Below are 57671 nucleotides of genomic sequence, written 5' to 3'. Positions count from 1 at the left end.
CTCGCGCCTCCTGGATGATGCCTATTTTCGGCGCCCGCCGCCCAAGAGCACCGGGCGCGAGCATTTTCATCTCGACTGGTTAGCGACGCATCTCACGGGTGACGAAGCGCCCCAAGACGTTCAAGCGACGCTCGCCGAACTGACCGCCGCCAGCATCGCCATGGGCGTCGCCCAAAGCAGCGAACACTCGGACGCGTATTGCGACGCGCTCATCCCCTGCGGAGGCGGCGCCCACAATGCAGACCTCCTGACACGCATTCAGCGCTACCTGCCCGAGATCCCGCTGACGCCTTGCGAGCATTTCGGCTGGTCAGCGGACTGGCTGGAAGCCGGTGCTTTCGCCTGGCTTGCCCATCAGCGCCTCGTTCAGCGCCCCGGCAACCTGCCCGAGGTCACGGGCGCACGCGGTTACCGCGTGCTGGGCGGTCTCTATGCACCGTGAAGGTTCATTCATCGTCGCCTTTAAGGGTAAAACGCTCGGCGGCATCGCTGGCGCGTGCCAATTGCGGGCTATCGGCATCGCCATAATCGATGCGCAACCGCAGATCATTAGCTGAGTCGGCATGCACCAATGCCATCTTTTCGCTGATGCACCCTTGCCGATAGAGTGCATATAGCGCCTGATCGAAGGTCTGCATTCCCTGGTCGTGGGAGCGCTGCATGACCTCCTTGAGGTCGTGAATCGCCCCCTTGCGGATAAGATCACTGACCAGCGGCGAACGCAGCATCACTTCGACCGCCGCACATCGCCCCTCGCCATCCTCACGGGGCAACAACCGCTGGGCAACGATGGCCTGCAAATTGAGCGATAGGTCCATCCACACCTGTTCGTGGCGCTCGCTGGGGAAGAAATGCTGAATCCGCTCCAGCGCCTGATTGGCGTTGTTGGCATGCAGCGTCGCCAGACACAGATGACCGGTCTCGGCAAACGTCAACGCATGCTCCATGATCTCGCGCGAGCGGACCTCACCGATCATGATCACATCGGGCGCCTGACGCAGCGCATTCTTGAGCGCCACCTCGAAGGATTCGGTATCGATGCCCACCTCACGCTGATTGATAATCGCGCGGCCATGCGGGTGAATGTATTCGATGGGATCCTCGATACTGATGACATGCCCGCCGGTCGTCTGATTGCGATGCTGAATCATCGACGCCAGCGTGGTCGACTTGCCACTGCCTGTGCCACCGACGATGAACACCAGGCCACGCTTGCGATTGACCAGCTCACTCAAGGCATCCGGCAACGCCAGGCTCGCCAAGTCAGGAATATCGAAGGCAATGCGGCGCACGACCATCGCCATCTGGCTGCGCTGATAGAAGGCACTCACGCGAAAGCGCCCCTTGCCCTGCAGGCTGAGCGCGAAGTTGGCCTCACGTTCGGCCTCGAAACGCTCACCCACGCCCTGAGGCAGCGCCGCCGAGACCAACTCGTGCACCTGCGCCACCGACATCGCCTGCTCGCCCAGCGTGACCAGCTCGCCATTGATCTTGAGACTCGGCGGCGCCCCGGTCGAAATCAGCAGGTCGGAGGCCTGCTTGTCGAGCATGATATCCAGCAGTTGCGTCAGCCACTCGTATGGCGTCATTCGCGTTCTCCTTCGCGACTGTCGATTGGTGCCAGGCTTACATGCCCAGCACGCGCCCATCCTTCGCCTTGGCCTGCGCCTCGGCGCGCGAGACGACATCCTGCGCCACCAAGCGCGAAAGAGCCGCATCCAGTGTCTGCATGCCTAGGCTGCCGCCGGTCTGGATCGAGGAATACATCTGCGCCAGCTTGTTCTCGCGTATCAAGTTACGCACCGCCGCGCTGGCCACCAGGATCTCGTGGGCCGCCACGCGCCCGCCACCCTCACGCTTGAGCAGGACCTGCGAGATCACCCCTTGCAACGACTCGGACAACATCGAACGCACCATGCTTTTCTCGTCGCCCGGGAACACATCGATGATGCGATCCACAGTCTTGGCCGCCGAGGTGGTATGCAAGGTACCGAACACCAGGTGCCCGGTTTCGGCGGCGGTCAGCGCCAGACGGATGGTCTCCAGGTCGCGCAACTCGCCGACCAGAATCACGTCGGGGTCCTCGCGCAGCGCCGAACGCAACGCCGTGGCGAAGCTGCGCGTATCGCGATGCAATTCGCGCTGATTGACGAGACTGCGTTTGCTGCGATGCACGAACTCTACTGGATCCTCGATGGTCAGCACATGTTGATAGTAGTTTTCGTTGACGTAGTCGATCATCGCCGCCAAGGTCGTACTCTTGCCCGACCCGGTAGGCCCCGTCACCAGCACCAACCCGCGCGGCAGCGAGGCCAGGCGTCGAAACACATCGCCCAGGTCCAGGTCATCCAGGGTGAGAACTTCGCTGGGAATGGTACGGAAGACAGCGCCCGCGCCGCGCCCCTGGTGGAAGACGTTGACACGGAAACGCGCCACCCCCGGCACCTCGAACGAGAAATCATGCTCGAGCGCCTCTTCATAGTCGCGGCGCTGTTGATCGTTCATGATCGCGTAGATCAACTTGCGAACGTCACGATCCTCGATCGGCGGCACGTTGAGCCGGCGAATATCGCCGTCGACGCGAATCATTGGCGGCAAACCGGCGGACAGATGCAGATCAGACGCCTTCTGTTTTGCCGAGAACGCCAGCAATTCGATAATATCCATGCATTTCTCTCGCTCGCGGACAGGGTTTCCCAGTATGCCAGATGTCACCATCGCCGAATCCCTCGAACGCGCTCGCCAGCGTTTGACCCACGCCCTGGCGAGCGCGGGGCGTGACGGCGAGGACGCCTGCCTGTTGGCCGTGAGCAAGACACAACCTGCAGCCAGCGTGCGCCAGGCCTTCGCTGCGGGGCAGCGCGCATTCGGCGAGAACTATCTTCAGGAAGCGCTCGACAAACAGGCCTCGCTGGACGATCTCGAGGGTATCGTCTGGCATTTCATCGGCCCTTTGCAATCCAACAAGACCCGCGCGGTGGCCGAACACTTCCAGTGGGTACATACCATCGACCGCGCACGCATCGCCACACGCCTCGACGCGCAGCGCCCAGCAGCGCTGGAGCCGCTGAATGTTTGCCTGCAAGTCAACGTCAGCGGCGAAGCCAGCAAGTCAGGTGTGACGCCCGAGGCCTTGCCGGCACTGGCCGACGCCGTGGTGGCGCTGCCACGCCTGCGGCTGCGCGGCTTGATGACACTGCCCGCACCGAGCGACGACCCGGCGGCCCAACGGCGACCCTTCGCCGAGTTGCGCTCCTTGCTCGAAATGCTCCGCCAGCGACACCCCCAGGCGCCCCTGGATACCTTATCGATGGGCATGAGCGGCGATCTCGAGGCCGCCGTTCTCGAAGGTGCCACCCTGGTCCGTCTGGGCACGGCCATTTTCGGGAACCGCGCGCCGCGCCCCTGATCGCCTTGCCCTTAACCCATTGTTTCGCCGCGACACTTCAGGAGACCTCATGACAAGCCAAGTCACATTCATAGGCGCCGGGAACATGGCCAGCGCCATTTTTGGCGGCATGATCGAAGGCGGCTATCCCGCCGAGGCCATCACCGCCACCGCACGCGGCGCCCAGACACTCGACGCGCTCGCATCGCGCTATGGCGTCCACACCACCTCCGACAACAACGCGGCCGTCGAAAACGCGGATGTCGTGGTTCTGGCTGTCAAACCGCAGGCCATGCGCGAGGTATGTCACGAATTGCGCGATAGCGTACAGCGTCAACGCCCACTGATCGTCTCCGTGGCCGCCGGCTTGAGTGCCGAGACGCTAGATACCTGGCTGGGCGGTAACATGGCCGTGATCCGCTGCATGCCCAACACCCCCAGCCTGGTCGGTCAGGGCGCCTCGGGGCTTTACGCCAACGCCCGCGTCAGCGAGGAGCACAAGCAGTTAGCCACCTCGCTGCTGGAAACCGTAGGGCTCGTGGAATGGGTCGCCGACGAGACGTTGCTCGAGGCGGTCACTGCCGTGTCAGGTAGCGGACCCGCGTATTTCTTTTTGATCATGGAAGCGCTCGAGGACGCCGGCAAGAAGCTCGGCTTGCCCGCCGACAGCGCCCGCCGCCTGGCCCTGCAGACCGCCTACGGCGCGGCCAGCATGGCCCGCGAAAGTGAATTCGAGCCAGCTGAATTGCGCCGCCGCGTGACCTCGCCCAACGGCACCACCGAACGCGCCATCAATAGCTTCGAGGATGACGGCCTGCGTCAGCTATTCGAAAATGCGACGCAAGCCTGCGCGACACGCGCCCGTGAACTGGCCGACGAACTGAGCCGCGACTGACACCCCCCTTTCACCCATTCGACACGGAGGAGCCCCATGGGCAGCCAAATGGGAAGCGCCGGCTTGATGCTGGTCAACACACTAATCAATGTGTATCTGTTCGTCTTGATGCTGCGCTTTCTGCTGCAGTTTTCGCGCGCCGATTATTACAACCCTGTCAGTCAGGCAGTGATCAGGGCCACGCGTCCGGTGGTTGCGCCGTTGCAGCGCATCTTCCGCCCGCGTGGACGTTTCGATCCCGCCTCGCTGGTCGCGGGTTTGTTGATCAAGGGCATCACCATCTTCGTGCTGCTCAAGCTCGCCGGCATCGGCATGCCGCCGATTCAGGGCGTGTTGGTGGCGGCTCTGGCCGGGGTGTTGAGCGCCATCCTCGACATCTATTTCTTTGCCCTGATCATCATGATCATTCTCAGTTGGGTCGCGCCGCAGGCCAGCCATCCCGGCGCCATTCTCGTCCACCAATTGGTCGAACCGATCATGGCCCCGGTACGCAAGGTCATCCCCCCGCTGGGCATGATCGACTTGTCGCCGATCGTGGTGTTCATCGCCATCAGCCTGTTCGATAGTCTTATCGTCGGCGCCTTGGCCCGTGCAGCGGGTTTGCCCGGCATACTGGTAGGATTCTGAACATTCACGACCCTGGCGCCGTTGCGCGCCCCACGCTGGACACGGAAACCGACACACACGATGCCCGATACGCTACCTCCCGACTCGGTCGGTCTGGTCACGCCGCAAACGGCGCACTTCGATACCCCGCTGGCTCTGGCCGGCGGCAAGACACTGTCCGACTACACGCTGGTCTACGAAACGTATGGCACGCTCAACGCCGAACGCAATAACGCGGTGCTGATCTGCCATGCGCTTTCCGGCCATCATCACGCGGCAGGCTTCCACAGCATGGAAGACCGCAAGCCCGGCTGGTGGGACGCCTATATCGGCCCCGGCAAGGCGATCGACACCGATCGCTTCTTCGTCGTTTCGCTCAACAACCTCGGCGGCTGCCACGGCAGTACCGGCCCCGCCTCGACCAACCCCGAGACACAGCGCGCCTGGGGGCCGGCATTCCCGGTCTTGACGGTGGCCGACTGGGTGCACAGCCAGGCCCGCCTGGCCGATCGGCTGGGCATCGAACGCTTTGCCGCCGTGGTCGGCGGCAGCCTTGGCGGCATGCAGGTGCTGCAATGGACGATGGCGTATCCTGAGCGCATCGCCAATGCCGTGGTCATCGCTGCCACGCCGCGTCTCTCGGCGCAGAACATCGCCTTCAACGAGGTCGCCCGCCAGGCGATTCGCTCGGACCCCGACTTTCATGACGGCTGGTATGAGGAGCACGGAACGGTGCCCAAGCGTGGCCTCAAGCTGGCCCGCATGATCGGCCATATCACCTATCTGTCCGAGCATTCGATGGGGGCCAAGTTCGGCCGTGACCTGCGCACCGATCAGCTCAACTTCGGCTATGACGTGGAGTTCCAGGTCGAATCGTATCTGCGTCACCAGGGCGATACGTTTTCCACCAGCTTCGATGCCAATACGTATTTGCTGATGACCAAGGCACTGGATTACTTCGACCCGGCCGCCCTGCACGGCGGCGATCTGGCCACGGCGCTGGCGCCAGCACAATGCCCGTTCCTGGTGGTCAGCTTCACCACCGACTGGCGCTTCGCACCGCCGCGTTCGAGAGAACTGGTCGACGCCCTGATGCGCGCCGACAAGACCGTCAGCTACGCCAGTATCGACTCGCCCCATGGCCACGATGCATTCCTGCTACCGCATCCGCGTTACGAAGCGGTATTCGGCGGCTTCATGCGTCGCGCCGCCCGCGACCTGCAGCTCGAGGAGACGACCTGATGCGCGCCGATCTCAAACTGATCCATGATTGGGTCCCGCAGGGTGCGCGTGTGCTCGACCTGGGTTGCGGCGACGGCAAACTGCTTGCCGCCCTGGCGCGTGACAAGCAGGTCGTCGGCTATGGCCTGGAGATCGACCCCGACGGCATCACCGCTTGCATAGAGCGCGGAGTGAGCGTCATCGAACAGGACATCGACGACGGCCTGAGCAACGTCGAGGATGACGCCTATGACCTGGTCATCATGACCCAGGCGCTTCAGGCCCTGCAGCGCCCGGACCGCACCCTCGATGAAATGCTGCGCGTGGGCCGGGAATGCATCATCGCCTTCCCCAACTTCGCCTACTGGCGCCACCGTCTCTATCTTGGCATTCAGGGCCGCATGCCAGTGTCCAAGTCGCTGCCACATGCCTGGTACGACACGCCCAACATCCACCTATCGACGTTTCGCGACTTCGGTCAGCTGTGCCGCGACAAGGGCCTGACCATCGTCGATCAACGCGTCGGCAACGGCGATCACGAACCACACTGGAGCTCGCGGCTGTGGCCTAACCTGTGCGGTGAAACAGCGATTTTCCGTATAACCCGTGCCTCACGCTGACTCAGGCACTCGGCGGCAGCCGCTCGAGACCCACCGGTAGCCGTCGGGTCAACATCGCCTGACAGGGAACACCGGCAGTGTCCCGGGTGACACTGACACCATACGCCAGCACCTCCACGCCCTGAGCGGCGACGCGACGTAGCGTTTCGGCATAGGCCGGATCGAGGTGCGCAGCAGGTGCGACGGTGTCGATCCCGGTGTGTGCCACGCAAAACAGGAGAACCGCGCGCTCACCCAGCGCGACCCGCGCCGCCAGGCTCTCCAGATGCCGCCGACCACGCTCGCTGACCGAGTCGGGAAAATAGCCATGGCCGTCGTCTTCACGCAGCGTCACCTGCTTGACTTCGAGATGGGTCGTTTGCCGCGCATCGGTAAGGCGAAAATCGAGCCGTGCGCCTTCGACCTTCGCCTCCCGCTTAAGCGCCGTATACCCCGCCAGCTCGGCGATACGCCCAGTGCACAGGGCTTCCTCGACCCACGCATTGGCACGCCCGGTGTGTACCGACGCCAGGGCTGGCGCCGCGCCGGGCATGGGTAGCTCGATCCATTCCCAGGTCCAGGCCAGTTTGCGTGCGGGATTACGACTCGGCGAGAGCCAGACACGACACCCCGGGACGTTGACCGCTCGCATGGAACCGGTATTGGGGCAGTGCGCGACCACCTCCTCGCCCGACGCCAAGCGCACATCGGCCAGAAAGCGCTTGTAACGACGCATCAGAATACCGGACGTCAGTTGCGTGTATTCCATCTTCCCTCTTGGACTGCTAACGCGTCTCACCGTGGGACAAAAAATCACATTCTCGCGCTAGCGGCCGCATGGCCGCGTAATGCGCGTGCTCCAGCGCCTTGATCAAGGTCAGAACATGTCATTTTATCGCCGAGAATGGTTGCAAAGCCTGCACTTTTCCGCTAAATAAGCAAGGCTTCGGGCGGGCGCCCAAGCCCTACCCTGGCCAGGCATCGGCCCAAGTCACTTGCGTAATGAGGCAGTCCCATGCCAGTAGCGGAAATCAAATCGGAAGCGCCGAAAAAATTCACCCCGTACGAACCGGCGCCGGGTGAAGAATACATGAACGAGCAGCAGCTCGCGCACTTCCGCCAAATCCTGCTCATCTGGAAACAGGAGCTCATGGAAGAGGTGGATCGCACGGTGCGCCACCTGCAGGAAGAAGCCAACAACTTCGCCGACCCGGCCGACCGTGCCACCCAGGAAGAAGGCTTCAACCTGGAGTTGCGTACCCGTGACCGCGAGCGCAAGCTCCTCAAAAAGATCAACGAGACCATCGAAAATATCGATGAGGACGACTACGGCTTCTGTGAAGCCTGCGGCGTCGAGATCGGCATCCGCCGCCTCGAGGCTCGCCCCACCGCCACACTCTGCGTCGACTGCAAGACGCTGGCGGAGCTCAAGGAAAAGCAACTCGGCGGCTGAGGCCGTTTCTGAATCTCCTCTCGACGGGCACCTTCGGGTGCCCGTTTGTCATTGCGCGGGTCACGTCACTCATGTCGTATATCGGTCGCTTCGCACCGACACCCTCAGGACCTCTGCATCTGGGATCGCTGCTGGCAGCCTTGGCGAGTTTTCTCGACGCACGCCACGCCAAAGGGCGCTGGCTCGTGCGTATCGAGGATATCGACCCGCCACGCTGCCCCACAGGCACCACCGAGACCATCCTCCGCCAATTGGATGCCTTCGGCCTGACATGGGATGGCCCCGTACGCCATCAGAGCGAGCGTCACGCCGCTTACCAGGCAGCGCTCGAACGCCTTGCTGCGCTAGGGCTTGCCTATCCATGCAGCTGTTCGCGTAAGGAATGGCGCGAATATGCCATCTATCCCGGTTGGTGTCGGCATGGGCCGCTGCATCCCGAGCGCTCCCTGGCCTGGCGGCTGCGCAGCGATCTTGGCCGGCGTCCCGTCGAATGGGAGGACCGACGCCTGGGTCATCAACGCTTCGACCCCGCCGAGCTGGGCGACGTGGTCCTCAAGCGCAAGGACGACCTCTGGGCCTATCAGCTCGCGGTGGTCGTCGATGACGCCGACCAAGGCGTGTCCGATGTGGTGCGCGGCGCCGACCTGCTCGACAACACCCCCTGGCAGCGTCAATTGCAGGACGCGCTGGGGTTCCCGGTGCCGCGCTATTTACACCTTCCCTTGGTACTCGGCGACAACGGCCAGAAGCTCTCCAAGCAGAACCTGGCCCCGGCGCTGCCGACCGATGAAGCCGGCATCCGCCACACGCTGCACCACGCCTTGCAACGACTCGGTCAGCAACCGCCACGCGAAATGGCACACGCCTGCGTCGCCGACCAGCTCGACGCAGCCATCAACGCCTGGCGCCCCGAGCGCCTGCGTGACATGGCAACGAACGAGCACTGAAAGTCCACACCCGCACGTGCACCCGATGCCGTGGCAGCACGCTTGTCATGCCATGGTCGCACGCCCCTTGGCTTGATTCGCCCAGCCGGCAGGCGTCAGGATACAAGCCAACCGAGCGCCGCATGAGCCAACGTTCGGCCACTCCCCATGCATTTACGCGACCATGAGGCCCATGAGCCGAATCCTGATCGTCGAAAACGAAGACACGCCGCGTCAGGCCCTGAAGGACCTGCTCGAACGCCAGGCGTACCGCGTCGCGACCGCCGCATCCCTCGATGCCGCCCAGGCGCTGGCGCCGCAGACCTTCGATCTGGTGGTCTGCGATCTGCGCCTGGTGGGAGAAGACGGCACGCAGATGCTCGCGCTAAGCGCCCCGACGCCGGTATTGGTCATGACCGACCACGCCAGCCTGCGCAAGGCTGTGGTCGCGCTCAAGGAAGGCGCCGTCGACTGTATCGCCAAGCCCGTCGATGACGATGACGTCCTGGCGACCGTGTCACGCGTGCTGTCACGCCCAACGCCCAAGGAAAGCGACACCCCTAGCGGTGTTCCTCGAGGCATGATCGGCGAGTGTGTCGCCATGCAGCGCGTCTACGAGCGCATCCGCAAGACGGCGCCCGCCGACGTCACCGTGCTCGTGCAGGGCGAATCGGGCACCGGCAAGGAGCTGGTCGCGCGCGCCCTGCATCGCCAGAGTCGCCGCACCAAAGCACCACTGATCTGCGTCAACTGTGCCGCGATTCCCGAGACCCTGATCGAATCCGAGCTCTTCGGCCACGAGAAGGGCGCTTTCACAGGCGCCAACAGCGCACGCACCGGCCTGGTCGAAGCCGCCGATGGCGGCACGCTCTTCCTCGACGAGATCGGCGAGCTACCTCTGGACGCTCAAGCTCGCCTGCTGCGAGTGCTTCAGGAAGGCGAGATCCGGCGTATTGGCTCGGTGGAAACGCGCTACGTCGATGTGCGCCTGATCGCGGCAACGCATCGTGACCTGCACTCTCTGTCACGCAGCGGCGGATTCAGGCTCGACCTCTACTATCGCCTCAATGTCATGCAGATCGATCTGCCACCGCTTCGCGACCGTGACGACGATATCCTCTCCATTGCCCAGGTTCTGCTCGAGCGCGCTTGCACCCGCCATGCACGACCGGGATTGCGCTTATCGCGTGCCGCACGCCGCGACATCCTCGGTTACGCCTGGCCAGGCAATGTGCGCGAGCTGGAAAACGCCTTGGAACGCGGCGTCATTCTCGCCGAGGGCCACCTGATCCACCCCGATGACCTCGGCCTGCCGCTGGAACGCCGGCAGGAGCCGCTCCCTGCATCTCCCGAGCCTTCCGAGGCCACCGAGGAAAACGATGCGCTCGACGACGACCTTTCTCTGGAAGACTACTTCCAGCATTTCGTCCTCGAACACCAGGCACAGATGAGCGAGACCGAACTGGCCCAGAAGCTGGGCATCAGTCGCAAATGCCTCTGGGAGCGCCGCCAGCGCCTGGGCATCCCGCGCAAGAAAAATGCCCGCCGCCTGGATTGATGCCGCGATCACGCGTCTTTTTGTTCCCTATCGCGACTATGGTCTAAGCGCATCTCCCGGCCTTTTTAGAGACCCTATACGCGCTCGACACGCGGCCGATGCACCAGTTGTTACCATCCCACACAAGAGATGCCCCGTTATGCGGCAATTTAGGTAACACCACCCTCTTTCGAAACGCCGGGAACTTTCATAAAAAACCACAAAACACTGATTTAAAAGAAAAAAACAAATGGTGGCACGGCCGCTGCAACATATAGATCAAGAAAAACAACAGCCGGACGCCCGTGGCGCACGAACAATGACAATAACGTACGCCCCAGGTGCTCAGCCCGATGTCGGCAACAACAAATACAACAACGTCGGGCTGGAACATCGCAAGCGAATCGCCAACAACAACAAACGAGACGCAATGCGAGTCGACCGCCAACAACAATAAAATGGTCGAGATCCGGACCCGAACCAGGACGCGACGCTTCATGCGAGACCCAACAAGAACAATGCTCTCGCTCGAAGCATCCCGACAACAACAACAAAACGTCGGGAGAAATGATGTCGTCGTGGTTGGATTATTGTTTTGAATACGAGGTGGTCACCACGCGGGAAGAGTCACAACAACAAGAATACTGCTTACCTGCCGAATCTCATTGGTGACTGTGGTGCGTATTCAAGGCGATGCGCCATCACGAAGAAGAAATAGCAGCAAGGACGTTGCACAGCATACTTAGGGGAGGCCCACCGGGTCTCCCCTTTCTAATGTCATGCATTCCCACCTACTTCCTACGGCATCCTGTTCTCGCTTCCCATCACGCCACATCCTTTGCAAGCCAAGGAGTGTCGGCTTACACTAGCCACTTCGCTCTCCGCAAGTCGTTAACGACGCATGTTCAAAGGATTTACCCGCTTTCTCCAACGCCCCGGTGAACGTTTGAAGACCCTGTTTGGCGCCCAACAGCCTTCCGGCCATTCCACGCCCACATTGCGCGTCATCCCGCGTGATCAGCACGACGTATCGCGGCGTCTCTTCAGCGAGAACGCCCTCAAGGTATTGTATCGTCTGCACAATGCTGGGCATGAAGCCTACCTGGTGGGTGGCTGTGTACGTGACTCACTGCTCGGCAAGGTCCCCAAAGACTTCGACATCGCCACCGATGCCACACCGGAAGAAATACGCACGCTATTTCGCAATTCACGCATCATCGGGCGCCGTTTCCGTATCGTCCATGTACGCTTCGGCCGCGAGGTCATTGAAGTCACAACCTTCCGTGGGCGGCCCGGCGACGATCAAGACACCACGCACTCTCAACAATCCGACGACGGCTTGCTGCTGCGTGACAACGTCTGGGGCACCATCGAGGAAGACGCGTTACGTCGCGACTTCACGGTCAATGCGCTGTACTACAACATCGCCGACTTCTCGATTCACGATTGGGCCGACGGCGTAAACGACCTCGAAGAGCGCACCCTGCGTTTGATCGGCGACCCCGAGGTGCGTTATCGCGAGGACCCGGTGCGCATGCTGCGTGCCGTGCGCTTCGCCGCCAAGCTGGACTTCGATATCGAGCCGCGCACCGAGACGCCGATTCTCGAATTGGCGCCTTTGCTGTTGCAGATTCCCCCGGCACGCTTGTTCGAAGAAGTCCTCAAGCTCTTCCTTTCGGGACAAGCACTACGCACCTTCGAGCTACTCCGCGAGTATGGCCTATTCGCCATGCTGTTCCCGGAGGCCGAAGAGGCTATCGCGGAACGCGAGTGGGCAAGGCCTCTGATCGAGCAGGCCTTGATCAATACCGATCGGCGCATCCGGGAAGAACGTCCTGTCACTCCGGCGTTTCTGTACGGTGCCATACTGTGGCCCGGCATGCGTCTACGCGCCGAGCGCCTCGAGAGCGACGGCATGCCGCCGATCCCCGCGCAGCAAACCGCTTCGCAGCAAAGCATCTCGCGGCAACTGCAGCACACCTCGATTCCCAAGCGCTTCAGCATGCCGATGCGGGAAATCTGGGACCTTCAGCAACGCTTGCCCAAGCGTCGCGGCAAACGTGCCTTCCAAACCCTGGAGCATACGCGCTTCCGCGCCGCTTATGACTTCCTCTTGCTGCGGGAAAGTGCCGGTGAAATCGACCCCGGGCTCGGTGCTTGGTGGACGGCCTTCCAGGAAGGCGACGACCACGAGCAGGCACGCCTGATCGCCAAGACCAGTGGCTCCCCGGCTGGCACGTCCGACCGCCCCAAGCGTCGTCGCCGACGGCGGCGCAACCCGTCCTCCGAGCATGGCAATGACGGACGCCAGGAGTGATCTCGTCGCGGCCTATGTTGGTCTGGGCAGCAACCTGGACAGGCCGCGTGAGCATGTATCGCGCGCTCTGAATGAGCTCGATGCCCTGCCGCTGACCCACTTGGCAGGGCATTCCTCGCTGTATGCCTCCGCGCCGGTGGGCCCCCAGGATCAACCCGACTTCATCAATGCCGTTGCCCGCGTATTCACGCGACTCTCACCGCTGGCCTTGCTCGATCAACTGCAGGCACTAGAGCAGCGCCATCGCCGGATACGCCAACGCCATTGGGGGCCGCGCACGCTGGATCTCGATCTCTTGCTCTACGCGAATCTCGAATGGCACACACCGCGCCTGACGCTTCCCCATCCAGCTATGTGCGAGCGGGGCTTCGTACTCGTCCCCCTGGCGGAGCTCGCCCCCGATGTAGCGCTTGCAGGACAGACCAGCGCCACCCTGGCGAAGCACCACGATGGTGCGGACTTGCACCGTCTTCTTCCCTAAAAGTCGAGTTGCACCCAATGTGTTACCGATCCACACTCTCGGCACTCTGAGGTAACACTTGAAGTAACACTTTCCCCAGCCCGTGCGGGCCGCCACAGCATGGAATGTTTCATGAAAACCGTCACCTTGAGCCACCTCAATGCATTCAAGCGTGCCAGCGAACCGTTCAGCTGCCTGACAGCCTACGATGCCTCGTTCGCGCAACATGCAGGCGACGCCGGTATCGATGTGCTGCTGGTGGGCGATTCGCTAGGCATGGTGCTGCAGGGTCATGCCAGCACGCTTCCCGTGACGCTCGACGATATCCTTTATCACACGCGTTGCGTGGCGCGCGGCAAGCAGCGCAGCCTGCTGATGGTCGACCTGCCCTTCATGAGCAACGCCGATACGAGCCGGCTACTACACGACGCCGGCGCCCTGATGCGAGCCGGCGCCGAGCTCGTCAAGATCGAAGGTGCGGGCTGGATGCATGACGATGTGCGCGCCCTCACGCGGCGGGGCGTTCCGGTATGCGCACATCTAGGCCTGACGCCCCAGAGCGTGCATCAGTTCGGCGGCTACAAGGTACAAGGCCGCGAACAGGATGATGCCCAGCGCATCGTCGACGATGCCCGCTTGCTGGTCGATGCCGGTGCCTCGGTGATCCTCCTCGAGTGCGTGCCTGCCGCGCTAGGTCGCGCCGTGCGCGATGCAGTGGATGTCCCGGTGATCGGAATCGGTGCAGGCCCCGACGTGGATGGCCAGATATTGGTGATGCATGACATCCTCGGCGTGACGCATGGGCGGCCGCCACGTTTCGCCAAGAACTTCCTGGCCGGCCATGACAGCATTCAAGCGGCGTTCGCGGCCTACCACGACGCCGTCAAGACACGCCAGTTTCCCGCCGAGGAGCATTGCTTTTGATGTTGACGCTGCACGACATCACCGAATTGCGTGCCCACCTGGACCCCCAACGCCGCGACGGCCAGCGCATTGCCCTGGTGCCGACCATGGGCAATCTGCACGCCGGGCATTTGGCCCTGGTCGACGCCGCGCGCCGTGACGCCGATGTGGTGGTCGCCACCATCTTCGTCAATCCCCTGCAATTCGGGGCCGGCGAGGACTTCGAGCGCTATCCACGAACGCTCGAGGCCGACACCCAAGCACTGGCGAGCCACGGTTGCGATATCGTCTTCGCCCCCAGTGCCGAGGCGCTCTACCCGCACGGCCTCGAGGCGCATACGCACGTCAGCGTGCCCGACGTCTCGGAAGGGCTGTGCGGTGCCAATCGCCCGGGGCACTTCAATGGCGTAGCCACCGTTGTCAGCTTGCTCTTCAACCTGGTGCAGCCGGACGCGGCCTTTTTCGGCCGCAAGGATTACCAGCAATTGACGGTGATCCGTAAATTGGTGGAGGACCTGCATTTCCCGATCGACATCGTCGGCGTACCCACCCAGCGCGCCGAGGACGGCCTGGCGCTCTCCTCTCGCAACGCGTATCTGAGCACCGCGGAGCGCCAGCGTGCCCCCGCGCTGTATCGCACCCTGTGCCAGGTGCGTGACGCACTGCAAGGCGGCGAGCTCCCGGCGCCAGCACTGCGCGAGGGGCTCGCGAGCCTCACTGCAGATGGTTTCAAACCCGATTACCTGGAACTGCGTCGCGCCTGGGACCTGGGCCCCGTCGCGCTGGATACCCGCGAGACGATACTGCTCGTCGCCGCGCACCTGGGTACCACGCGTTTGATCGACAATCTCCCGGTCAGCTTGCCGCGCTGAGTACCGGCACGAGACCACGACGAGGTTCATACGATGCACACCACCTCGGGCCAGTAGCCCTCTCATACCGACGGTCTACACCTATTACCCGATTGTCGCCCGACACGGGACTCGCCTATCCTGAGGATATCGCCCCTCTAGGCTGACAGGAGACTCTCATGGAAGATGTGGTGATCGTAGCGGCGCGGCGCACCGCCATCGGCAGTTTCGGCGGCGCGCTCGCCAGCCTCCCCGCGACCCAGCTCGGCGCCACGGTCATCGCGGACTTGCTCACGCATACCGGAGTGGCGCCCGAACAGGTCGATGAGGTGCTTCTGGGCCAGGTGCTGGCCGCCGGATGCGGCCAGAACCCCGCTCGCCAGGCGGCAATAAACGCCGGGCTGCCCTCCGCCGTACCGGCTATGACCATCAATAAGGTCTGTGGTTCAGGCCTCAAGGCACTGCATCTGGCCACGCAGGCCATCCGCTGTGGCGACGCCGAGCTCATCATTGCCGGTGGCCAGGAGAACATGTCGCTGTCCCCGCACGTGCTGCCGAATTCTCGTACCGGCCAACGCATGGGCGACTGGACGGCGGTGGACACGATGATCCGTGACGGCTTGTGGGACGCCTTCAACGATATTCACATGGGGATTACCGCCGAGAATCTTGCCACCCAATACGCCATCACCCGCGAGGACATGGACGCCTTCGCCGCCGCGTCCCAGCAAAAGGCGGCCGCGGCCATCGAAGAAGGCCGTTTCGCCGGACAAATCGTGCCGGTCGAGGTCCCCCAGCGTAAAGGCGACTCACTCCACGTCACGACCGACGAAGGACCTCGCGCAGGTGTGACCGCCGAACAGCTCGCCGGCATGCGCCCAGCCTTCAAGCGCGATGGCACCGTCACCGCCGGCAATGCCTCCTCACTCAATGATGGCGCCGCCGTGACCATGCTCTGCTCGGCCAAGAAAGCGAAAGCCCTTGGCCTCGAACCCCTCGCGGTGATCAAGGCCTACGCCAACGCCGGGGTCGACCCCGCAATCATGGGCATCGGTCCCGCCCCCGCCACGCGGCGCTGCCTGGAACGCGCAGGCTGGTCACTCGATGAACTGGACTTGATCGAAGCCAACGAGGCTTTCGCCGCCCAGGCACTCGCCGTCAATAAGGAACTCGGATGGGACCCGGCCAAGATCAATGTCAATGGCGGCGCCATCGCGCTGGGGCACCCTATCGGCGCCTCCGGTTGCCGCATCCTGGTGACGCTGCTGCATGAGATGATCGCCCGCGATGCCAAAAAGGGCCTGGCGACCCTTTGCATCGGCGGCGGACAAGGCGTGGCGCTGGCCATCGAACGCCCGTGAGATGCTGACTAAAACACTGTTTTGTAACCCTACGTCAAACCGTTGAACTTTTCGATTATCCTGCCTGCCCAACCGTTTACGACGCCCAAGCGGCGTCGTATTCGTCTTGGTTTCAACAGGAAATGTCATCGGTATGTTGATCTCGGTGCAGGCATTACGTGCGTTTGCGGCATGGGTGGTCGTCTTCCACCACTTCGTGCAGGTCTTTTTCGATTTCGATACTAACAATACCTTCGAGCACCTCCTCGCCACCCGAGGCCAAATGGGTGTGGATATCTTTTTCATCATCAGTGGCTTCGTCATCTATGCCGCCACCGCGCGCCGCGCACCTTCCAGCGGGGAGTTTCTCCTGCAGCGGGCAGCACGCATCGTGCCTGCCTACTGGCTGTATACCGCCATCACGGCAGGCATCATCTATCTCTCGCAGGATGTCATGCCAGACTACGAGCTGGACCTCAAAAGCCTGGTAATGTCGCTTTTCTTTCTGCCCACCGAGAATCCCGCCGGTTATGGATACTATCCAACATTACCCGTGGGATGGACGCTTAACTTCGAAATGCTGTTCTATCTGGTGTTTGCAGGCTCCTTACTGGTCAACCGGCATTTACGCCTGTGGCTACTTGCCTTGGTGCTGATCGCGCTCAGCGCTTGGCTCGCGGAGCGCCCACTCTTGAGCGACTTCTACCATGACCCGATCATCTACAACTTCTTGCTCGGGCTGGGGGTCGGCATCCTGTATCGTCACAACTGGCTGCCCCAGGCACGCTGGCTCCCGGCCAGTATCGCCGTGGGGGCATTCACACTGCTCATGCAGTTCGATGACCCCCAGGGCATGACGCGCTTCCTCGCCTGGGGCTTGCCGAGTGCGGTGTTGCTAAGCGCATTCATCTCCATGGAGCCATTATTCGCCGGAAATCGGGTAATCAAGGCACTGGGGGACTGGTCCTATTCGACTTACCTGCTTCATGTGATCGTGCTGTGGACGGCGCAATACACCTTACGCGAACACGTCGGTCTTCCTCCCTACGCGACGCTGGCCATCTGCTTGCCGCTCATCGCCGTGTTGTCTTGGGCCAGTTTCGAGTTCATCGAAAAACGACTTTCACGCCGCTTGCGCCAGTGGGTGCTCCAGCGCCGTTCGTCTCCTGCCGCAAGCATCTACTCAGTTTGACGCGTCGCTAACGTAAAAAGCCCCGTACACCAAGGTGTACGGGGCTTCATTATCCACTCGATGCGGCGCGTTTACTCAGCCGGCGCTGCCTCGAAAGCCGCTTTTTCTTCCGCGGTGATTTCCTTGATGGAAAGCTTCACGCGGTTGCGGTTATCGATGTCGAGCACCTTGACGATGACTTCCTGATCCTCGCTGAGATAGTCACGCACATCGTTGACGCGCTCGGGGACGATCTGCGAGATATGCACCAGGCCGTCGGTACCCGGCATGAAGGTAACGAAAGCACCGAAGTCGGTGATACGCGCGACCTTACCCTGATAGAGCTTGCCGATCTCAGGCTCGGCGGTAATCGCCAAGACAGTATCGATCGCCGCCTTGGCGGCCGTCTTGTCCTCAGCGTAAATCCGCACGGTACCGTCGTCGTCGAGATCGATCGACGCACCGGTATCGTCGCAGATCTTGCGAATGGTCGCGCCACCCTTGCCGATGACGTCACGAATCTTGTCCGGGGCGATCTGGATGGTGGCCATCGACGGTGCGTTGTCGGACACTTCGTTACGGCTCTGAGCGATGACGGTACTCATCTGCTCGAGAATATGCAGGCGCGCCTCGTGCGCTTGCTGCAGCGCGGTCTCCATGATCTCTTCGTTGATGCCCTCGATCTTGATGTCCATCTGCAGGGCCGTCACACCGGCGGTCGAACCCGCCACCTTGAAGTCCATATCGCCAAGGTGGTCCTCGTCACCGAGGATATCGGTCAACACCGCGTAGCCATCATCATCCTTGACCAAGCCCATGGCGATACCCGCCACCGGGGCCTTGAGCGGGACGCCGGCATCCATTAGCGCCAAGGAGGAACCACATACCGAGGCCATGGAGCTGGAGCCATTTGATTCGGTGATTTCCGACACCACGCGAATGGTGTAGGGGAAATCTTCCTCGCTGGGCAGCATGGCCTGCACACCGCGACGCGCCAGTCGCCCGTGGCCGATCTCACGGCGCTTGGGCCCACCCATGAAGCCGGCTTCCCCCACGCTATAAGGAGGGAAGTTGTAGTGCAGCAGGAAACGGTCCTTGCGCTCGCCTTCCAGCGATTCAATCAACTGAGCGTCCCGCAGCGTTCCCAAGGTCGCGACCACAATCGCCTGGGTCTCGCCTCGCGTGAATACCGCCGAGCCATGCGTCTTGGGCAGATTGCCGACCTCGATCGCCAACGGACGCACGGTCTTGTGATCGCGGCCATCGATGCGCGGCTCGCCCTTGATCACCCGTGAACGCACCACCCGCTTCTCAAGGCTGGCAAAGCCACCTTGAACTTCGTCAGCATCGAACTGGCCTTGCTCTTCACCGGCCAATGCTGCGATCGCCTCATCCTTCAAGGCAGACAACGCATCCTGACGTTCCATCTTGTCGGTAATGCGATAGGCCTCGCCGATCTTGGTCTCGAAGCTGGACGCCAAGGCCTCCTTGAGGGCCATGTTCTCGGCGGCGGGTTGCCACTCCCAGCGCGGCTTGCCGGCTTCAGCGGTCAGTTCATCGATAGCAGAGATCGCAACCTGCATTTCCTGATGGCCGAAGAGCACTGCGCCGAGCATTTCATCCTCGAGCAATTCGTTTGCCTCGGACTCGACCATCAGCACGGCCTTCTCGGTGCCGGCCACGACCATGTTCAACTCGGAGCCGCCAAGCTCCTCCACCGTCGGGTTGAGGAAATAGCCCTTGTCTTCGGTGAAGCCAACACGCGCGGCAGCAATCGGACCATTGAAGGGAACCCCGGAGATGGCCAACGCTGCGGACGTGCCTAGCATCGCCGCAATGTCCGGATCGTGATTACGGTCGGTGGAGAGAACCGTGCATACGACCTGCACCTCGTTCATGAACCCTTTGGGGAACAGCGGGCGGATCGGCCGATCGATCAAACGCGAGGTGAGGGTTTCCTTCTCGGTAGGGCGACCTTCACGCTTGAAGAAGCCACCGGGAATCTTGCCTACGGCGTAGGTCTTTTCCTGATAGTGGACAGAAAGCGGGAAAAAAGGTTGAGCGGGGTTGGCATCTTTCTTGGCCACCACGGTACACAGCACCACGGTGTCGTCCATGGTCACCATCACGGCACCGGTAGCCTGGCGGGCAATGCGGCCCGTTTCCAGGGTCACGGTACTGCGACCGTATTGAAACGTTTTCTTGACCGGGTTCACGGCAATGTCCTTAACTTTTCATCTCATGTATGGGTCGTCTCGACTCGGCGACCATTTTAGGAGCTCACGCGCCACGGGGCCACTCATTACGACACGCGGGGCCGACGTAACAAAAAACGGGCAGCCCCGGAGGACTGCCCGCTTCAAACAACCATGCGTCGGCGCTAGCGTGAAAGACCTTCGCGACCCCAGGTATGCAAGTGAAATACCTCCATGGCATCCACACCTGCTCTGTCGCGAACGAGACTTTCCTTAGCGGCGCAGGCCGAGGCGCTGGATCAACGACTGATAACGTCCAAGATCCTTACGCTTCAGGTAATCCAGCAGCTTGCGACGCTGGTTAACCATGCGAATCAGACCACGACGAGAGTGGTGATCCTGCTTGTTGCTCTTGAAGTGATCCTGCAAGCCATCGATGTTGGCGGATAGCAGGGCCACCTGTACTTCAGGAGAACCGGTATCGCTTTCGCCACGACCGTATTCGTCCACGATGGCGGCTTTCTGTTCAGCGGTCAGTGCCATTTCTATCTCCAGTAAACAATATGCCTGAGCAATGAATGTCGGAGACCACGCATATTTGCAGTCTCCAGGTACTGCCCGCGAAATACGGGCACCATGTAAAAGGCCTGGCCTTCATGCACACCGATGGTATCGGCCCGCCCCGGCGCACATGGCACGCGCCGGGCATCACGCCTCACTCGCGGACGGGCGAGGCGGTATTCCGTAAGCGTCGCGGCGCGACTTCCCCAGGTCTCGTAACGCTCACGAGCCCCAGGAAGGCACCGTCGTGATAAAGGCGCGCTGTCTCATCCGCGACCAGTGTCCCGGTTTCAACCCGTGCCCGCTGCCCATGCAGAAGCCGTCGCGACTCGATCGCCGCCACCTCAAGCGATGGCACATGGGGCAACATCGCATCGATGGGCAACAACCGCGCCTGACGTGAGGCCCCGTCCATTTGCTCGAGCGCCTCGAAGTCATGCATGGCTTCGGCGTCGAACGGGCCGCTACGTAGCCGACGCAGGGACGTAATGTGCGCGCTGCATCCTAGCGCCCGACCGATATCCTCGGCCAGGGTACGAATGTAGGTGCCCTTGCTGCAGCGGACCTCAAGCTCGAAGCCGTCAGCCTCGAACGACAGCAGACGCATATCATAAACCTTCACTCGGCGCACCGCACGCTCGACCTGCTTGCCTTCGCGAGCCAGCTCGTACAGAGGGCGCCCCTGGTGCTTGAGTGCCGAGTACATCGGTGGAATCTGCTCGATGTCGCCACGAAAGCGTTCCAGTACGGCCTCGATATCGTGCTCGACGAGGGCCGGCACCGGATGACGTTCAATCAAAGTACCTTCGGCGTCACCGGTATCGGTGGTCTCACCCAGCCTGACACGCGTGCGGTAAGTCTTGTCGGCATCGAGCAAATAGGCAGAAAACTTGGTCGCCTCGCCAAAGCAGATCGGCAGCAAGCCAGTCGCCATTGGGTCCAGCGTGCCGGTATGGCCAGCCTTTTGCGCCTCATACAGACGGCGCACCTGTTGCAGGGCATGGTTCGACGAGACGCCCTGCGCCTTATCGAGCAGCAGCACGCCATCTACCGGTATGCCACGACGACGTCGCGCCATCAACGTACCTCGTCTTCATCTTCGCTATCGTCGTGACGGCGGCGATCATCTGCCACCGCCTCGTCGATCAAGGATGACAGACGCTGACCGCGCACAACGCTTTCATCGTAATGAAAGCGCAGTTCCGGCACATGCCGAAGCTTGACGCGATTGGCGATCTGACTGCGCAAAAAACCGCGCGCATGACGCAGCACCTTGAGGTTTTCATCGATGCGCGTGGCATCGTTCTCGCCCAACAGTGTGATATAGATGTCAGCGTAGCCCAGATCGCGACTGACCTTCACCGCACTCACAGTGACCATTCCCAGACGTGGATCCTTGATCTCACGCTGGATGAGGACGGCCAACTCCTGCTGCAGTTGATCGGCCACACGATCGGTACGTTTGAATTCGCGCATCATTATCTCCCGCGATTCGCCATTCGGATGGCGGACGACGAGTCGCCCGCCATGCCTTACAGGCTACGCTCGACCTTGACCTGATCGAAGACCTCGATCTTGTCGCCGACCTGAACGTCGTTGTAGTTCTTGACGCCGATACCGCATTCCATACCACTGCGGACCTCGCCAAGGTCATCCTTGTAGCGACGCAGGGATTCCAGCTCGCCTTCGTAGATGACGACGTTCTCGCGCAGTACGCGAATCCGCTTGTGACGATGCACGGTGCCTTCGACGACCATGCAGCCTGCCACGGCGCCGATCTTGGGCGCACGGAACACCTCGCGCACTTCGGCCACGCCGACGATCTCTTCCTTCCACTCCGGCGCCAGCATGCCGCTCATGGCCTGCTTGACTTCGTCGATGAGGTGATAGATCACGCTGTAATAGCGCAGATCCAGACCTTCGCGTTCGACGATTTCACGCGCGGAGACATCGGCACGCACGTTGAAACCGACCAGAATGGCGTCACTGGCCACCGCCAGGTTGGCATCAGTACCGGTAATACCGCCGACACCAGAGGACACGACCGCAACCTTGACCTCGTCGGTGGAGAGCTCTTCCAGAGCACCGCGGATCGCTTCCAAGGAGCCTTGCACATCGACCTTGAGGACGATGTTGACCTTGGCCACTTCGTCCTGACCCATCTGGCTGAACATGTTCTCCAGCTTGGCCTTCTGCTGGCGAGCCAGGCGTACTTCGCGGTATTTGCCCTGACGGAAGTTGGCGACTTCACGTGCCTTCTTCTCATCGGCGACGACGATGAACTCGTCACCGGCTTCAGGCGTACCATCCAGCCCCTGGATCTCGACCGGCATGGCCGGACCGACCTCTTCCACGCGTGTACCGGTTTCGTTGACCAACGCGCGAACACGGCCATAGTGCAAGCCAGCCAAGACGATATCGCCTCGCTTGAGCGTGCCGTTCTGTACCAGCACGGTCGCTACCGGGCCGCGGCCCTTGTCCAACTGAGACTCGACGACGACGCCCTTGGCCGGCGCTTCCGGCACAGCCTTGAGCTCAAGCACTTCGGAAACCAGCAGTACCGCCTCGAGCAACGCATCGATGCCGTCACCTGTCTTGGCGGAGACGTGTACGAACTGCGTATCGCCGCCCCACTCCTCGGAGATCACGCCGTGCTGCGACAGCTCATTGCGGATACGGTCGAAATCCGCACCTTCCTTATCGACCTTGTTGACCGCAACTACCAGCGGCACGCCGGCCGCTTTGGAATGTTCGATCGCCTCTACGGTCTGCGGCATGACCCCATCGTCGGCCGCGACGACCAGGATGACCACGTCAGTCGCCTGGGCACCGCGCGCACGCATGGCGGTGAACGCCGCGTGGCCCGGGGTGTCAAGGAAAGTCACGCCGCCGTGCTGGTCCTCGACGTGATAGGCGCCGATATGCTGGGTGATGCCACCGGCTTCGCCGGTCGCGACCTTCGTACGACGAATGAAGTCGAGTAGCGAGGTCTTGCCGTGATCGACGTGGCCCATCACCGTGACGACCGGCGCACGCATAATTTCGTCGCCTTCGTAGGAGATGGCCTCGAGCACTTCCGTCTCCAGCGCATCGTCCTTGACCAGCTTGGGCTTGTGGCCCATCTCTTCGACGACGATGGCCGCCGTGTCCTGGTCGATGGTCTGGTTGATGGTCACCGCCGCACCCATGGTGAACATCGCCTTGATGACCTCATTGGCCTTGATCGACATCTTGTCGGCCAGCTCGGCAACGCTGATCGACTCAGGAATGCCAACTTCACGGACGATGGGCTGCGTCGGCTTCTGGAAACCATGCTGATTATCGCGACCGCCGCCACGACGACCACCGCGACGCTCGGAGCGCTTGGCCTTCTTGGCATTGCCACGACGCCGCTCACGACGCTCGTCATCATCGTCGCGACCACCTTTGCGGCCACGCTCGGACTCTTTCTTGTGAGGAGTCTGACCACGACGGTTCGGTGTCCGCGGCTCTTTCGGCGGCGCTTCGACGTAGGGCTCGCTCGCGGGCGCCGGTGTGGCGATATCCTCGGGCACGGGAGTTTCCGGTGTGCTCGGCGCTTCGCTTTCAGCCGGCTTGTCGGTCTCGGGTGCCTGAGCGTCTTGGGCCGGCTCTTGTGCCTTCGCCCGAGCAGCCTCTTCCGCAGCGGCTTGTTCCGCCTTGGCGGTTTCGGCAGCTTGAGCAGCCTGAGCCTGCTTGGCATCGGCCATATCACCGACCAACTGACGCGGACCGGCTTCTTCAGCCGGTGCTTCTTCGGTCGGCTCCGGCTCGCGCTTGACGTAAGTACGCTTCTTGCGCACCTGCACATCGATGGCCTTGCCACGGCCATCGCCACTACGGATCCGGCTCTTGGTGTTACGCGTCAACGTCACGCGGTTCTTCGTCGCGCCGCTATCCCCACCATGGCTACGCGTCAGGTGATCGAGAAGACGCTGTTTGTCCTCCTCGGATACCGCATCGCCTTCGGCCTGATGGGGGAGCCCCGCTTCTTTCATCTGCTCCAGCAGACGGGACACGTCGCGTCCCACCTTGCTGGCAAAATCCTTAACGGTCATGTCTGACATTACGACCCTCCTGAGCCCGTGACCAGATTACTGTTCGCTCTCGAACCAAGGCGCACGAGCGGTCATTATCAGCGCCGCAGCGCGCTCTTCGTCCACATCGTCGATGTCCTTGAGATCATCGATGGACTGCTCGGCCAAATCTTCACGAGTGACGATCCCTCGGCTGGCGAGCGTGAATGCCAAGTGACGCTCCATGCCCTCCATTTCAAGGAGGTCGTCATCCGGCTGCGCACCGTCCAGCGCCTCTTCTGAGGCAATGGCCAGCGTCAGCAACTCGTCCTTGGCTCGAGCGCGCAGCGTTTCGATCAGCGCTTCATCCAATTCCTCGATTTCGAGCAATTCCTCAAGCGGCACATAAGCCAGCTCTTCGAGCGAGGTAAAGCCCTCCTCGACCAGCAGACGCGCCAACTCATCGTCGACTTCGAGATGATTGATGAAGTACTCGATCAGGCTGTCGATTTCTTGCTCGCGCTTGCCTTCGGCCTCTTCCTCGGTCATCACGTTGAGCGTCCAGCCCGTCAGCTCGGAAGCCAGGCGAACGTTCTGGCCGCTGCGGCCGATGGCCTGCGCCAGGTTATCCTCGGCGACGGCGACATCCATGGAGTGGGCGTCTTCGTCGACAAGAATGGAACCGACTTCCGCAGGCGCCATGGCGTTAATCACCAATTGCGCCGGGTTGTCGTCCCACGTAATGATGTCCACGCGCTCGTTACCCAGCTCATTGGACACCGCTTGCACACGCGAACCGCGCATGCCGACACACGCACCGACCGGGTCGATACGCTTGTCATTGGTCTTCACCGCGATCTTGGCGCGTGCGCCCGGATCGCGCGCTGCTCCCTTGATCTCGATCAATTGCTCAGCGATTTCAGGTACTTCTATCTTGAAGAGCTCGACGATCATTTCGGGGCGCGTACGCGTCAGAATCAACTGCGAGCCACGCGCCTCGGCATCGACCTTCCATAACAGGGCACGTACCCGCTCGTTCATGCGGTAACGTTCGCCGGGGATCATTTCACTACGCGGGAGGAAAGCCTCGGCGTTCTCCCCCAAGTCGACCACCAACCCTTCACGTGTGGTCTTCTTGACGATACCCGCCACCAGTTCGCCTTCACGCTCGGCGTATTGGCGCACGACCTCAGCCCGTTCGGCTTCGCGCACCTTCTGCACGATGACCTGCTTGGCAGTCTGGGCGGCGATGCGACCGAAAGCCACCGACTCGACCTGCTCCTCGACCACATCGCCGAGGGCCAGCGGTGGATCGCGACGCTCTGCCTCTGAGAGCAGAATCTCGCTGTCCGGGTTCTCGAACGCGTCGTCGTCGACGACGGTCCAGCGACGGAAGGTTTCATAGTCGCCAGTCACGCGGTCGATCTTGACGCGGGCGCTCACTTCCTGGCCGTCGAAACGCTTGCGCGATGCACTCGCCAGCGCCGACTCGACGGCCTCGAAGATCACTTCTCGCGGCACCCCCTTTTCGTTCGAGATCGCATCCACGACTAGCAGAATCTCTTTACTCATGCCTATGCCTCGTAGAAAAGCTGTCCTTAATTATCGAACTGAGGCACCACCCGCGCCTGCTCGATGCTTTCGACCGGAAAGCAATATTCTTGTCCGTCGAGTTGCAGCAGAATCTCGTCGCCCTCGACACCCGCCAGTTGTCCCTGAAACTTGCGACGCCCTTCGAAGGGTACGCTCAACTTCACCTGGACACGGCTACCCTTGAAACGTGCAAACTGATCGAGCGTAAACAGAGGGCGATCCATTCCCGGCGATGAGACCTCCAAGCGATACTCTCCCGCAATGGGATCTTCTACATCCAACACGCCACTGACTTGACGGCTGACTGACGCGCAGTCATCAACGGTCACGCCCTCGGCGCTTTCGATATAGATCACCAGACGGGAATGCTTGCCCTGGGCAAGGTAGTCGACCCCCCAGAGATCGAAGCCCATGGCCGTCACGACCGGCTCGATGAGCGTATTCAGTGCAGCGTGCTTATTTGCCACAGACGGAGGCTCCCACTAGCAGTTGCATCAGGCACCTGACCAGGAGTGAAGAGGAAAGCTAGGTGGCTGATTGGCGTTATCGTCGCAAGTGATAACAAAAAGCCCCTTCATAGGAAGGGGCCTTTCGTAAAAAACTTGGTAGCGGGGGCCGGATTTGAACCGACGACCTTCGGGTTATGAGCCCGACGAGCTACCAGACTGCTCCACCCCGCATCAATGGCTGACGATTATACTGATCACCTCTTGAAAGGTCAAGGTGTCGAACTATCGTCATATCGTGCCAATCTTTAATTGGGTCAACAGCTTACATTGACTCAATATGGTGCCGAAGGCGGGACTTGAACCCGCACGACCATGAGGCCACTACCCCCTCAAGATAGCGTGTCTACCAATTCCACCACTTCGGCAACAGGGGCCAGGCTATCTCGATGCAAAACGTTTGATACCTTTTGTCTGCATCGTCTCGCCTGCTATACCGCTCATCATAATGCCAACTAGCTTGGCTTCGCATATTGCTTGATGAGCTAACTCAATGACGGCATTGCATTTATTCGCCGCCGTCCTCGAGTACTGGCGCTGCATTCTCCTCGCTATCTTCCTCTTCGTCAATAGACGGCGAGGAATTTTGTTGCTCGACGACTTGCGCGTCGGGCACACCTTCCTGTGGCGCGTCTCCCGCCTGTGAAACGAAGTACGCCAGGCCCAGCGAGGTCACGAAGAAAACCGCCGCCAGCACACCCGTCAACTTGGCCAGGAAATTACCGCTGCCCTGCGACCCGAAGACCGTTTGCGAAGCACCGCCCCCAAAGGACGCGCCGGCATCGGCCCCCTTGCCCTGCTGTAGCAACACCAGCACCACCAGGGCAATGGCGATCGCCACATGAACCAACAACACCCCAATATACATCGCGCTACCTTGCTGAATGACAAATGGCTAAAAAATCGTCGACCTTGAGGGAAGCACCACCCACCAGGCCGCCGTCGATATCCGGCTGAGCCAGCAGCTCGGCCGCGTTGGCCGCACTCATGCTGCCGCCGTAAAGCAACCGCATTGCCTGCGCCAGGTCGGGGTCGAAACCGGCCTGGTACTCGCGAATAGCGGCCATGACGTCTTGTGCCTGCTCAGACGTCGCCGTTCGCCCCGTGCCGATGGCCCACACCGGCTCGTAAGCGATCGTCACCCGAGCACGCTGCTCGGGCTCGAGGGGGGCCAACGCATGGCCGACCTGACGCAGCACGACATCAAAGGTATGCCCGGCATCGCGCTCCTCGAGCGTTTCTCCGACGCACAGAATCGGCTGGATGTCGGCATTCAAGGCCGCTAGCAAACGGTCATAGACGTCATCATCGGTTTCCCGATAAAGCGCGCGCCGCTCCGAATGGCCGACGAGCACGTAGTCGACATCAAACTCTTTGAGCATACGCCCACTGACCTCGCCAGTGCGCGCGCCGGCATGCGAGGGATTGAGCGTCTGCGCGCCGAGTTGCACGGGTACGTCGGCCAACGCGCGACGCGCCGCATCGAGATAAGGAAATGGCGGCAGTACGACGACGTCCAGCGAATCGGGAAGCGCGGCATCGGCGAAGGCACGACCGAACTCGTCCACCAGTGCGTGCGAGCCGTTCATCTTCCAATTGCCCGCGATCAGCGGCGTGCGCATAGAATAGTCCTCCGAATGGAGCGCCATGGTATAGGAGGCGTATTGACAACACAATATGCGCGCCTCAGCGCGCCATTTGCCCCTCGATGTCGTCCGCAATACGCTTGGCTAGCGCGTCGACATCGAAATGAGGACGCCCTTCTACCATGACCCGGATCAAGGGTTCCGTGCCCGAGGGCCGTAACAACACGCGCCCTTCGTCGCCCAGCTCCGCCTCGACTGAGGCAACGGCATGACGTACCTGTTCATTGGCCAATAGCGCCTCGTTGTCGACACCGGGGGTCAGGCGTACGTTGACCAACGCTTGCGGCGCTTTCTCGAAACCCTTGAGCAGGCCCGACAGCGATGATGACTCACGCACCATGATTGCCAGCACCTGAAGCGCCGACACGATCCCGTCACCGGTCGACTGCACATGGCCACATACAATATGCCCGGAGGATTCGCCACCCAGTTGCCAACCGTTGGCTGCCAAGCGCTCCATCACATAGCGGTCTCCGACTTTGGCCCGCTCAAAGGGAATATCCAAGGCCTCCAGTGCGGCCGCAAGGCCGAAGTTGGACATCAGCGTCCCGACCACGCCACCGCCCAGCATGTCGCGCACTTTCCGGTCACGGGCAATCAGATAAAGTATATCGTCGCCGTCGACCTCATGCCCCTCGGCGTCAACGAGAATCACTCGGTCGCCATCGCCATCCAGCGCCATGCCGAGATCGGCGCCACGCTCTATCACTGCCGCACGCAAAGCGTCGGGATGCGTGGACCCCACGCCCTGGTTGATATTGAGCCCATCCGGATCGACACCGATCAAGCTGACCTCGGCGCCCAGTTCGCGCAAGACGCTGGGCGCGATGTGGTAGGTCGCACCATGTGCGCAATCAAGCACCACCTTCAGCCCTTCCAGCGTCAGACGGTCGGGCACCGTGGACTTGCAGAACTCGATATAGCGCCCCGCCGCATCTTGAATGCGTAGCGCCTTGCCCAATGCATCCGGTGCCACCGTCGACAGGGGCAAGTCGAGCTCCGCCTCTATCTCTTCCTCGACGGCATCGGCCAGCTTCACCCCTTCGGCGGAGAAGAACTTGATGCCGTTGTCCTGGAAGGGGTTGTGCGAGGCCGAAATCACGATGCCCGCATCGGCGCGGAAGGTCCGCGTCAGGTACGCGATACCCGGTGTGGGCATCGGCCCCAGCAAGGATACGTCGACCCCTGCCGCCGATAGTCCCGCTTCCAGGGCTGACTCGAACATATAGCCCGAAATCCGCGTATCCTTGCCGATCAACACCTTGGCGCGCGACTTGCGCCCCGTGTGGCGTGACAGCACACGGCCCATCGCCCAGCCCAGTTTCAATACGAAATCGGCGGTGATGGGAGGCTCTCCCACCGTCCCGCGAATACCATCGGTTCCAAAATAGCGTCGTGTCATGCGTCGGTGCCTTCCTGTAGCACTGCCCAAGTCATATTGACCGCATCCACCGTCGGTCCCACATCGTGGACGCGCACGATACGCGCCCCACGCTCCACCGCCATCGTGGCGAGCGCCAGGCCTCCCGACAGGCGTTCCTCGACGGGACGCGCCAGCACTTTGCCAATCATACTCTTACGTGACATACCGGCCAGCAAGGGAAGCCCAAAATCAGTCAATGGTTGCATGCGATTCAGCAAGCGCAGGTTATGTTCGACACGCTTGCCGAAACCAAAACCTGGGTCGAGCACCAACTGCTCGCGTCGAATCCCCGCCGCCTCGCATTCGGCGATCCGCGTCTCGAGGAAAGCGGCCACCGCCTCCTCGATCGGCATCTCGTAATGCGGTGCCAACTGCATGTCGGTGGGCTCACCCAACATATGCATCACGCACACCGGCAGGCCACTCATCGCCGCGGCCTCCAGCGCGCCGGGCCAGCGTAGACTGCGCACGTCATTGATCATGCCTGCGCCCCGCGATGCCGCCTCACGCATCACTTCACCGCGACTGGTATCCAGGGACACCAATGCATCCAGCTCGCTGACCAAACGCTCCACCACCGGTAGCACGCGATCCAGCTCTTCCTGAAGCGGCACCGGCGAGGCACCAGGACGTGTCGACTCGCCACCGATGTCGATGATCGCCGCTCCCTCGGCCAGCATGGTTTCAGCGCGATATACGGCCTCATCCAAGGCATTATGGCGACCGCCATCGGAAAACGAATCAGGCGTGACATTGAGAATCCCCATGACGCGGGGGTACGAAAGATCGAGCTGATGGCGCCCACAGCGCAACTGCATGGGCATGGCATATCGGTCTTGCATGATCAGAGCCGTTGCAACGTCAAACGTCTACCTTACCATGCGCCAGCTTAAGTGTAAGCACGCCCCAAACGCCAACGGGCGCCGCTATGCGGCGCCCGTTGGGAGATGGCACAAAATGAATATTAGTGGCCGGCCGGCCCGCCCAATGGATCAGAAGGGCGACGACGTGCATCGTCATCTTCGTCACTGCTGGTGCCGGGCTCTTCGTCTGCCGACGTGCCTGCAGCGGGTCCCGACCCGGTGGTCGGCCCCTTGTCCTCCCAATCCTCAGGAGGACTCGGCTTACGGCCTTCCATGATTTCGCGAATCTGGTTGGCGTCGATGGTTTCGTAGTGCATCAACGATTCAGCCATCAGGTCGAGCTTGTCACGGTTATCCTCGAGGAGCTGTCGCGCCTTGGAATAGCACTCGTCAATGATCCGACGCACTTCCTTGTCGAGGCGTGTCGTGGTCTCGCCAGACTTGAGCTTGCCCCCTTGACCGGAACCACCCAGGAACTGGTGCGACTCGTCCTCGTCGTACATCAGCGGCCCCATCTCTTCAGAAAGGCCCCACTTGGCCACCATGTTATGGGCCAGTTCGGTAGCGCGCTTGATGTCGTTGGATGCCCCTGTGGTGACGCCATTCGGCCCCAGCGTCATTTCCTCGGCAAGACGGCCACCGAACAACGAGCAAATCTGACTGATGATCTGCTGGCGAGAGAGGCTATACCGGTCTTCTTCCGGCAAGAACATCGTCACGCCCAGCGCACGGCCACGCGGGATGATCGTCACTTTATAGACGGGGTCATGCTCGGGCATCAGGAGCCCGATGATCGCGTGGCCCGATTCGTGATACGCGGTGTTGCTCTTTTCCTTCTCGGACATGACCATCGAGCGTTTTTCGGCGCCCATCAGGATCTTGTCCTTGGCCAGCTCGAGCTCGTCCATGCCCACCAGGCGCTTGTTGCGACGCGCCGCGAACAATGCCGCTTCGTTGACCAGATTGGCCAGGTCAGCACCGGAGAAACCCGGCGTCCCGCGTGCGATGAGGCTTGAGTGAACATCATCCGCCAACGGCACCTTACGCAGATGAACGCCGAGAATGTGCTCACGACCGCGAATATCGGGAAGCTCCACTACGACCTGACGGTCGAAACGGCCCGGACGCGTCAGTGCGGGGTCGAGCACATCGGGACGGTTGGTCGCGGCAATGACGATGATGCCTTCATTGGCCTCGAAACCGTCCATCTCGACCAACAGTTGGTTGAGCGTCTGCTCGCGTTCGTCGTTACCGCCACCCATGCCAGCGCCACGCGAACGCCCGACGGCGTCAATCTCGTCGATGAAGATGATGCACGGAGCCTGCTTCTTGGCTTGCTCGAACATGTCGCGGACACGCGATGCCCCTACGCCGACGAACATTTCCACGAAGTCGGAACCCGAGATCGAGAAGAACGGCACGTTGGCTTCGCCAGAGATCGACTTGGCCAGCAGCGTCTTACCCGTACCCGGCGGCCCCACCATCAGGACACCGCGAGGAATCTGTCCACCCAAGCGCTGGAACTTACTGGGATCCTTGAGGAAATCGACGAGTTCCTCGACTTCTTCCTTGGCCTCGTCACAACCGGCCACGTCGGCGAAAGTGGTTTTGATCTGGTCCTGAGTCAGCAGCTTGGCTTTGGACTTGCCGAAGCTCATGGGGCCGCCTTTGCCACCAGCGCCCCCCTGCATTTGACGCATGAAGAAGATGAAAATCGCCAGGATGATCAAAATCGGGAAGCTGGCCACGAGCAGGCGCGTCCACAGGCTCTGCTCCTCCGGCTGCTTGCCTACCACGCTGACGTCGTGCGCCAGCAGATCATCCATCAGCTTGGGATCTTGTGCCGCCGGCCGGATCGTCTGGAATTGCGAGCCATCATCACGCTCGCCCGTGATCGTGTAACCTTCAATGGTTACATTGCTCACTTGATCATTCTGCACCTGCTCGACGAACTGAGAGTAGCTCATCGCCTGAGGCGAGTTGTCGGAGCTGAAGTTATTGAACACCGTCAGCAACACTGCCGCGATGACCAACCAGAGGATCAGGTTCTTCGCCATGTCGTTCAAGGGAATACCCTCATTGCATGCAACTGTCTGCCAAGCAGGACCATAGATTTGACACTACACCACAAGAAGCGCTCCGACTACCAAGTCATTATGACTATCGAGCCGATACGCCTGAGGGCAAGTCATATGGACGCAAGCTCAGCCGTGGAATCCTTCTGCAAGCAGGTAGACTTCGCGCGAACGGGCACGCGAGGCTTCCGGCTTGCGAGTCGTCACCTTGCGAAAGCTGCTGCGCAGCTCTTTCAAATATTCATCGAACCCTTCTCCCTGGAAGACCTTGGCCAACAAACGCCCACCAGGCGATAAGGTCTGACGCGCCAGATCCAGCGCCAGCTCGACGAGATACATCGCCTGGGGCTGATCAATGGCCGCCATACCACTCATATTGGGGGCCATATCGGACATCACAAGGTCGACACGACGCCCTTCCAAGGCGGCAAGAATTCGTTCCAGCACATCCATTTCGGTGAAGTCGCCCTGCACGAACGTCACCCCGGCCAGCGCATCTACCTCCAGGATGTCCGACGCCACCACGCAGCCCTTGGCCCCGACCTTATCGGCGGCAATCTGGCTCCATCCGCCTGGCGCAGCGCCAAGATCAATGACTGTCATGCCTGGCTTGAGCAACGCATCCTTGGCATCGAGCTCGAGTAGCTTGTAACTCGCCCGCGAGCGATAACCATCTTGCCACGAACGCTGCACGTAGCGATCGTCGAAGTGCTCCTTGAGCCAAGAGGCCGAGCTCTTGCTATTATGCGAGGAACGTGCCACGGGTCACCTAAATCGATAGCGGTCAAAACTCGTCCGGAAGGCAGGGTAGGCTAGCTGAGCGGGCGGCACGGCCTTTCCAAGACGCCGCTTTCCCCGTAACATGGCGCGTTCTATCTTGTCTCGGCGCCCCACTTCAAGGGCTGGCCACAAGGCCAGGACGACCGACAGCAGTTGCGCCGGTCTGCGGCTTGGCCGTATTCAGATAACGCCCTCGGCAAAACGCCGAGTGTCCGCCAACCCGGAACAGTCACGATACCATGAGCTTGTCACAGGCACAAAAGAAAGCATTTCGCAGCATCGGCCACCACCTGAACCCCGTGGTGACGGTCTCGGAAAACGGACTGACCGAAGGCGTCTTGGCCGAGCTAGCTCGCGCCCTGGAAGATCACGAGCTGATCAAGGTCAAGCTCGCCATCGGCGATCGCGACGCCCGTCAAACCGTGATCGACGAATTGACCGAAGCCAGCCACAGCGAACTCGTCCAGACGATCGGCAAGGTTGCGCTGCTGTATCGCCGCAACCCTCGAGTCAACCCCAAGCTATCCAACATCCAGCGCTTCGAAAACCACCACGGACGGCGCTAAGCCGCGAGCCGCGAGCCGCGAAAAGCAGAATCCCCGAAATGAAAAACGCCAGCGACATCGCTGGCGTTTTTAGCTCGTAGCTCGTAGCTCAGAGATGCTCGACCCCGGCAATCTCGTATTCGACATCACCGCCCGGCGTGCGCACCAACACCGTGTCGCCTTCTTCCTTGCCGATCAAAGCGCGCGCGATCGGCGATGTTACGGAAATCCGCCCTTCCTTGATGTCGGCTTCGTCTTCGCCGACGATCCGATAGCGCACGTCCTCGTCATCCTGGAGGTTGATCAACTCGACCGTCACACCAAAGATCACCTTGCCGGTCTTGGGCAACTTGGTGACGTCGATCACCTGCGACGCGGACAGCTTGCCTTCGATTTCCTGAATGCGCCCTTCGATGAACCCTTGCTGCTCCCGCGCAGCATGGTACTCGGCGTTCTCCTTGAGATCACCGTGTTCACGCGCCTCGGCAATAGCGTTGATCACCTGGGGACGCTCCACGCTCTTGAGGTGCTCGAGCTCCTTTCGCAGGCTTTGCTCACCTGCGACGGTCATCGGGACCTTGTTCATGTGCTTGCTCCTGCATGCAGTTCCTGCAGCCGCCGTACGGTAATTGCATTTCCATACTCAAGCGCCATACACACCGCACGCGCCCCAGCCAGCGTTGTGGCATAAGGGACCTTGCGAGCGAGTGCGGTACGGCGGATCACGGAAGAATCACTGATCGCCTGGCGGCCTTCGGTCGTATTTACGATATAGGCCACCTCGTCGTTTTTGAGCATATCGACGATATGGGGGCGACCTTCATAGACCTTATTGACGACCTTGACCGGGAGGCCAGCCGCTTCGAGAGCGATGGCAGTGCCACGGGTCGCGATCAGGCTAAAGCCCAATGCTAGCAGAGATTGCGCCACCTCGGTAATCTCGCTCTTGTCCGGGTCACGTACCGAGAGGAAAGCCTGGCGCTCACCGCTCAAGCGCGGAATCGCCTCGCCCGCGCCGAGCTGCGCCTTGTAGAAGGCCTCGGCGAAGGTCGCGCCACTCCCCATTACCTCACCGGTCGACTTCATCTCCGGCGACAGGATCGGGTCGACGCCCGGGAACTTGTTGAACGGGAAGACGGCTTCCTTGACGCTGTAATAGCCCGGCAAGCGCTCGCGGGTGAAGTCCTGCTCGGCAAGGGTCTTACCCGCCATGCAGCGCGCCGCGACCTGGGCCAGCGAGGTGCCGATGCACTTGGACACGAAAGGCACCGTGCGCGACGCCCGCGGGTTGACCTCGATGACGTAGATCTCGCCATCCTGCCAGGCGAGCTGCACGTTCATCAGCCCGACCACGTTGAGCTCCAGTGCCATGCGCTTGACCTGGTCGCGCATCTCGTCCTGCACCTCGGGCGGCAGCGAATACGGCGGCAACGAGCACGCCGAGTCGCCAGAGTGAACACCGGCCTGCTCGATATGCTGCATGATGCCGCCGATCACCACCTGCTCGCCGTCGCTGACCGCGTCGATATCGATCTCCACGGCCGCATTGAGGAAGTGATCCAGAAGCACCGGTGAGTCGTTGGAGACCTTGACCGCGTGGGTCATGTAGCTTTCCAGCTCGGAGGCGTCATAGACGATCTCCATAGCGCGACCGCCCAGTACGTAGCTGGGACGCACCACCAGCGGGTAGCCGATCTTCTCGGCCTTGGAGAAAGCATCCTCGAAGCTGCGCGCAGTGGCATTGGGCGGCTGCTTGAGACCCAGCTTATCGATCATCTTCTGGAAGCGCTCGCGATCTTCAGCGCGATCGATCGCATCCGGCGTAGTGCCGATGATCGGCACGCCAGCGGCTTCCAGCGCGCGCGCCAGCTTGAGCGGCGTCTGGCCACCAAACTGCACGATCACACCGGCCGGTTTCTCCTTATCGGCGATCTCCAGCACATCTTCGAGCGTCACCGGCTCGAAGTAGAGGCGGTCACTGGTGTCGTAGTCGGTGGACACGGTTTCGGGGTTGCAGTTGACCATGATGGTTTCAAAGCCATCCTCGCGCATGGCGAGCGCCGCGTGCACGCAGCAGTAGTCGAACTCGATACCCTGGCCGATGCGGTTGGGCCCGCCGCCCAGCACCATGATCTTCTGGCGATCGCTGACCTCGGCTTCGCATTCCTCCTCGTAGGTGGAGTACATGTAAGCGGTATCGGAGGCGAACTCGGCGGCGCAGGTATCGACCCGCTTGTAGACAGGGCGAATGCCGTGCTTTTGACGCGTCTTGCGGAACTCCTCCTCGGAGACCCCAAGCAGCGTGGCCAGGCGCGCATCGGCAAAGCCCTTGCGCTTGAGACGGAACAGCGTCGATGCCGACAACTCGTTCAGTGAGCGACTGGCGGTTTGCTGTTCGAGACGCACCAGCTCCTCGATCTGCACCAGGAACCAGCGATCGATATTAGTCAGCTCGAAGACCTCGTCGAGGCTCATGCCCGCACGCATCGCGTCAGCGACGAAGAAAATACGGTCGGCCCCGGCGGCCTGCAGCTCGCCCTTGATCAAGGCCATGCCAGCGCCGTTGAAGTCGGTCACCTTGGGATCGAGGCCATCGGCGCCGATTTCCAGGCCACGCAAGGCTTTTTGCAGCGATTCCTGGAAGGTCCGCCCGATGGCCATGGTTTCGCCCACCGATTTCATCTGGGTGGTGAGGCGGTCATTGGCCTGAGGAAACTTCTCGAAGGTGAAGCGCGGGATCTTGGTGACCACGTAATCGATCGACGGCTCGAACGAGGCCGGCGTCTTGCCGCCGGTAATGTCGTTTTGCAGCTCGTCGAGCGTATAGCCGACCGCCAACTTGGCGGCGATCTTGGCGATCGGGAAGCCGGTCGCCTTGGACGCCAGCGCCGAGGAGCGGCTGACGCGCGGGTTCATCTCGATGACCACCACACGACCGGTTTGCGGGTCGACCCCGAACTGCACGTTGGAGCCGCCAGTCTCCACGCCGATCTCGCGCAACACCGCCAGCGAGGCGTCACGCATGACCTGGTATTCCTTGTCGGTCAGCGTCTGCGCCGGGGCAACGGTAATGGAGTCCCCGGTATGCACGCCCATGGGGTCGAAATTCTCGATGGCGCACACGATGATGCAGTTGTCATGCTTGTCGCGCACGACCTCCATCTCGTATTCCTTCCAGCCCAGCAGCGACTCGTCGATCAACAGCTCATGGTTGTTGGAGAGCTCGAAGCCGCGCGTGCAGATTTCCTCGAACTCTTCCTTGTTATAGGCCACGCCGCCACCGGAACCCCCCATGGTGTAGGACGGGCGAATGATCACCGGAAAGCCCAGCTCACCCTGGATTTCCCACGCTTCGCTCATGCGATGGGCGACCTTGGCCTTGGGGCACTCCAGACCAATGTTCTTCATCGCCTTGTCGAACAGGTCGCGATCCTCGGCCTTGTTGATGGCGTCGGCATTGGCACCGATCATCTCCACGCCGTATTGCGTCAACACGCCCTGCTTGTCGAGTTCCAGCGCGCAGTTGAGCGCCGTCTGCCCCCCCATCGTTGGCAGGATGGCGTCGGGGCGTTCTTTCTCGATGATCTGGGCCACCGCCTGCCAGGTGATCGGCTCGATATAGGTCGCATCCGCCATCACCGGATCGGTCATGATGGTGGCCGGATTGGAGTTGACCAGGATGACCCGATACCCCTCCTCGCGCAGTGCCTTGCAGGCCTGGGCGCCGGAGTAATCGAATTCGCACGCCTGCCCAATGACGATGGGCCCGGCGCCGATGATCAGAATGCTTTGGATGTCGGTACGTTTCGGCATGACGATTCCCGCTAACTTGGTGACTGACGACGGCTCAACGTGAAAGCGCCTCCGACGCGCGGAGGCGGGGCCTTAGCGACGCGCTTGCATCAAGGCGATGAAGCGGTCGAACAGCGGCGCGACATCGCGTGGGCCGGGGCTGGCCTCGGGGTGCCCCTGAAAGCTGAACGCCGGGCAATCGGTCCGCTCGATGCCTTGCAACGTGCCATCGAACAGCGAACGGTGCGTGGCCCGCACGTTGGCCGGCAGACTCGCTTCGTCGACCGCGAAGCCGTGATTCTGGCTGGTGATCATCACCCGGCCGGTGTCGAGATCCTCGACCGGATGGTTGGCGCCATGATGGCCGTTGTTCATCTTCACCGTACGCGCCCCGGAGGCCAAGCCCAGCAGTTGATGCCCCAGGCAAATACCGAACAGTGGCAGGCCGGCATCGAGCACCTCGCGAATCGCCGCGATGGCGTAATCGCAAGGCTCGGGATCACCGGGACCATTGGCCAGGAAGACGCCATCGGGGTTCATCGCCAGCACCTCGGCGGCCGGAGTCTGCGCTGGCACCACCGTCAGGCGACAACCGCGTGAGGCCAGCATGCGCAAAATGTTGAACTTCGCCCCATAGTCATACGCCACCACATGAAACGGACGCTCACGCTCGGTCGCATCGGCGTAGCCGCTGCCCAGCGCCCACTCGCCTTCGCTCCATTCGTAGGCGTCGCTACAGCTCACCTCCTTGGCGAGGTCCATGCCCTTGAGGCCGGGAAAGGCACGCGCCGCGACCAAGGCCCGCTCGACGGCATCTTCGCCTTCGGCATCGCTACCCGCCAGGATCGCGCCGTTTTGCGCGCCCTTTTCGCGCAATAGCCGCGTCAGACGCCGCGTATCGATATCGGCGATGCCCAGCACGTTGCTACGCTTGAGGTACTCGTCAAGGCTCGCCTCACTGCGAAAATTGCTGGCCATGAGCGGCAAATCACGGATCACCAGACCGGCCGCAGCGATGGCGGCGGACTCGATGTCCTCGGCGTTGACGCCGGTATTGCCGATATGGGGATAAGTGAGGGTAACGATTTGTCGCGTATAGGAGGGGTCGGTGAGGATTTCCTGGTAGCCAGTCATGGCCGTATTGAAAACCACTTCACCACTCGTTTGCCCATCGGCTCCGATGGCGCTGCCATGAAATACACTACCGTCTTCCAAGGCCAATATCGCGGGTCTGATCAACGCAACGTCCTCCCCTTGTCATGCGCGAGTCTGAGCCAGGGCCGGCGAGCCGCCGGGCCCCTCGTATTCAAGGAGCACTGAGAGTATCGACGACCGCTGCTCGCGGGTCGTAAAAAAGCGGGACGAAACCTGAAAGAAGCCCGGTTTCATCCCGCCTTGTTGTCATTCGCTCGGATCCCTGTGGCCATCAATGCGTTTGCTTGGCCAAATTGACTCGATGATACGCGATTTACAGGTCGCAGACTAGCCCTTGAGGCCCAGTACGTCCTGCATATCGTAGCGACCGCTGTCGCGCGAGGCGACCCAACGCGCCGCGCGCACCGCGCCCTTGGCGAAAGTCATGCGGCTGGACGCCTTGTGCGTAATCTCGATGCGCTCGCCCTCGGTGGCGAACATCACGGTATGCTCGCCGACAATATCGCCGGCACGCACGGTGGCGAAACCGATTTCCTTGTCGCCGCGTGGGCCACATTGCCCCACACGTTCGAAGACGCCATCTTCCTTGAGGTCGCGATTCAGGGCCTTGGCCAAGACCTCTCCCATCTTCAGCGCCGTGCCGGAAGGCGCGTCGACCTTGTGGCGATGATGCGCCTCACTCACTTCGATATCGTAGCCCTCGTCACCCAGCGCCCGAGCAGCGGTTTCCAACAGCTTGAGGGTGAGGTTGACGCCGACGCTCATGTTGGGCGCGAAGACCATGGGAACGCGGTCACGATAACCGTCGAGCTCGGCGAGCTCGGCGTCGGAGAGCCCCGTGGTGCCGATCACGATGGCCTTGCCGTGCTCAGCACAAAACGCCAGATTGGCCAACGTGACTCGAGGCGTGGTGAAGTCGATCAGCACATCGAAGGCATCGACGATGGCAGCCGGGTCATCCGTGGCGTTCACGCCCAAGCGCCCAGCACCGGCGAGCTCGCCCAGATCGGCACCGACCAATGAGCTACCGGGCTCGACGATGCCTCCCGCCAAGCTGGCCTCGGGATCCTGCTGTACGGCATTGACCAGGGTGCGGCCCATGCGCCCGGCGACGCCGACGATGGCGATACGCGTCATGTGGACTCCTTGCGATTGCGTGTCGATGAATACCGGAGAGTATACCAAACCGTCCCGCATTCCCGTCACGCACCACCAATCACGGGCGGCGTGATCGCGAATGAACCGCCGTCGGCATCAGGTCATGGCGGGCTGCCAGACGATATCGAGCGTCTCACGGCTAGCCATCCGCTCGAGATGCACCGCCACGACCTCTTCAAGGTGCTCGCGGGTCGCCGCATCCTCGGCCGCCAGCTGCAGATGCAAGGCATCCGCCTCGGCGCGCATGTGACACACTCCGCCGTCGAACGTGACTCGCCCCTGATGCTCGTCGTGGGCAACGCTCAGCTTGTGCTGCCAGTGCTTGCATAGGCGATTGATATAACGCGAACCGGATGTCGTCGACACGACAGCTTGGGACTCGGACATAAGGCCTCCCTATTCGATTAGCCCTCTAATGGTAATCGCATTATGGCACGCACGGGCACTCCCAACACGCAACGAGGCGTTCGAGGTAAGACAGCACTCTCCTGCGCAGCCGAGGCCAGCCCCTTATACGAGAAAACCCCGCCATGTATGCCATGACGGGGTCTGAGGAGAAAATGCCGAGGCTCGCCTACGGCTTCATGTCCTCGAAGAACTTCTTCACGCCATCGAAGAAGCTCGACTTCTTCGGCGAGTGATGGCTGTTGCTGCCGTCCAGACTCTCCTGGAACTGGCGCAACAAGTCCTTCTGCTCCTCGCTCAAGTCGACCGGCGTTTCGACCACGACCTTGCACAACAGGTCGCCAGGCGGGCCGCCACGCACCGGCTTGACGCCCTTGCCCTTGAGCCGGAACATCTTGCCGGTTTGCGTCTCCGGCGGAATCTTCAACTTGACCCGACCGTCCAGGGTCGGCACTTCCAGCTCACCGCCCAGCGTCGCGTCGATGAAGTTGATCGGTACGTCACACAGCAGGTGGCGACCGTCACGCTCGAAGATCGGGTGCGGCTTGATCGCCGCCTGCACGTAAAGATCACCCGGCGGCCCACCGTTGAGCCCCGATTCACCTTCGTTGTTGAGACGAATCCGATCGCCGGTATCCACGCCAGCGGGGATCTTCACCGACAAGGTCCGCGTTTCGCGCACGCGCCCTTCACCATGACACTTGCGGCACGGCACCTTGATGCTCTGACCGGCGCCATGACAGGTCGGACAGGTCTGCTGCACGGCGAAGAAGCCCTGCTGCATACGCACCTGACCCTGACCGTGACAGGTCGGGCAGGTCTCCTTGCTGGAGCCCGGCTCGGCACCATCGCCATCGCAATGCTCACATGCGATGTGACGCGGTACGCGGATATCGACCGTGGTGCCGGCAACGGCATCCTCGAGGTCGATCTCGAGGTTGTAGCGCAGGTCAGCACCACGCTGCGGCGCATTGGGGTTGCGACGACCGCCGCCCCCGAAGATATCGCCGAACACATCGCCGAAGATATCGCTGAATCCGCCTGCTCCGGCGCCGCCACCGCCGAAGCCGCCGCCCCCTTGACCGTCAACGCCGGCATGGCCGAACTGGTCATAGGCAGCACGCTTTTCTTCATCGGCGAGGACTTCATAAGCCTCGGAGACTTCGCGGAACTTCTCCGCCGAGGTGTCATCATCCGGATTGCGATCCGGATGGTACTTCTGGGCGAGTCGACGGTAAGCCTTTTTGATCTCTTTCTGATCGGCTCCCCGCTCGATGCCCAATACTTCGTAATAGTCACGCTTGGACATGGATGGTCCGCCTCCGTGTCGGCGCTGCGCAAACAGCAACGCGGGAGAACATCCCCCGCGCTGCCGTCATGCGAGCATCAGACGTCGTGGTTACTGCTTCTTCTGGTCGTCGTTGACTTCCTCGTACTCGGCGTCAACCACGTCGTCTTCTTTCTTCTGGGCGCCATCGTCAGCTTGTTGCTCACCACCCTCGGCGCTCGCATCGCCTTGTTCGGCGTACATCTTCTGCGCCAGGTTGCCGGAGGCCTCGGTCAGCGCATCGAGCTTGGCCTGGATATGCTCCTGGTCGTCGCCCTTAGTGGCTTCCTCGAGTTCGCTGATCGCGGTCTCGATCTGCTCTTTCTCGCTGGCCTCGACCTTATCACCGGCTTCTTCGAGCGTCTTGCGCGCGGCATGGACCATGCCATCGGCCTGGTTACGCAGCTGCACCAGATCCTCGAACTTCTTGTCCTCGGCCTCATGCGCCTCGGCGTCCTGGACCATCTGATCGATCTCTTCGTCGGAAAGACCGCCAGAGGCCTTGATGACGATGGACTGTTCCTTGCCGGTGGCCTTGTCCTTGGCGGAGACGTTGAGGATGCCGTTGGCATCCAGATCGAATGCGACTTCGATCTGAGGCACGCCACGCGGTGCCGGCGGAATGTCGGCCAGATCGAAGCGACCCAGTGACTTGTTGCCGCTGGACTGCTTGCGCTCACCCTGCTGCACATGGATGGTCACGGCAGTCTGGTTGTCATCCGCAGTCGAGAAGGTTTGAGTCTTCTTGGTCGGGATGGTGGTGTTCTTCTCGATCAGCGGCGTCATGACGCCACCCAGGGTTTCGATGCCCAGGGTCAGCGGCGTGACGTCGAGCAGCAGGACGTCCTTGACGTCGCCGCCCAGCACGCCGCCCTGAATCGCCGCGCCCACGGCCACGGCTTCGTCCGGGTTGACGTCCTTGCGGGCGTCCTTGCCGAAGAAGTCGGCAACCTTGGACTGCACCTGCGGCATGCGCGTCTGACCGCCCACCAGGATCACGTCGTCGATCTCCGACGCAGACAGGCCAGCGTCGCTCAGCGCCGTCTTGCAAGGCGCCAACGATTTCTGCACCAGCTCTTCGACCAACGACTCGAGCTTGGCACGCGTCACCTTGACGTTAAGGTGCTTGGGCCCGGTGTTGTCGGCCGTAATATACGGCAGGTTGACTTCAGTCTGCTGTGCCGAGGAAAGCTCGATCTTGGCCTTCTCGGCGGCCTCCTTCAGACGCTGCATGGCGAGGCTGTCGCCAGACAAGTCGATGCCGGAATCGCTCTTGAACTGCTGCACGAGATAGTCGATCAGCTTGAGATCGAAATCTTCGCCGCCCAAGAAGGTGTCACCATTGGTGGCCAGCACCTCGAACTGGGTCTCGCCATCGACATCGGCCACTTCGATGATGGAGATATCGAAGGTGCCGCCGCCCAGATCATAGACCGCGATGGTCTTGTCGCCGCGAGACTTGTCCATGCCGTAGGCCAGCGCGGCCGCCGTCGGCTCGTTGATGATGCGCTTGACTTCGAGACCGGCGATGCGACCCGCGTCCTTGGTCGCCTGACGCTGGCTATCGTTGAAGTACGCCGGCACGGTGATTACCGCGTCGGTGACTTCTTCACCGAGATAGTCTTCGGCGGTCTTCTTCATCTTCTTCAGCACTTCCGCGCTAACCTGCGGCGGTGCCAGCTTGTTACCCTTGACTTCGACCCAAGCGTCGCCGTTATCGGCCTCAGCGATGGTGTAGGGCACCATCTTGATGTCCTTCTGGACGACGTCGTCCTTGAACTTGCGGCCGATCAGGCGCTTGATCGCGTACAGCGTGTTGCTCGGGTTGGTCACGGCCTGGCGCTTGGCGGCCTGGCCAACCAGCGTCTCACCATCGTCGGTGTAGGCGATGATGGACGGCGTGGTGCGTGCACCTTCCGCGTTTTCGATTACCTTCGCATTGCCGCCGTCAAGGATGGCAACACAGGAGTTGGTGGTCCCCAAATCGATACCGATGATGCGTCCCATTGGAATACCTCAAAATCGTTGCTTGACTGTTTCGTCTTCGTCGGCGGCATTGCCGCCTCGTTGTTCGTCTATTTGGGGGGTGGGGTTACGCCTTTCAAGGGTCTCGACGTCACATCCCTCCCCTGCCACATCAATTGGCGGCTTGGCTGACGACTACCATCGCCGGACGTACCAGACGTCCATTCAACAAATACCCCTTCTGCATGACCTCGATCACCGTATTGGGCTCAACCTCGGGGTTGGGCACCATGGTCATGGCTTCATGCACCTGAGGGTCGAACGGCTCGCCTTGCGGATCGACGGCTTCCACACCGAACTTGTTGAGCACGTCGAGCTGCAGCTTCAGAGTCATCGAGACCCCTTCGCGATGCACCTCGCTAGCGCCTTCCTGCATCGACTCCGATGCCTTTTCCAGGCTGTCGATCACGGGTAGCAGTTCCTTGACGAATTTTTCCAAGGCGAACTTGCGTGCCTTCTCGACATCTTGCTCGGCGCGGCGACGCACGTTCTGCGCTTCGGCGGCGGCACGCGCCGCCTGATCCTTGGACTCCGTCAAGGCTTGCTCCAACTCTTCGACACGCACAGCCAGCGCGTCGGCTTCCGGGTTTTCGAGCGCCTCGGCATCGGCCTCGCTGGCCTCGACATCCTCGACGACGCCTTCGAGTTCGGCATCGTCTCCAGTGGTATCGTCCGGTTGGGGTTCGGCATCGCGCTCAGCGCGAGCCAGCTCTTCCTCGGTCGGGGTCTGCGGGTCTTTGGCCATGAGTTTCTCCTGACAGCTGGCGCGGCCCGAAGCCGCATCTAATAAGCGATTGCCTCCTATATGGGGATGCGATGAACGATCTCAAGCCACCCCTATCGCTTGCGATGCCTGGCAATTGAAGCCCTCACCCAACTACTGTATAAACACACAGAGATCAGCTTCGTTTCCGACGCCCGGAGGTTTTCATGCTGATACAGCTAGCCATTCGCGACTACGCCATCGTCGAGCGCCTCGATCTGGACCTGCACGACGGTATGACGGCCATCACCGGCGAGACCGGCGCCGGCAAATCGATCATGCTTGGCGCTTTGGGATTATGCCTGGGAGAGCGCGCCGACGTGGGCAGCGTACGCCACGGCTGCGAACGCGCAGATATCAGTGCGCGCTTCGATATCGCCCGGCTCGCCGACGCCCGCGCCTGGCTCGCCGAGCGCGAACTGCCACAAGACGAATGCCTGCTCCGGCGTGTCGTCACCGCCTCGGGGCGCTCCAAGGCCTGGATCAACGGCCAGCCTGTTACAGTGAGCGACCTGAGAGCGCTCGGCGAGCATCTCATCGAGGTCCACAGCCAGCACGCCCATCAAGCGCTCTTGCGCGAAGAAACGCATCTGCGCCTGCTCGACACCTATGCCGGCCAGACCGAGGCCGTGTCGACCCTCGGCGAGCACTTTCATCACTGGCGTGCACGCCGACGGCGACTGCGCGACCTGCAAGAAAGCGGCAATGAAGTGCAGGCACGGCGTCAGCTACTGCGTTACCAGGTCGAGGAGCTGGATCAACTGGCGCTCGCCGAAGGCGAACTGGAGACGCTGGAGGATGAGCAGACCCAGTTGGCCAATCTGGAGGAAGTCCTGGGTGACGCCCAGTTCGCCGCCGACTGCTGCGATCAGGACGAACACGGCGCGCTTTCATTGCTGCATCACGCCAACGCCCGCCTGGGAAACGCCCCCGAAAAGACCCAACGCCAACTGGCGGACGCCCTGTCCATGCTGGGCGAGGCTCAGATCCAGATCGAGGAAGCAGCACGCGAACTGCATCACTTCGTCGAGACCACCGAGCTCGATCCTCAACGACTGACGGAGGTCGATGCCCGCCTCGGCGAAGTGCATCGCATCGCACGTAAGCATCACGTCATGCCCGAGGAGCTTCGCGACCTCCATCAGCGTCTGAGCGACGAACTGGCGAGTCTCGAAGGTGGTGAGCATGACCTGGAAGCACTCGGCGAAGAAGTGGAGCAGGCCCGTGACGCCTACAGACAGCAGGCGCGGGCCATCAGCGAGGCGCGTATTGAGGCGGCACGCAACTTCGGCGAAGCCGTGCAGGCGCAACTGGCCTTCTTGGGACTTGGCAAAGCGACCTTCGAGGTTGCCATTTCACCGCGCGAGACGCCCCAGGCCGAAGGGCTCGACCAGGTACGCTTCATGATCAGCGCCAACCCCGGCCAGCCGTCACGCCCACTGAGCAAGGTTGCCTCGGGTGGCGAGCTATCGCGCATCAGCCTGGCGATCCAGGTCGTTGCCGCGCAGCATAGCAGCGTCCCCAGCATGGTCTTCGACGAAGTCGATGTCGGCGTTTCCGGCGCCATCGCGGAAATCGTCGGCCAGCTACTGCGGCGTCTCGGCGCCCAAGGGCAAATCCTGACCGTGACGCATCTGCCGCAAGTTGCGGCCCAGGCGCATCATCATCTGCATATCGAAAAGCGCTCCGAGCACGACACGACCCTGACACATATGGCACTGCTCGACGATGCCGGACGCGTGCGCGAACTGGCCCGCATGCTCGGCGGCGTCAAACTCTCCGACCGCACACTGGCTCACGCCCGCGAAATGCTCGACGCCAGCCAGCACGCCCAGCATTGAGCGAGCCTTGCGCTATAGCCACCTTCAACGGTGGGGTACGAAACGACGAAACCGGCCATCAGGGCCGGTTTCGTCTTCGGTGTACGCTAACTGCTCGGGCTACTTCTTGCCAGGCCCTGAGCCTTCTTGACGCGTTACGCTAGAACCCTTGGGGCGTACGTACAACACCAGGGCATGATCGACGAGCTCGAAGCCGTGCTCCTCGGCAATCTCGCGTTGACGCCGTTCGATCGTGTCGTCGAAAAACTCGATTATCTCGCCGCTTTCCAGACACACCATATGATCATGGTGCTCTTCCTGCGACAATTCGAACACGGCATGCCCGCCATCGAAATTGTGACGAATCACCAACCCCGCAGTCTCGAACTGGGTCAAGACGCGATACACGGTTGCCAGACCGACATCGTCACCTGCGTCGAGCAGAGCCTTGTAGACGTCTTCGGCGCTCAGATGGTGTTGGTCCTGCGTACTTTCGAGAATTTGCAGGATCTTGACACGCGGCAAGGTGACTTTTAGCCCCGCCTTGCGCAGTTCATGGTTCTGATCGGCCATGGTTGCGGTTGCTCTTCGCAGTATCGTGGTAGGTCAGGTATGATCAATCCAAGCAACGATAGTGAATGATAGGCGCAAATGCAAAACTTGATTAAAACAGTCACCTTTTCCGTCGCCCTGGCGCTCGTCAGCGGGTGCAGCTACGTTGGCGTCTACAAACGCGACCTAGCTCAGGGCAATCTCATCACCAAGGACATGGTCTCGCAACTCGAGACTGGCATGACCAAGGAACAGGTGCGCTATGTAATGGGCAGCCCCTTGCTGCAAGGCCCGTTCGATGAAAACCGCTGGGACTACGTCTTCTATCTCGACGAAGCCTATGACGATGTGGAAGAAAAGCGCGTGACGCTGACCTTCCAGGACGACAAGCTGGCCGACATCGAGCGTGAAGGCGACATCGAGGATGATGTCGAGCTCTCGAATCAGAGTGGCCCCGGCCCGGCGGTGGAAGGCTCCGGGCCAGGCGACGGCGCCCCCGCAGCCGGCCCCAGCTACGCACCGGAAGAGTAAGCGTGCTTAGTCGCCTCCCCGAGCCCGCGCCAAGCGCGCTTGCTTGGGGTCGACTTCCAATGGGCGATAGACCTCGACGCGGTCCCCTTCCACGAGCGTATGTCGGGCCGGCTCGCGCAATGCCTGCCCATAGATTCCTAGTGGTGCATGACTGAAGAAGTCGGTCCCACGCTCGGGAAACAGGGTCGGCAAGTCGGCCATCGCGACCACGTCGCGCGCCGACGTCCCCGATGGCACCGTGAGCGCGACGATATGCTGACGATGAGGCTCCGCAAAGGCGACCTCAACGTTGATATGCGTTTGCTCGATGTCACTGGCGGCCATAAAGCGCATCCGCGCGACGCGTAAACGCGTCGACCAATTGGCCAGCCACTTGCTGAAACAGCTTGCCAAACGCCATTCCCAACAGGCGGTTGGAAAATTCGAACTCCATTTCCAGGCTCACCCGACAGGCCGACTCGCCCATCGGCGTGAACAGCCAGCGACCGTTGAGACGCTTGAAAGGCCCCTCGGCCAACGACAGCTCGATGCGCTCATAGGGATAAAGGTCATTACGCGTGGCCAACGTCTGCTCCACGCTCCCTTTACCCAGAGTCATCTCACCTATCAGATAGCGCCCCTCTTCGTGCTCAATGACCCGTGCACGACGACACCCCGGCAAGAACTCAGGGTAACTCTCGAAATCGTTGACCAGACCGAACATCGCCTCGCATGAATGTCTCACCAAGGCAGACCGATTGACCGTAGGCATTCACCACTCCGCTGACTTTGTTGCGCCTTGCGCGTATGATGGAAGGTTAACATCAAGGCCTTGAATGATATCACGCCTTCCCCCATGTCATGGGGCTAGCGGATTCGGCGCATCGTAATGTAGAGGTTCCATGGCCAAGAAAAAGGGCAATATCGGCTCAAGTACCATCGCGCAAAACAAGAAGGCTCGCTTCGAATACCATATCGACGAGACCTTCGAGGCCGGCCTGTCGCTGGCCGGATGGGAAATCAAGAGCATGCGCGCCGGCAAGGCGCAGCTCACCGATACTTACATCCTGATCAAGAATGGCGAAGCGTGGCTGTTAGGCAGTCATATCACGCCGCTCGACACCGCGAGCACGCATGTCGTGGCGGATCCGTCGCGTACGCGCAAGCTGCTACTGCACCGCAAGGAGATCGCCAGGATCTTCTCGCGTACCCAGGACAAGGGGCATACATGCGTGCCGCTGAAATTGTACTGGAAGAAGAATCTCGTCAAATGCGAGCTCGCGCTGGTACGCGGCAAGAAGATGCACGACAAGCGCGCCACGGAAAAGGCCCGCGACTGGAATCGCGAAAAGGCCCGTATCATGCGCGCCCACTGAACGCGACAAGGGCGCATCGAGACAAAGACGCCTATGGCCACGAAAAGCCGTGGCGACAGGGTTGAACTAGCCTCGGGGCGTCCCAACCTGTTAGACTGTAGAAACGCTTACGGGGGCGACATGGCTTCGACGCCGGTGACAATCCCTGAGGTGCATGCCGAGAGCGTAACGTATCTCGTAAATCAAACGTTACGACAAATAGTCGCAAACGACGACAACTACGCTCAGGGCGCGCTGGCAGCGTAACAACTGCTAGCTTCTAGTCCGGCCCGGAGGTGATGTGCCCATTCATCACCGATGGGATACGAGCTCAGATTGATGGGATCGCGGCTGGCTTTGTCCTCGCGTCAGCCGCTAAAACTTAGAGGAATCGCGTCGCTGGATCCTGCCCGTCGGAGCCAGAGGCGCTAAATTAAAAGACGGACCTAAGCATGTAGAGCCGATGGGTGAGTGCCGGCGGACGGGGGTTCAATTCCCCCCGCCTCCACCAAACACTGAAAAAGCCAACCCCGAGGGGTTGGCTTTTTTTCGTTGCCAGAGCCGAGGGGCCCTAGGCTTAGGCTGGGTAACTTATGACTCTGGCAGCCATTCCTGAACCATGTCCTGATTATCCTCCACCCACTGCTTGGCGTTTTCGTAGGGGTCGGAGTCTTCCTCCTGGTTCATCAGCATGACTTCGCCCATGTCTTCAGCGGTCCACTCGAAGGCATCCAGAATGGCATAGGCCTCCGGCATGTCCTCCTTGAGCCCCTGACGAACGATGGTATGGATCTGTTCGGCGCCACCATAAACATTCTTGGGATCATCCAGGTACTTGAGATCCCAGCGCGCGAACATCCAGTGCGGCGTCCAACCGGTCACGGCGATATCTTCATCGTTAGCGATGGCGCTTTTCAGTGCTGCGGTCATCGTGGCGCCGCTTCCGCTTTGCAGGTTCAGGTCAAGATCATATTCCTCAACGACCTTGTCGGTGAGGCGCATGATCCCGGCGCCCGGGTCGATACCGGTGAGCTTGTTGTCGAAGTCATCGGCATGCTCATTGAGGTCCGCAATCGAATCGACCTCGCTATAGGCCGGAACCACCAGACCCAGCTTGGTACCATCCAGGTTGACGCCCGTATCGACCAACTGATCCTTGAGTTGAGCGTAGTAATCCTCATGCGTGGTCGGAAGCCACCCGGCCAGTAAAGCGTCAGTGTCTCCAGTAGCCACGGACTGCCACATGGCAGCGGCGGACAGCGAGGACAGCTCAACCTCGTAACCGGCTTGCTCGAGCACAGCCCGCATCACATTGGTAGAAGCAACCGTAGAAGACCATTCAACATACGCTAGATTAACGGTGCCTTTGTCTTGGGCCTGCGCAGTGGTTGCCGCCAAGCCAGCACCGGCAATCAAGGCCAGACCGGCGAGACGCATCGATGGCTGAGTCATGGGAAGTGCCTTTATTGGAAGTGTGACTTAAGCATGCCGAGAAGAGATATTCGATGCAAATCGAGGCACTGCCATGCAGCAGGCAACGTCAACAAGACGATACTGACTATGTATTACTAACGTGTCAGGCAGTACAGATTCGTACAAGTATGGTACAAAAAAGCCTGAAGCCGTTATCATCATGCTAGCGGTGGCTCATATTCCTCTCGTGACGCCTAGCCGTCGACACGCTGCGTCCATCGCTCGACGCTCGGCACTGAGCCACCTAGTGTTAGTATTGACAGGCAAATTCATCATAAACGATGTGGCTGCATGCCACTCATTCCGTACAAGGAGGTTACCGCGTGCCGACTCTACGCCTCGATACGTGGCTCAGCCGTTGGTTGTTGCTGTGTCTGCTTTTCGTGATGGCGCCGGCCCTGGCTCAACAGGACGCGACACCCACGGATGGCGCTACCCCTGCCTATTCGAGCCTGGCGGACATGCTCGAGAACGAGCAGACACGCCAGACGATCATCGACCAACTGCGTGCCCAGGCGGCTCAGGAAAACGCCCTGGACGTCGAAGGGGCATCCTCTCCCGCAGAGATCGCCGAGGATGCGCCCAGCGGCCAGACAGCCGAAGAGGTTTCCTTCCCTCGCCGCCTGGCCGATGCCACCAGCCATATCGCGGGGGGCCTCGGAGATCAGTTCAAGAGCCTCGCCGCAGCCGTGGTCGGCCTGTTCAGCAGTAGCAACGCTAGCGCCAGTGGGCCGAGCTTTGATACCAGCGCGTTCCTGATTGCCGCGCTCAATTTCGCACTGGTGGTGATCGGGGCCTTCGTGGCGTTGTTCGTCCTCCGACGCATCGCGTCACCACTGTTCCGCAGGCTCAGCCAATGGTCGTCGCAGCCCACTGAAAAAAGCGCCTTGCTACGCACCGTCATCGCCGTCGTACTTGCCGCCATCGTGGATGTCGTCGTCGTCATACTGGCCTATGTCGTTGGCAACCTGGTGGCGACCTTTGCCATCGGTGTGGCGGGCAGCATGGAAACGCGTTTCTCGCTATTCCTGAACGCCTTCTTGATGATCGAGCTGTTCAAGGCCGCGCTGCGCATGCTGTTCTCATCGCATTACGATGGCCTGCGCCTGATGCCTATCGCCTCGCCACAGGCCTCATACTGCAATCGCTTCCTCGCACGCCTGGCCGGCTTCATCGGGTATGGCATGCTGGTTGCTGTGCCCATCGTCAATTACAACCTGTCACCTGCGCTCGGCCAGGGGCTCGGCACGCTGATCATGCTGCTAGCGCTGATCTACGCCGCGACGGTGATCCTCAAACACCGCATACCGCTGCGTGACGCCCTGATGCAACGCGCCGATAATGCCGACATGAGCGCTACGCGTTTCGCGCTGCGTCTGCTGGGCCGCACCTGGCACATGCTGGCCTTGGCCTATGCTTTGGTGGTCTTCGCCGTCACCGTGCTGCATCCGCAGACGGCGCTGCCCTTCGTGCTGATGGCTACGCTCAAGACCGTCATCATCATCGGCATCGGCATGTTGGTCTCGGGCGTACTCACCCAGCTTATCGGCCGCCGCATTCGCCTCTCCGGGGACCTCCAGCGTCGTCTCCCCTTGCTTGAAACGCGTCTCAACGCCTACGTGCCGACCACCCTCAAGGTGATTCGCGCGATCATCTTGATCGTCGTGGCGATGTTCGTGCTCAGCGCTTGGCATGTCTTCGACCTCGCGGCCTGGTATGCCTCCGAGGCCGGCATACATGTCGTGGGCACCACGCTGAATGTGATCATCATCCTGCTGGTGGCCATCGCCGCCTGGATCGGCCTCGCTAGCCTGATCGAGCATCGCTTGAACGCAGATGCCGGTGCCGGTGAACCTTCAGCCCGCGCCAAGACACTGTTGTCCCTGTTCCGCAACGCCCTGGCGATCGCCTTGATCACCATGACGGCGATGATCATATTGGCGGAAATCGGCATCAACATCGGCCCGCTGATCGCCGGCGCCGGGGTCCTCGGCCTCGCCATCGGTTTCGGCTCACAGAAGCTGGTACAGGATGTCATCACCGGGGTCTTCATCCAGTTAGAAAACGCCATGAACACCGGCGATGTCGTCACCGTAGGCGGCACCACCGGGACGGCCGAACGCGTCGGCATCCGCTCGGTGGGTATTCGCGATCTCTCGGGTACCTACCACATCGTGCCGTTCTCCTCGGTGGACACCGTCTCCAACTACATGCGCGAATTCGGTAACCACGTCGGCGAATACGGTATCGCCTACCGCGAGAGCATCGACGATGCCATCGAGCAATTGCAGGCCGCCTTCGACGCTCTCAAGGAAAGCGAACACGGCTACAAGCTGCTTGAGCCCCTCAGCGTAGCGGGCGTGACCGCGCTGGCCGACAGCTCGGTCAACATCCGCGTGATCATCAAGACCACGCCGGGCGATCAGTGGGGCGTGGGTCGTGCCTACAACCGTCTGGTCAAGATGTACTTCGACGCTGCCGGCATCGAGATCCCGTTCCCGCACACCACGCTCTACTTCGGGCAGGAGAAGGACGGCAACGCACCGCCCGCCAACCTACGAATCCTGTCCCAGAAGGGCGAAGTGGTGGACGAGAAACCGGAATCGCGGAACACACCGCTCACACCCGATGCGCCGGCCGACAGCAATACGAACCCGGAGCACACCAAGCCGGACAACGACGAGGACCCGAACTAAGTCCCGCGCGTCGCCGCTCTTACGGCGGCGCTTTGCTAAAAAGGGCCGCCCCATCCGGGGCGGCCCTTTTTCGTCGACGGCCTAGCGGTCAGACCACGCTATCTCACTGCATCGTCACCAGCATGATCGCGCAGAGTACCGCCGTCACCCACATGGCGGGCTTGATCTCGGCCAAACGCCCCGTGCACAGCTTGATCGCCACGAAGCTCAAGAACGCGAAGGCGATGCCCAACGTGATCGAGTACGTCAGCGGCATGACGATGATCGCCAAAAACGCCGGGAAAGCCTGATCCATCTTCTGCCACTCGATGCGCCCTACCGGGGCTAGCATGAAGACGCCGACCATGACCAATGCCGGCGCGGTGGCAATCGCCGGCACCAGCGACAGCAACGGCGACAGAAACAGGAACGGAAGAAACAGCAACCCACAGACGACACCGACGATCCCCGTGCGCCCGCCCTGGGAGACGCCCACTCCAGACTCGATGAACGTCTGCGCGGCACTGGTCCCAAGCGGCGCGGCGATCATCGAGGCGAAGGCATCCACGGTCATCGAGCGCTTGAGATTGCGCGGCTGCCCGTTGTCGTCCTTGAGGTCAGCGGCTTCCGAGAGCGCCAGGAAGCATGACAGCGCATCGAAGAAGTTGGTGAACAGCATCACAAAGATGAACGGCCAGTAGGCGACCTTGAGCGCGCCCCATAGATCCACTTGCCACATGACGCTGAAATCCGGCCATGCCGCCAGACCGCTCCATGCCACGATCACATCCGAGCCCCACAAGCGCCCCATCGGTACTGCAACCAACGTGGTGATGACGATCCCCAGCACCAGCGCGCCATTGACGCGCAGCGTGACCAGAACCGCAGTCAGCAGCATCCCCGCAATGAAGGTGATCAAAGTGGGGTCCAGCGACCCTAGCGATATCAGCGTAGCCGGGTCATCAACGACGAAACCGGCATTCTTGAAACCGATGAAGGTAATGAACAGCCCGATACCACAGGTGATGCCGTAACGCAGCGAATCGGGAATCGCCTCGACGATCGCCTTGCGCACGTTGAAAAATGCCAGTAGTGCGAACAGCACACCCGACCAGAACACGCAGCCCAGCGCCACCTGCCAAGGCAAGCCCGCCCCTTGTACCAGGGTATAGGCGAACAGCGCGTTCATGCCCATGCCGGGCGCGACGAGTATGGGGTTACGTGCATACAACCCCATTGCCAGGCTGCTGAGGAAACTGATCAAAACGGTTGCCGAGAGCCCTGCCGAGAAGGGGATGCCCGCATCACTCAGGATCGAGGGGTTGACCACGATGATGTACATCGCCGCCAGGAAGGTCGCCAGGCCGGCAAGTAATTCCGTTCGCAGGGTCGAGCCATAGCGGCGGATGCCGAAGTAACGCTCCAGGGCGCCGTCCTGTTGCGTCGTCGATGACGTGGCAGCACGTCGGTGCGGAGTCTGCGCCATGATGTTTTCCTATGTGTATCATTGTTGTCATGGAGGAATCTCTAACGTTACCCATACTTTGACCGATTGGACAAGAGTCTAGAAACACCAACGGCCCGCAGGCCACCCCGACAAGGCATCTGCAGGCCGTGAATCGTCCTCCATGACGGACGATAAAAAAGGGCGCCCGCAGGCGCCCAGGAGAGCAAAAAACGTTGGCTAGCGTGTGCGTTCGCTAGGCTGCGGTAACGCCGGCAACGAGCGATCGAGCAGCTCCACGCTCTGACGATAGAAGAGCTGACTCTTCTGATGTTCGCCCAAGTTGGCGTAAAGCCGCGCCAGCTCGGCGCATACCACTCCGCTGGAGCGCTGACGCTGGCTCGCTTCGAAATATTCCTGCGCCTTGCCCCAATAAGCGTTGCGCAACGATAAACGCCCCAGGCTCAGCAGTAAATCGGGGTCGTTGGGACGTTCCTGCAGCCATTTCTCGGCATACGCCAACTGACGCCCGGCATCCACGTTGAGCAGGCCATAACGCAGTACCAGGCGCGTGTCCCAGTGCTCCTTGAGGGAATGACGCAGCAAGCGCTCAGCCATCGCGTCTTCGCCATCCTTGACCAACGCTTCGGTATACAGGACCACCAGCTCGACATCGCTGCGCAGGTAGTCGGGCATATCGGCCCACAGGTTGCGCACGCGATTGGCATCGGCATTGGGCTGGCGCTGGACCGCCTGCATGATCAACTCGTGATAGGCACGCTGCTCCAGCTCGCGGCGCTCCTCCTGGGTGATCAGCTGTTGCTTGTCGAGCTTGGGCAGCAAATGACGCAGCCCTTCCCAGTCATTGACGCTGAGATAGGCCTGACGCAGCAGCTTGAGCACTTGCGGATGATTGGGCAGCTGCTTTTCGAGGCGCGTCAGCGTCGCCAGCGCCTCCTCGAACTGCTGACGATCGAGCATCAGCTGCGCTTGCACCATGCCCACCGCATTATCGGCTCCCTCGGTGCTGTGATGAGCACGCTTGAGTAACGTATCGGCATGCTCAAAACGCCCCTGATAATGTGCCGCCAGCGCCGCAGAAAGGTAGTTGACCAAGGGCGTGCTGGAATCGTCCGCCGCCTTGACCAGATCCTTCTCGGCGCGTTTCCAACGGCCTTCGGCGAGCGCCACCAAGCCTCTCACGGTACGCTTCATGGCATTACGATTGCGCGTGCGGCTATTCCAGACCTTGAGCCGGCTCACCGGACGACGCAGCCGGTGGAGGACGCGCAGCAGGAAATGCAGGGCAAGAAATACCGCCAACAATATCACCAGGCCCAGCCAGAACGAGGTCTGGATCGAGGTATCCCCCACGCGTACCAGCCAGTAACCGGGCATCGACTGCATCAACTGGCCGAATAGCGCGCCGACGGCCAGCCCCACGACGATGAGAAGAATCAGCTTTCTCATTCACTGTCTCCTTCATCATTCTGACGTTGCTCGCCACCACCGTCACCGTTGCCATTCTGGAAACGCTTCTCGATGAAGTCCTTGAGCGTCTGCTGCGACTCGCTGATATCCGGCAGCTCGGGCCGAATGGTCTTGTCACGCAATGACTCAAGGCGCCCGAGAGAGTTGTTCACCGCATCTTGCTCAGTGTCGTAGTAGCGGTCGATCAGGGTGATCGCCTTGTCGAGGCTGGCCTGGTAGAGCTTGGGCTCGGTCTTGAGCAAGGCCAATTGAGCCTGCTCGAGCAAGAGCCGCACGTTCTGGCGCAGGTAGGACTCCTGTTCGGGCGTCACCAGGGCTTCAAGCGCTTCATCGTGGCGGCGTATGACGACGAGATCCTTGAGCTCGCCGCCCAGGCGGGAGAGCTGTTGTTGCCAGCCGCCCTCGAGCGAGGAATCGTCGTCGTTCTGCGCGGCCATCTCTTCCACGTCCTGCTTGAGCGGCAACCCTGCCAGTTGTTCCTGTTGCGCCATCAATGCCAGATACAACCCGGTGCGATCCACCGTGGGCACCGAATCCAGCGCCGCCAGCTCGGACTGAATCGCCCGGCGCACCGGAATCAGTGCCGGGTTGTCGGCATCTGTCAGACGTTCATCGGCAGCCTTGAGCAACGCCTTGGCGCCCTTGACGTCGCGCTCGAGCTGCAGGCGCTGGTTAGCCAGGCGCAGCAGATACTCGGCCTCGGCATGCAGCCACTCGCGCGGGTCGGCCTCCTGCTCGTCAGCCAACTCGGAGAGTACCTTGTCGAGATTTTTGTCGATGTCTTGACGATAGTCCTGAAAATCGCCCTGTAGCGATTCGAACGCCGCCTCTCGCTGGTCGAGACGTTCTCGCAACGTGTCGAGGGTCTGCGCGTTCTCCTCGCCGGCACTGGCCAGTTCGGCCTGTTGCGCCTGTAAGCGCTTCCAGCCATATCCCAGCCCCAGTGCCACGACGATGGCTACGATCACGGCGATGATCAGCGCCACGATGGCCAGGCCACGCCCGTTGCCACCGCCACCTTGCGAAGTTTGCGCAGAGGGGGGCGAGGTGCCGTTGCCGGCGCCGCCGGCTTTACTCGACGTCGTCTTGTCGTGAGAGGCAGCGCCCGCCGATGCCCCACCGGCCGACGATGAGCGCGTGCCGCCGGTGCGGGTCTTGCCCGTATCCTTGGCCGGGGTGTCCGTCGCTTTTTGCTGGGACTTGGCGCCACGTTTGGCGGTAGCCGACGATGCGCCGGCTCCGGATGTCGTCTCGCTCGCCTTGCGAGACGCATCGTCCGTCTTTTCATCCGCCTTTGACGTCGCATCGGAAGAAGTCTGGGACGCCGCGGCGTCGGTTGTCGATGCCTTGGACGACGCGGCATCCGCCGCCTTGTCCGAGGCACCGCGCGTCTCGTCGGCTACCTCGCCGTCAGCATCAGCCTTGTGAGTCTCGGAGGAAGCCGGCGACTGAGGCGTCTCGTCAGCGGACGTCGACGCATCGGTGGGCGTGTTTTTATCATCCTGATCCTGTCGTTTGCTCATGTGTCGCTAGCCCTTTTCAAACTCATCGTGATCAACGTCGGCGCGTCACGTGTCGCCTACTTCCTGTACGGCGGTCACCAAGGCCTCGGGGGTCGCACCTTGCGCTACGTATAGCGAAGCGAAGCCCATCGTGTCTGCCAGTGTAGCCAAACGCTGACTGGAAACGATTAGCGGTTTGTTCAACGCCGCCTGTCCGCACCAGATAACCAGATGCTCGAGCAATTCGCCACTGGTCACGGTCATGGCGGTGAAATCGCCCGTGGCGAGCCAGTTGGCAACGGTCGCGTCCGGCGCCGTATAAACGCGCTGATAGAG

The 57671-nt window shown here is 61.2% G+C and carries 53 protein-coding genes, 2 tRNA genes and 1 other RNA gene (2 of these 56 cut by a window edge); 21 read left to right on the top strand and 35 right to left on the bottom strand.

The window, feature by feature from the left end; all coding sequences use genetic code 11:
• Positions 1-442, top strand: partial view of an anhydro-N-acetylmuramic acid kinase gene (locus SR908_RS09190; RefSeq protein ID WP_246924023.1) — the 3' end only. Its footprint begins 674 nt before the window's first position; the window shows 442 of its 1116 coding nt (coding positions 675-1116); the start codon falls outside the window, past its left edge; it ends in the stop codon at positions 440-442.
• Positions 443-446: 4 nt separating this feature from the next.
• Here SR908_RS09190 and SR908_RS09185 read toward each other — a convergent pair whose 3' ends face one another.
• A complete protein-coding gene (locus SR908_RS09185; protein WP_246924026.1) occupies positions 447-1589 on the bottom strand; it encodes a PilT/PilU family type 4a pilus ATPase in 1143 nt (380 codons plus the stop codon).
• A gap of 37 nt (positions 1590-1626) precedes the next feature.
• The gene (locus tag SR908_RS09180; protein ID WP_097021298.1) at positions 1627-2667 is read right to left on the bottom strand and encodes a type IV pilus twitching motility protein PilT; all 1041 of its coding nucleotides are present in this window, start codon (positions 2665-2667) and stop codon (positions 1627-1629) included.
• 34 nt (positions 2668-2701) lie between these two features.
• On the opposite strand from SR908_RS09180, the gene SR908_RS09175 reads away from it, so the two are divergent.
• Genes SR908_RS09175 through metW form a run of 5 tightly spaced genes read left to right on the top strand, consistent with a single transcriptional unit; the run spans position 2702 to position 6730 of the window.
• Positions 2702-3409 (top strand): YggS family pyridoxal phosphate-dependent enzyme, encoded by a 708-nt coding sequence (locus SR908_RS09175; protein WP_097021299.1) that lies wholly within the window; start codon positions 2702-2704, stop codon positions 3407-3409.
• Positions 3410-3458: 49 nt separating this feature from the next.
• Positions 3459-4283: a pyrroline-5-carboxylate reductase gene (proC, locus tag SR908_RS09170; RefSeq protein ID WP_097021300.1), complete on the top strand. Its 825-nt coding sequence runs from the start codon at positions 3459-3461 to the stop codon at positions 4281-4283.
• A gap of 36 nt (positions 4284-4319) precedes the next feature.
• Entirely contained in the window at positions 4320-4910 is a 591-nt protein-coding gene (locus SR908_RS09165; protein WP_246924029.1) for a YggT family protein, read from the top strand.
• Positions 4911-4970: 60 nt separating this feature from the next.
• A complete protein-coding gene (gene metX / locus SR908_RS09160) occupies positions 4971-6131 on the top strand; it encodes a homoserine O-succinyltransferase MetX (protein ID WP_040239874.1) in 1161 nt (386 codons plus the stop codon).
• Positions 6131-6730, top strand: coding sequence for a methionine biosynthesis protein MetW (gene metW / locus SR908_RS09155; protein WP_097021302.1), 600 nt, complete (start codon positions 6131-6133; stop codon positions 6728-6730). Before metX ends, metW begins: the two co-directional genes overlap by 1 nt.
• A gap of 1 nt (position 6731) precedes the next feature.
• Here metW and sfsA read toward each other — a convergent pair whose 3' ends face one another.
• Positions 6732-7478, bottom strand: coding sequence for a DNA/RNA nuclease SfsA (gene sfsA, locus SR908_RS09150; RefSeq protein ID WP_097021303.1), 747 nt, complete (start codon positions 7476-7478; stop codon positions 6732-6734).
• Between the two features lie 246 nt (positions 7479-7724).
• On the opposite strand from sfsA, the gene dksA reads away from it, so the two are divergent.
• The 3 genes from dksA (at position 7725) to SR908_RS09135 (ending at position 10646) form a co-directional block, all read left to right on the top strand.
• Positions 7725-8162 carry an RNA polymerase-binding protein DksA gene (dksA, locus tag SR908_RS09145; RefSeq protein WP_040239883.1) on the top strand — a complete coding sequence of 146 codons (438 nt, stop codon included), beginning with the start codon at positions 7725-7727 and terminating at the stop codon, positions 8160-8162.
• Positions 8163-8233: 71 nt separating this feature from the next.
• Positions 8234-9109 carry a tRNA glutamyl-Q(34) synthetase GluQRS gene (gene gluQRS, locus SR908_RS09140; protein ID WP_097021304.1) on the top strand — a complete coding sequence of 292 codons (876 nt, stop codon included), beginning with the start codon at positions 8234-8236 and terminating at the stop codon, positions 9107-9109.
• Between the two features lie 172 nt (positions 9110-9281).
• Positions 9282-10646 carry a sigma-54-dependent transcriptional regulator gene (locus SR908_RS09135; protein WP_097021305.1) on the top strand — a complete coding sequence of 455 codons (1365 nt, stop codon included), beginning with the start codon at positions 9282-9284 and terminating at the stop codon, positions 10644-10646.
• 187 nt (positions 10647-10833) lie between these two features.
• Here the strand turns inward: SR908_RS09135 and SR908_RS09130 are convergent, their stop codons facing one another.
• A complete protein-coding gene (locus SR908_RS09130; RefSeq protein WP_179702974.1) occupies positions 10834-11124 on the bottom strand; it encodes a hypothetical protein in 291 nt (96 codons plus the stop codon).
• A gap of 402 nt (positions 11125-11526) precedes the next feature.
• On the opposite strand from SR908_RS09130, the gene pcnB reads away from it, so the two are divergent.
• The 6 genes from pcnB (at position 11527) to SR908_RS09100 (ending at position 17688) form a co-directional block, all read left to right on the top strand.
• Positions 11527-12942, top strand: coding sequence for a polynucleotide adenylyltransferase PcnB (pcnB, locus tag SR908_RS09125; protein ID WP_246924032.1), 1416 nt, complete (start codon positions 11527-11529; stop codon positions 12940-12942).
• A complete protein-coding gene (gene folK, locus SR908_RS09120; protein WP_246924035.1) occupies positions 12923-13423 on the top strand; it encodes a 2-amino-4-hydroxy-6-hydroxymethyldihydropteridine diphosphokinase in 501 nt (166 codons plus the stop codon). The genes pcnB and folK overlap by 20 nt, the downstream gene beginning before the upstream one ends.
• A gap of 111 nt (positions 13424-13534) precedes the next feature.
• A complete protein-coding gene (gene panB, locus SR908_RS09115; RefSeq protein ID WP_246924038.1) occupies positions 13535-14326 on the top strand; it encodes a 3-methyl-2-oxobutanoate hydroxymethyltransferase in 792 nt (263 codons plus the stop codon).
• Complete coding sequence (panC, locus tag SR908_RS09110; RefSeq protein WP_246924040.1) at positions 14326-15177, top strand: pantoate--beta-alanine ligase; 852 nt, start codon at positions 14326-14328, stop codon at positions 15175-15177. Before panB ends, panC begins: the two co-directional genes overlap by 1 nt.
• Positions 15178-15335: 158 nt before the next feature.
• Positions 15336-16517, top strand: a complete 1182-nt coding sequence (locus SR908_RS09105; RefSeq protein ID WP_246924043.1) for an acetyl-CoA C-acetyltransferase — start codon at positions 15336-15338, stop codon at positions 16515-16517.
• Positions 16518-16650: 133 nt separating this feature from the next.
• Complete coding sequence (locus SR908_RS09100) at positions 16651-17688, top strand: acyltransferase family protein (protein ID WP_246924046.1); 1038 nt, start codon at positions 16651-16653, stop codon at positions 17686-17688.
• Between the two features lie 71 nt (positions 17689-17759).
• Here SR908_RS09100 and pnp read toward each other — a convergent pair whose 3' ends face one another.
• The 15 genes from pnp to rlmE all read right to left on the bottom strand — a co-directional run bounded on the left by pnp (position 17760) and on the right by rlmE (position 33325).
• Positions 17760-19883 (bottom strand): polyribonucleotide nucleotidyltransferase, encoded by a 2124-nt coding sequence (gene pnp, locus SR908_RS09095; RefSeq protein WP_246924048.1) that lies wholly within the window; start codon positions 19881-19883, stop codon positions 17760-17762.
• Positions 19884-20135: 252 nt separating this feature from the next.
• Positions 20136-20405: a 30S ribosomal protein S15 gene (gene rpsO / locus SR908_RS09090; protein WP_040239907.1), complete on the bottom strand. Its 270-nt coding sequence runs from the start codon at positions 20403-20405 to the stop codon at positions 20136-20138.
• Positions 20406-20577: 172 nt separating this feature from the next.
• Positions 20578-21501 carry a tRNA pseudouridine(55) synthase TruB gene (truB, locus tag SR908_RS09085; RefSeq protein WP_246924051.1) on the bottom strand — a complete coding sequence of 308 codons (924 nt, stop codon included), beginning with the start codon at positions 21499-21501 and terminating at the stop codon, positions 20578-20580.
• Entirely contained in the window at positions 21501-21899 is a 399-nt protein-coding gene (gene rbfA, locus SR908_RS09080; RefSeq protein WP_097021315.1) for a 30S ribosome-binding factor RbfA, read from the bottom strand. The genes truB and rbfA overlap by 1 nt, the downstream gene beginning before the upstream one ends.
• A 56-nt stretch (positions 21900-21955) precedes the next feature.
• Positions 21956-24508, bottom strand: a complete 2553-nt coding sequence (gene infB, locus SR908_RS09075) for a translation initiation factor IF-2 (protein WP_097021316.1) — start codon at positions 24506-24508, stop codon at positions 21956-21958.
• A 27-nt stretch (positions 24509-24535) separates the two neighbouring features.
• Positions 24536-26029, bottom strand: coding sequence for a transcription termination factor NusA (nusA, locus tag SR908_RS09070; RefSeq protein WP_246924054.1), 1494 nt, complete (start codon positions 26027-26029; stop codon positions 24536-24538).
• Between the two features lie 26 nt (positions 26030-26055).
• Positions 26056-26517: a ribosome maturation factor RimP gene (gene rimP / locus SR908_RS09065; RefSeq protein WP_246924070.1), complete on the bottom strand. Its 462-nt coding sequence runs from the start codon at positions 26515-26517 to the stop codon at positions 26056-26058.
• Positions 26518-26653: 136 nt separating this feature from the next.
• Positions 26654-26730, bottom strand: a tRNA-Met gene (locus SR908_RS09060).
• A gap of 107 nt (positions 26731-26837) precedes the next feature.
• Positions 26838-26924, bottom strand: a tRNA-Leu gene (locus tag SR908_RS09055).
• Between the two features lie 140 nt (positions 26925-27064).
• Entirely contained in the window at positions 27065-27424 is a 360-nt protein-coding gene (gene secG, locus SR908_RS09050) for a preprotein translocase subunit SecG (RefSeq protein WP_097021319.1), read from the bottom strand.
• Between the two features lie 4 nt (positions 27425-27428).
• Positions 27429-28178, bottom strand: coding sequence for a triose-phosphate isomerase (gene tpiA, locus SR908_RS09045; RefSeq protein WP_246924073.1), 750 nt, complete (start codon positions 28176-28178; stop codon positions 27429-27431).
• A gap of 64 nt (positions 28179-28242) precedes the next feature.
• Positions 28243-29604 (bottom strand): phosphoglucosamine mutase, encoded by a 1362-nt coding sequence (gene glmM, locus SR908_RS09040; protein ID WP_246924076.1) that lies wholly within the window; start codon positions 29602-29604, stop codon positions 28243-28245.
• Positions 29601-30467: a dihydropteroate synthase gene (gene folP / locus SR908_RS09035; RefSeq protein WP_246924078.1), complete on the bottom strand. Its 867-nt coding sequence runs from the start codon at positions 30465-30467 to the stop codon at positions 29601-29603. The genes glmM and folP overlap by 4 nt, the downstream gene beginning before the upstream one ends.
• 122 nt (positions 30468-30589) lie before the next feature.
• Positions 30590-32554 carry an ATP-dependent zinc metalloprotease FtsH gene (gene ftsH / locus SR908_RS09030; RefSeq protein ID WP_097021322.1) on the bottom strand — a complete coding sequence of 655 codons (1965 nt, stop codon included), beginning with the start codon at positions 32552-32554 and terminating at the stop codon, positions 30590-30592.
• A gap of 138 nt (positions 32555-32692) precedes the next feature.
• The gene (gene rlmE, locus SR908_RS09025) at positions 32693-33325 is read right to left on the bottom strand and encodes a 23S rRNA (uridine(2552)-2'-O)-methyltransferase RlmE (protein ID WP_246924081.1); all 633 of its coding nucleotides are present in this window, start codon (positions 33323-33325) and stop codon (positions 32693-32695) included.
• A 257-nt stretch (positions 33326-33582) separates the two neighbouring features.
• On the opposite strand from rlmE, the gene yhbY reads away from it, so the two are divergent.
• The gene (yhbY, locus tag SR908_RS09020; RefSeq protein WP_097021324.1) at positions 33583-33909 is read left to right on the top strand and encodes a ribosome assembly RNA-binding protein YhbY; all 327 of its coding nucleotides are present in this window, start codon (positions 33583-33585) and stop codon (positions 33907-33909) included.
• Positions 33910-33997: 88 nt separating this feature from the next.
• Here yhbY and greA read toward each other — a convergent pair whose 3' ends face one another.
• From greA to grpE, 8 genes are all read right to left on the bottom strand, one after another.
• Positions 33998-34474, bottom strand: a complete 477-nt coding sequence (gene greA / locus SR908_RS09015; RefSeq protein ID WP_097021325.1) for a transcription elongation factor GreA — start codon at positions 34472-34474, stop codon at positions 33998-34000.
• Positions 34471-37701 (bottom strand): carbamoyl-phosphate synthase large subunit, encoded by a 3231-nt coding sequence (carB, locus tag SR908_RS09010; protein WP_246924095.1) that lies wholly within the window; start codon positions 37699-37701, stop codon positions 34471-34473. The genes greA and carB overlap by 4 nt, the downstream gene beginning before the upstream one ends.
• Positions 37702-37773: 72 nt before the next feature.
• A complete protein-coding gene (gene carA / locus SR908_RS09005) occupies positions 37774-38919 on the bottom strand; it encodes a glutamine-hydrolyzing carbamoyl-phosphate synthase small subunit (protein WP_097021327.1) in 1146 nt (381 codons plus the stop codon).
• 243 nt (positions 38920-39162) lie between these two features.
• Entirely contained in the window at positions 39163-39972 is an 810-nt protein-coding gene (gene dapB, locus SR908_RS09000; RefSeq protein ID WP_246924097.1) for a 4-hydroxy-tetrahydrodipicolinate reductase, read from the bottom strand.
• Between the two features lie 117 nt (positions 39973-40089).
• Positions 40090-40380: a DUF2218 domain-containing protein gene (locus tag SR908_RS08995; RefSeq protein ID WP_246924100.1), complete on the bottom strand. Its 291-nt coding sequence runs from the start codon at positions 40378-40380 to the stop codon at positions 40090-40092.
• Between the two features lie 187 nt (positions 40381-40567).
• A complete protein-coding gene (dnaJ, locus tag SR908_RS08990; protein ID WP_097021338.1) occupies positions 40568-41707 on the bottom strand; it encodes a molecular chaperone DnaJ in 1140 nt (379 codons plus the stop codon).
• Between the two features lie 90 nt (positions 41708-41797).
• Positions 41798-43732 (bottom strand): molecular chaperone DnaK, encoded by a 1935-nt coding sequence (gene dnaK, locus SR908_RS08985; RefSeq protein ID WP_246924104.1) that lies wholly within the window; start codon positions 43730-43732, stop codon positions 41798-41800.
• A 130-nt stretch (positions 43733-43862) separates the two neighbouring features.
• Positions 43863-44495: a nucleotide exchange factor GrpE gene (grpE, locus tag SR908_RS08980; protein ID WP_075369701.1), complete on the bottom strand. Its 633-nt coding sequence runs from the start codon at positions 44493-44495 to the stop codon at positions 43863-43865.
• A gap of 185 nt (positions 44496-44680) precedes the next feature.
• On the opposite strand from grpE, the gene recN reads away from it, so the two are divergent.
• Positions 44681-46354 (top strand): DNA repair protein RecN, encoded by a 1674-nt coding sequence (gene recN / locus SR908_RS08975; RefSeq protein ID WP_246924107.1) that lies wholly within the window; start codon positions 44681-44683, stop codon positions 46352-46354.
• A 99-nt stretch (positions 46355-46453) separates the two neighbouring features.
• On the opposite strand, the gene fur is transcribed toward recN, so the two are convergent.
• A complete protein-coding gene (fur, locus tag SR908_RS08970) occupies positions 46454-46906 on the bottom strand; it encodes a ferric iron uptake transcriptional regulator (protein ID WP_040239960.1) in 453 nt (150 codons plus the stop codon).
• A gap of 78 nt (positions 46907-46984) precedes the next feature.
• Between fur and SR908_RS08965 the strand changes: the two genes are divergently transcribed.
• Positions 46985-47416, top strand: coding sequence for an outer membrane protein assembly factor BamE (locus SR908_RS08965; protein ID WP_246924109.1), 432 nt, complete (start codon positions 46985-46987; stop codon positions 47414-47416).
• A gap of 6 nt (positions 47417-47422) precedes the next feature.
• Here the strand turns inward: SR908_RS08965 and SR908_RS08960 are convergent, their stop codons facing one another.
• Both SR908_RS08960 and SR908_RS08955 read right to left on the bottom strand, forming a co-directional pair.
• Positions 47423-47740 carry an RnfH family protein gene (locus SR908_RS08960; protein ID WP_246924112.1) on the bottom strand — a complete coding sequence of 106 codons (318 nt, stop codon included), beginning with the start codon at positions 47738-47740 and terminating at the stop codon, positions 47423-47425.
• Entirely contained in the window at positions 47727-48167 is a 441-nt protein-coding gene (locus SR908_RS08955; protein WP_097021344.1) for a type II toxin-antitoxin system RatA family toxin, read from the bottom strand. The genes SR908_RS08960 and SR908_RS08955 overlap by 14 nt, the downstream gene beginning before the upstream one ends.
• A 130-nt stretch (positions 48168-48297) precedes the next feature.
• On the opposite strand from SR908_RS08955, the gene smpB reads away from it, so the two are divergent.
• Both smpB and ssrA read left to right on the top strand, forming a co-directional pair.
• Complete coding sequence (smpB, locus tag SR908_RS08950) at positions 48298-48771, top strand: SsrA-binding protein SmpB (protein ID WP_040239969.1); 474 nt, start codon at positions 48298-48300, stop codon at positions 48769-48771.
• A gap of 111 nt (positions 48772-48882) precedes the next feature.
• Positions 48883-49261: a transfer-messenger RNA gene (gene ssrA / locus SR908_RS08945) on the top strand.
• An 80-nt stretch (positions 49262-49341) separates the two neighbouring features.
• Here the strand turns inward: ssrA and SR908_RS08940 are convergent.
• A complete protein-coding gene (locus SR908_RS08940) occupies positions 49342-50202 on the bottom strand; it encodes a glycine betaine ABC transporter substrate-binding protein (RefSeq protein ID WP_246924115.1) in 861 nt (286 codons plus the stop codon).
• Between the two features lie 344 nt (positions 50203-50546).
• Here SR908_RS08940 and ybiO point away from each other — a divergent pair, with 344 nt between their 5' ends.
• Positions 50547-52919 (top strand): mechanosensitive channel protein, encoded by a 2373-nt coding sequence (gene ybiO / locus SR908_RS08935; protein ID WP_246924118.1) that lies wholly within the window; start codon positions 50547-50549, stop codon positions 52917-52919.
• Positions 52920-53022: 103 nt separating this feature from the next.
• On the opposite strand, the gene SR908_RS08930 is transcribed toward ybiO, so the two are convergent.
• From SR908_RS08930 to SR908_RS08915, 4 genes are all read right to left on the bottom strand, one after another.
• Positions 53023-54384: an NCS2 family permease gene (locus SR908_RS08930; RefSeq protein ID WP_246924121.1), complete on the bottom strand. Its 1362-nt coding sequence runs from the start codon at positions 54382-54384 to the stop codon at positions 53023-53025.
• Positions 54385-54582: 198 nt separating this feature from the next.
• The gene (locus SR908_RS08925) at positions 54583-55812 is read right to left on the bottom strand and encodes a heme biosynthesis HemY N-terminal domain-containing protein (RefSeq protein ID WP_097021364.1); all 1230 of its coding nucleotides are present in this window, start codon (positions 55810-55812) and stop codon (positions 54583-54585) included.
• The gene (locus tag SR908_RS08920) at positions 55809-57356 is read right to left on the bottom strand and encodes a uroporphyrinogen-III C-methyltransferase (protein ID WP_246924124.1); all 1548 of its coding nucleotides are present in this window, start codon (positions 57354-57356) and stop codon (positions 55809-55811) included. The genes SR908_RS08925 and SR908_RS08920 overlap by 4 nt, the downstream gene beginning before the upstream one ends.
• Before the next feature lie 45 nt (positions 57357-57401).
• Positions 57402-57671 carry the end of a uroporphyrinogen-III synthase gene (locus SR908_RS08915; RefSeq protein WP_246924127.1) on the bottom strand. Its footprint extends 486 nt past the window's final position, so 270 of the gene's 756 nt are visible here — the last part of the coding sequence; the start codon falls outside the window, past its right edge; it ends in the stop codon at positions 57402-57404.

Origin of the sequence: Chromohalobacter canadensis, assembly GCF_034479555.1 — a bacterium.
Classification (GTDB): Bacteria; Pseudomonadota; Gammaproteobacteria; order Pseudomonadales; family Halomonadaceae; genus Chromohalobacter; species Chromohalobacter canadensis.
This window is presented reverse-complemented; position numbering and strand designations above follow the sequence as displayed.

Bases quoted from the DNA above. Each gene is read 5' to 3' on its own strand.
- SR908_RS09185 (WP_246924026.1), bottom strand. From the start codon at position 1,589: ATGACGCCATACGAGTGGCTGACGCAACTGCTGGATATCATGCTCGAC.
- SR908_RS09180 (WP_097021298.1), bottom strand. From the start codon at position 2,667: ATGGATATTATCGAATTGCTGGCGTTCTCGGCAAAACAGAAGGCGTCT.
- SR908_RS09175 (WP_097021299.1), top strand. From the start codon at position 2,702: ATGCCAGATGTCACCATCGCCGAATCCCTCGAACGCGCTCGCCAGCGT.
- proC (WP_097021300.1), top strand. From the start codon at position 3,459: ATGACAAGCCAAGTCACATTCATAGGCGCCGGGAACATGGCCAGCGCC.
- SR908_RS09165 (WP_246924029.1), top strand. From the start codon at position 4,320: ATGGGCAGCCAAATGGGAAGCGCCGGCTTGATGCTGGTCAACACACTA.
- metX (WP_040239874.1), top strand. From the start codon at position 4,971: ATGCCCGATACGCTACCTCCCGACTCGGTCGGTCTGGTCACGCCGCAA.
- metW (WP_097021302.1), top strand. From the start codon at position 6,131: ATGCGCGCCGATCTCAAACTGATCCATGATTGGGTCCCGCAGGGTGCG.
- sfsA (WP_097021303.1), bottom strand. From the start codon at position 7,478: ATGGAATACACGCAACTGACGTCCGGTATTCTGATGCGTCGTTACAAG.
- dksA (WP_040239883.1), top strand. From the start codon at position 7,725: ATGCCAGTAGCGGAAATCAAATCGGAAGCGCCGAAAAAATTCACCCCG.
- gluQRS (WP_097021304.1), top strand. From the start codon at position 8,234: ATGTCGTATATCGGTCGCTTCGCACCGACACCCTCAGGACCTCTGCAT.
- SR908_RS09135 (WP_097021305.1), top strand. From the start codon at position 9,282: ATGAGCCGAATCCTGATCGTCGAAAACGAAGACACGCCGCGTCAGGCC.
- SR908_RS09130 (WP_179702974.1), bottom strand. From the start codon at position 11,124: ATGAAGCGTCGCGTCCTGGTTCGGGTCCGGATCTCGACCATTTTATTG.
- pcnB (WP_246924032.1), top strand. From the start codon at position 11,527: ATGTTCAAAGGATTTACCCGCTTTCTCCAACGCCCCGGTGAACGTTTG.
- folK (WP_246924035.1), top strand. From the start codon at position 12,923: ATGACGGACGCCAGGAGTGATCTCGTCGCGGCCTATGTTGGTCTGGGC.
- panB (WP_246924038.1), top strand. From the start codon at position 13,535: ATGAAAACCGTCACCTTGAGCCACCTCAATGCATTCAAGCGTGCCAGC.
- panC (WP_246924040.1), top strand. From the start codon at position 14,326: ATGTTGACGCTGCACGACATCACCGAATTGCGTGCCCACCTGGACCCC.
- SR908_RS09105 (WP_246924043.1), top strand. From the start codon at position 15,336: ATGGAAGATGTGGTGATCGTAGCGGCGCGGCGCACCGCCATCGGCAGT.
- SR908_RS09100 (WP_246924046.1), top strand. From the start codon at position 16,651: ATGTTGATCTCGGTGCAGGCATTACGTGCGTTTGCGGCATGGGTGGTC.
- rpsO (WP_040239907.1), bottom strand. From the start codon at position 20,405: ATGGCACTGACCGCTGAACAGAAAGCCGCCATCGTGGACGAATACGGT.
- truB (WP_246924051.1), bottom strand. From the start codon at position 21,501: ATGGCGCGACGTCGTCGTGGCATACCGGTAGATGGCGTGCTGCTGCTC.
- rbfA (WP_097021315.1), bottom strand. From the start codon at position 21,899: ATGCGCGAATTCAAACGTACCGATCGTGTGGCCGATCAACTGCAGCAG.
- infB (WP_097021316.1), bottom strand. From the start codon at position 24,508: ATGTCAGACATGACCGTTAAGGATTTTGCCAGCAAGGTGGGACGCGAC.
- nusA (WP_246924054.1), bottom strand. From the start codon at position 26,029: ATGAGTAAAGAGATTCTGCTAGTCGTGGATGCGATCTCGAACGAAAAG.
- secG (WP_097021319.1), bottom strand. From the start codon at position 27,424: ATGTATATTGGGGTGTTGTTGGTTCATGTGGCGATCGCCATTGCCCTG.
- tpiA (WP_246924073.1), bottom strand. From the start codon at position 28,178: ATGCGCACGCCGCTGATCGCGGGCAATTGGAAGATGAACGGCTCGCAC.
- glmM (WP_246924076.1), bottom strand. From the start codon at position 29,604: ATGACACGACGCTATTTTGGAACCGATGGTATTCGCGGGACGGTGGGA.
- folP (WP_246924078.1), bottom strand. From the start codon at position 30,467: ATGCAAGACCGATATGCCATGCCCATGCAGTTGCGCTGTGGGCGCCAT.
- yhbY (WP_097021324.1), top strand. From the start codon at position 33,583: ATGAGCTTGTCACAGGCACAAAAGAAAGCATTTCGCAGCATCGGCCAC.
- greA (WP_097021325.1), bottom strand. From the start codon at position 34,474: ATGAACAAGGTCCCGATGACCGTCGCAGGTGAGCAAAGCCTGCGAAAG.
- carB (WP_246924095.1), bottom strand. From the start codon at position 37,701: ATGCCGAAACGTACCGACATCCAAAGCATTCTGATCATCGGCGCCGGG.
- dapB (WP_246924097.1), bottom strand. From the start codon at position 39,972: ATGACGCGTATCGCCATCGTCGGCGTCGCCGGGCGCATGGGCCGCACC.
- SR908_RS08995 (WP_246924100.1), bottom strand. From the start codon at position 40,380: ATGTCCGAGTCCCAAGCTGTCGTGTCGACGACATCCGGTTCGCGTTAT.
- dnaJ (WP_097021338.1), bottom strand. From the start codon at position 41,707: ATGTCCAAGCGTGACTATTACGAAGTATTGGGCATCGAGCGGGGAGCC.
- dnaK (WP_246924104.1), bottom strand. From the start codon at position 43,732: ATGGGACGCATCATCGGTATCGATTTGGGGACCACCAACTCCTGTGTT.
- grpE (WP_075369701.1), bottom strand. From the start codon at position 44,495: ATGGCCAAAGACCCGCAGACCCCGACCGAGGAAGAGCTGGCTCGCGCT.
- recN (WP_246924107.1), top strand. From the start codon at position 44,681: ATGCTGATACAGCTAGCCATTCGCGACTACGCCATCGTCGAGCGCCTC.
- fur (WP_040239960.1), bottom strand. From the start codon at position 46,906: ATGGCCGATCAGAACCATGAACTGCGCAAGGCGGGGCTAAAAGTCACC.
- SR908_RS08965 (WP_246924109.1), top strand. From the start codon at position 46,985: ATGCAAAACTTGATTAAAACAGTCACCTTTTCCGTCGCCCTGGCGCTC.
- SR908_RS08960 (WP_246924112.1), bottom strand. From the start codon at position 47,740: ATGGCCGCCAGTGACATCGAGCAAACGCATATCAACGTTGAGGTCGCC.
- SR908_RS08955 (WP_097021344.1), bottom strand. From the start codon at position 48,167: ATGCCTACGGTCAATCGGTCTGCCTTGGTGAGACATTCATGCGAGGCG.
- smpB (WP_040239969.1), top strand. From the start codon at position 48,298: ATGGCCAAGAAAAAGGGCAATATCGGCTCAAGTACCATCGCGCAAAAC.
- SR908_RS08940 (WP_246924115.1), bottom strand. From the start codon at position 50,202: ATGACTCAGCCATCGATGCGTCTCGCCGGTCTGGCCTTGATTGCCGGT.
- SR908_RS08930 (WP_246924121.1), bottom strand. From the start codon at position 54,384: ATGGCGCAGACTCCGCACCGACGTGCTGCCACGTCATCGACGACGCAA.
- SR908_RS08925 (WP_097021364.1), bottom strand. From the start codon at position 55,812: ATGAGAAAGCTGATTCTTCTCATCGTCGTGGGGCTGGCCGTCGGCGCG.
- SR908_RS08920 (WP_246924124.1), bottom strand. From the start codon at position 57,356: ATGAGCAAACGACAGGATCAGGATGATAAAAACACGCCCACCGATGCG.